General features: G+C 52.5%; 71 protein-coding genes and 1 pseudogene. 18 read left to right on the top strand and 54 right to left on the bottom strand.

All coding sequences use genetic code 11. The features are described 5' to 3' along the window. Window positions 1–345 precede the first annotated feature (345 nt). Window positions 346–1,299 carry a hypothetical protein gene (locus tag V0288_RS09780; RefSeq protein ID WP_332864901.1) on the top strand — a complete coding sequence of 318 codons (954 nt, stop codon included), beginning with the start codon at window positions 346–348 and terminating at the stop codon, window positions 1,297–1,299. Between the two features lie 342 nt (window positions 1,300–1,641). After that, complete coding sequence (locus tag V0288_RS09775; RefSeq protein WP_332864900.1) at window positions 1,642–1,983, top strand: type II toxin-antitoxin system PemK/MazF family toxin; 342 nt, start codon at window positions 1,642–1,644, stop codon at window positions 1,981–1,983. A 312-nt stretch (window positions 1,984–2,295) separates the two neighbouring features. Here the strand turns inward: V0288_RS09775 and V0288_RS09770 are convergent, their stop codons facing one another. From V0288_RS09770 to V0288_RS09760, 3 genes are all read right to left on the bottom strand, one after another. Beyond that, entirely contained in the window at window positions 2,296–2,571 is a 276-nt protein-coding gene (locus V0288_RS09770; protein ID WP_332864899.1) for a hypothetical protein, read from the bottom strand. Next, on the bottom strand, window positions 2,561–2,836 hold the full coding sequence (locus V0288_RS09765; RefSeq protein ID WP_332864898.1) for a BrnT family toxin: 276 nt from the start codon (window positions 2,834–2,836) through the stop codon (window positions 2,561–2,563). Before V0288_RS09765 ends, V0288_RS09770 begins: the two co-directional genes overlap by 11 nt. 296 nt (window positions 2,837–3,132) lie before the next feature. Continuing rightward, on the bottom strand, window positions 3,133–4,869 hold the full coding sequence (locus tag V0288_RS09760) for an ABC transporter permease (RefSeq protein WP_332864897.1): 1,737 nt from the start codon (window positions 4,867–4,869) through the stop codon (window positions 3,133–3,135). Between the two features lie 639 nt (window positions 4,870–5,508). Between V0288_RS09760 and V0288_RS09755 the strand changes: the two genes are divergently transcribed. After that, window positions 5,509–8,154: a sigma 54-interacting transcriptional regulator gene (locus tag V0288_RS09755; protein ID WP_332864896.1), complete on the top strand. Its 2,646-nt coding sequence runs from the start codon at window positions 5,509–5,511 to the stop codon at window positions 8,152–8,154. A 46-nt stretch (window positions 8,155–8,200) separates the two neighbouring features. On the opposite strand, the gene V0288_RS09750 is transcribed toward V0288_RS09755, so the two are convergent. The 5 genes from V0288_RS09750 to purS all read right to left on the bottom strand — a co-directional run bounded on the left by V0288_RS09750 (window position 8,201) and on the right by purS (window position 13,703). Then, the gene (locus V0288_RS09750) at window positions 8,201–10,315 is read right to left on the bottom strand and encodes a glycosyltransferase (protein ID WP_332864895.1); all 2,115 of its coding nucleotides are present in this window, start codon (window positions 10,313–10,315) and stop codon (window positions 8,201–8,203) included. A gap of 149 nt (window positions 10,316–10,464) precedes the next feature. Next, entirely contained in the window at window positions 10,465–12,096 is a 1,632-nt protein-coding gene (locus tag V0288_RS09745) for an ABC transporter ATP-binding protein (protein WP_332864894.1), read from the bottom strand. Window positions 12,097–12,428: 332 nt separating this feature from the next. Then, window positions 12,429–12,620 (bottom strand): hypothetical protein, encoded by a 192-nt coding sequence (locus V0288_RS25110; RefSeq protein ID WP_422661946.1) that lies wholly within the window; start codon window positions 12,618–12,620, stop codon window positions 12,429–12,431. Window positions 12,621–12,702: 82 nt separating this feature from the next. Beyond that, a complete protein-coding gene (gene purQ, locus V0288_RS09740; RefSeq protein WP_332864893.1) occupies window positions 12,703–13,395 on the bottom strand; it encodes a phosphoribosylformylglycinamidine synthase subunit PurQ in 693 nt (230 codons plus the stop codon). Window positions 13,396–13,436: 41 nt separating this feature from the next. Then, window positions 13,437–13,703: a phosphoribosylformylglycinamidine synthase subunit PurS gene (purS, locus tag V0288_RS09735; RefSeq protein WP_332864892.1), complete on the bottom strand. Its 267-nt coding sequence runs from the start codon at window positions 13,701–13,703 to the stop codon at window positions 13,437–13,439. A gap of 33 nt (window positions 13,704–13,736) precedes the next feature. Here purS and V0288_RS09730 point away from each other — a divergent pair, with 33 nt between their 5' ends. Further along, the gene (locus V0288_RS09730; RefSeq protein ID WP_332864891.1) at window positions 13,737–14,135 is read left to right on the top strand and encodes a Fur family transcriptional regulator; all 399 of its coding nucleotides are present in this window, start codon (window positions 13,737–13,739) and stop codon (window positions 14,133–14,135) included. Then, window positions 14,132–14,359 carry a DUF167 domain-containing protein gene (locus V0288_RS09725; protein WP_332864890.1) on the top strand — a complete coding sequence of 76 codons (228 nt, stop codon included), beginning with the start codon at window positions 14,132–14,134 and terminating at the stop codon, window positions 14,357–14,359. The genes V0288_RS09730 and V0288_RS09725 overlap by 4 nt, the downstream gene beginning before the upstream one ends. 5 nt (window positions 14,360–14,364) lie before the next feature. On the opposite strand, the gene V0288_RS09720 is transcribed toward V0288_RS09725, so the two are convergent. Further along, window positions 14,365–14,931, bottom strand: a complete 567-nt coding sequence (locus V0288_RS09720; protein WP_332864889.1) for a Uma2 family endonuclease — start codon at window positions 14,929–14,931, stop codon at window positions 14,365–14,367. Window positions 14,932–15,034: 103 nt separating this feature from the next. Then, a complete protein-coding gene (locus V0288_RS09715) occupies window positions 15,035–16,834 on the bottom strand; it encodes an aspartate kinase (RefSeq protein ID WP_332864888.1) in 1,800 nt (599 codons plus the stop codon). Window positions 16,835–17,197: 363 nt separating this feature from the next. Here V0288_RS09715 and cysE point away from each other — a divergent pair, with 363 nt between their 5' ends. After that, entirely contained in the window at window positions 17,198–17,962 is a 765-nt protein-coding gene (gene cysE, locus V0288_RS09710) for a serine O-acetyltransferase (protein ID WP_422661944.1), read from the top strand. Window positions 17,963–18,010: 48 nt separating this feature from the next. Here cysE and V0288_RS09705 read toward each other — a convergent pair whose 3' ends face one another. From V0288_RS09705 to smpB, 3 genes are all read right to left on the bottom strand, one after another. Continuing rightward, window positions 18,011–18,262 carry a hypothetical protein gene (locus V0288_RS09705; RefSeq protein WP_332864887.1) on the bottom strand — a complete coding sequence of 84 codons (252 nt, stop codon included), beginning with the start codon at window positions 18,260–18,262 and terminating at the stop codon, window positions 18,011–18,013. A gap of 69 nt (window positions 18,263–18,331) precedes the next feature. Further along, complete coding sequence (locus V0288_RS09700; RefSeq protein WP_332864886.1) at window positions 18,332–18,877, bottom strand: DUF2808 domain-containing protein; 546 nt, start codon at window positions 18,875–18,877, stop codon at window positions 18,332–18,334. A gap of 115 nt (window positions 18,878–18,992) precedes the next feature. After that, window positions 18,993–19,457, bottom strand: a complete 465-nt coding sequence (smpB, locus tag V0288_RS09695; RefSeq protein WP_332864885.1) for an SsrA-binding protein SmpB — start codon at window positions 19,455–19,457, stop codon at window positions 18,993–18,995. 95 nt (window positions 19,458–19,552) lie between these two features. On the opposite strand from smpB, the gene V0288_RS09690 reads away from it, so the two are divergent. Together V0288_RS09690 and V0288_RS09685 are read left to right on the top strand one after the other, a co-directional pair. Further along, window positions 19,553–19,711, top strand: coding sequence for a hypothetical protein (locus V0288_RS09690; protein ID WP_332864884.1), 159 nt, complete (start codon window positions 19,553–19,555; stop codon window positions 19,709–19,711). A 45-nt stretch (window positions 19,712–19,756) separates the two neighbouring features. Continuing rightward, window positions 19,757–19,927: a hypothetical protein gene (locus V0288_RS09685; RefSeq protein WP_332864883.1), complete on the top strand. Its 171-nt coding sequence runs from the start codon at window positions 19,757–19,759 to the stop codon at window positions 19,925–19,927. 27 nt (window positions 19,928–19,954) lie between these two features. Here the strand turns inward: V0288_RS09685 and V0288_RS09680 are convergent, their stop codons facing one another. The 34 genes from V0288_RS09680 to rplC form a co-directional block, all read right to left on the bottom strand. Continuing rightward, entirely contained in the window at window positions 19,955–20,830 is an 876-nt protein-coding gene (locus V0288_RS09680; RefSeq protein WP_332864882.1) for a helix-turn-helix domain-containing protein, read from the bottom strand. A gap of 251 nt (window positions 20,831–21,081) precedes the next feature. Next, entirely contained in the window at window positions 21,082–21,618 is a 537-nt protein-coding gene (locus tag V0288_RS09675) for an NAD(P)H-quinone oxidoreductase subunit J (RefSeq protein WP_332864881.1), read from the bottom strand. 1 nt (window position 21,619) lies between these two features. Continuing rightward, entirely contained in the window at window positions 21,620–22,354 is a 735-nt protein-coding gene (ndhK, locus tag V0288_RS09670) for a photosynthetic/respiratory NAD(P)H-quinone oxidoreductase subunit K (RefSeq protein ID WP_332864880.1), read from the bottom strand. Between the two features lie 37 nt (window positions 22,355–22,391). Next, window positions 22,392–22,754 carry a photosynthetic/respiratory NAD(P)H-quinone oxidoreductase subunit C gene (gene ndhC, locus V0288_RS09665; RefSeq protein ID WP_332864879.1) on the bottom strand — a complete coding sequence of 121 codons (363 nt, stop codon included), beginning with the start codon at window positions 22,752–22,754 and terminating at the stop codon, window positions 22,392–22,394. Between the two features lie 403 nt (window positions 22,755–23,157). After that, window positions 23,158–23,394, bottom strand: a complete 237-nt coding sequence (rpmE, locus tag V0288_RS09660) for a 50S ribosomal protein L31 (RefSeq protein WP_332864878.1) — start codon at window positions 23,392–23,394, stop codon at window positions 23,158–23,160. A 138-nt stretch (window positions 23,395–23,532) separates the two neighbouring features. Next, a complete protein-coding gene (gene rpsI / locus V0288_RS09655; RefSeq protein ID WP_332864877.1) occupies window positions 23,533–23,946 on the bottom strand; it encodes a 30S ribosomal protein S9 in 414 nt (137 codons plus the stop codon). Window positions 23,947–23,948: 2 nt separating this feature from the next. Beyond that, window positions 23,949–24,404, bottom strand: a complete 456-nt coding sequence (rplM, locus tag V0288_RS09650) for a 50S ribosomal protein L13 (protein ID WP_332864876.1) — start codon at window positions 24,402–24,404, stop codon at window positions 23,949–23,951. Continuing rightward, complete coding sequence (gene truA / locus V0288_RS09645; protein WP_332864875.1) at window positions 24,401–25,261, bottom strand: tRNA pseudouridine(38-40) synthase TruA; 861 nt, start codon at window positions 25,259–25,261, stop codon at window positions 24,401–24,403. Before truA ends, rplM begins: the two co-directional genes overlap by 4 nt. Window positions 25,262–25,274: 13 nt before the next feature. After that, window positions 25,275–25,625: a 50S ribosomal protein L17 gene (gene rplQ / locus V0288_RS09640; RefSeq protein ID WP_332864874.1), complete on the bottom strand. Its 351-nt coding sequence runs from the start codon at window positions 25,623–25,625 to the stop codon at window positions 25,275–25,277. A 20-nt stretch (window positions 25,626–25,645) separates the two neighbouring features. Then, window positions 25,646–26,590 (bottom strand): DNA-directed RNA polymerase subunit alpha, encoded by a 945-nt coding sequence (locus V0288_RS09635; RefSeq protein WP_332864873.1) that lies wholly within the window; start codon window positions 26,588–26,590, stop codon window positions 25,646–25,648. An 86-nt stretch (window positions 26,591–26,676) separates the two neighbouring features. Further along, window positions 26,677–27,069 (bottom strand): 30S ribosomal protein S11, encoded by a 393-nt coding sequence (gene rpsK / locus V0288_RS09630; RefSeq protein WP_332864872.1) that lies wholly within the window; start codon window positions 27,067–27,069, stop codon window positions 26,677–26,679. Between the two features lie 69 nt (window positions 27,070–27,138). Next, window positions 27,139–27,522 carry a 30S ribosomal protein S13 gene (rpsM, locus tag V0288_RS09625; RefSeq protein WP_332864871.1) on the bottom strand — a complete coding sequence of 128 codons (384 nt, stop codon included), beginning with the start codon at window positions 27,520–27,522 and terminating at the stop codon, window positions 27,139–27,141. Between the two features lie 64 nt (window positions 27,523–27,586). Beyond that, complete coding sequence (gene rpmJ / locus V0288_RS09620) at window positions 27,587–27,700, bottom strand: 50S ribosomal protein L36 (protein ID WP_332864870.1); 114 nt, start codon at window positions 27,698–27,700, stop codon at window positions 27,587–27,589. A 112-nt stretch (window positions 27,701–27,812) separates the two neighbouring features. Further along, a complete protein-coding gene (gene infA / locus V0288_RS09615) occupies window positions 27,813–28,043 on the bottom strand; it encodes a translation initiation factor IF-1 (protein WP_332864869.1) in 231 nt (76 codons plus the stop codon). 137 nt (window positions 28,044–28,180) lie between these two features. Continuing rightward, complete coding sequence (locus tag V0288_RS09610; protein ID WP_332864868.1) at window positions 28,181–28,744, bottom strand: adenylate kinase; 564 nt, start codon at window positions 28,742–28,744, stop codon at window positions 28,181–28,183. A 60-nt stretch (window positions 28,745–28,804) separates the two neighbouring features. Further along, complete coding sequence (secY, locus tag V0288_RS09605) at window positions 28,805–30,124, bottom strand: preprotein translocase subunit SecY (RefSeq protein WP_332864867.1); 1,320 nt, start codon at window positions 30,122–30,124, stop codon at window positions 28,805–28,807. A 132-nt stretch (window positions 30,125–30,256) separates the two neighbouring features. Beyond that, window positions 30,257–30,706, bottom strand: coding sequence for a 50S ribosomal protein L15 (gene rplO / locus V0288_RS09600; protein WP_332864866.1), 450 nt, complete (start codon window positions 30,704–30,706; stop codon window positions 30,257–30,259). Between the two features lie 17 nt (window positions 30,707–30,723). Further along, on the bottom strand, window positions 30,724–31,245 hold the full coding sequence (gene rpsE / locus V0288_RS09595; protein ID WP_332864865.1) for a 30S ribosomal protein S5: 522 nt from the start codon (window positions 31,243–31,245) through the stop codon (window positions 30,724–30,726). 25 nt (window positions 31,246–31,270) lie between these two features. Next, entirely contained in the window at window positions 31,271–31,633 is a 363-nt protein-coding gene (gene rplR / locus V0288_RS09590; protein WP_332864864.1) for a 50S ribosomal protein L18, read from the bottom strand. A gap of 3 nt (window positions 31,634–31,636) precedes the next feature. After that, window positions 31,637–32,197: a 50S ribosomal protein L6 gene (gene rplF / locus V0288_RS09585; RefSeq protein WP_332864863.1), complete on the bottom strand. Its 561-nt coding sequence runs from the start codon at window positions 32,195–32,197 to the stop codon at window positions 31,637–31,639. A 50-nt stretch (window positions 32,198–32,247) separates the two neighbouring features. Then, entirely contained in the window at window positions 32,248–32,649 is a 402-nt protein-coding gene (gene rpsH, locus V0288_RS09580) for a 30S ribosomal protein S8 (protein WP_332864862.1), read from the bottom strand. Window positions 32,650–32,735: 86 nt separating this feature from the next. Beyond that, window positions 32,736–33,281 (bottom strand): 50S ribosomal protein L5, encoded by a 546-nt coding sequence (gene rplE, locus V0288_RS09575; protein WP_332864861.1) that lies wholly within the window; start codon window positions 33,279–33,281, stop codon window positions 32,736–32,738. 117 nt (window positions 33,282–33,398) lie between these two features. After that, window positions 33,399–33,752 (bottom strand): 50S ribosomal protein L24, encoded by a 354-nt coding sequence (gene rplX, locus V0288_RS09570; RefSeq protein WP_332864860.1) that lies wholly within the window; start codon window positions 33,750–33,752, stop codon window positions 33,399–33,401. 170 nt (window positions 33,753–33,922) lie between these two features. After that, window positions 33,923–34,291, bottom strand: a complete 369-nt coding sequence (gene rplN, locus V0288_RS09565; RefSeq protein ID WP_332864859.1) for a 50S ribosomal protein L14 — start codon at window positions 34,289–34,291, stop codon at window positions 33,923–33,925. A gap of 17 nt (window positions 34,292–34,308) precedes the next feature. Next, window positions 34,309–34,554: a 30S ribosomal protein S17 gene (gene rpsQ / locus V0288_RS09560; protein ID WP_332864858.1), complete on the bottom strand. Its 246-nt coding sequence runs from the start codon at window positions 34,552–34,554 to the stop codon at window positions 34,309–34,311. Between the two features lie 6 nt (window positions 34,555–34,560). After that, window positions 34,561–34,776: a 50S ribosomal protein L29 gene (gene rpmC, locus V0288_RS09555; RefSeq protein WP_332864857.1), complete on the bottom strand. Its 216-nt coding sequence runs from the start codon at window positions 34,774–34,776 to the stop codon at window positions 34,561–34,563. Beyond that, window positions 34,776–35,195 carry a 50S ribosomal protein L16 gene (rplP, locus tag V0288_RS09550; protein ID WP_332864856.1) on the bottom strand — a complete coding sequence of 140 codons (420 nt, stop codon included), beginning with the start codon at window positions 35,193–35,195 and terminating at the stop codon, window positions 34,776–34,778. The genes rpmC and rplP overlap by 1 nt, the downstream gene beginning before the upstream one ends. Window positions 35,196–35,209: 14 nt before the next feature. Further along, window positions 35,210–35,938 carry a 30S ribosomal protein S3 gene (gene rpsC, locus V0288_RS09545; protein ID WP_332864855.1) on the bottom strand — a complete coding sequence of 243 codons (729 nt, stop codon included), beginning with the start codon at window positions 35,936–35,938 and terminating at the stop codon, window positions 35,210–35,212. A 27-nt stretch (window positions 35,939–35,965) separates the two neighbouring features. After that, the gene (gene rplV, locus V0288_RS09540; protein ID WP_332864854.1) at window positions 35,966–36,325 is read right to left on the bottom strand and encodes a 50S ribosomal protein L22; all 360 of its coding nucleotides are present in this window, start codon (window positions 36,323–36,325) and stop codon (window positions 35,966–35,968) included. A gap of 32 nt (window positions 36,326–36,357) precedes the next feature. Further along, window positions 36,358–36,639 (bottom strand): 30S ribosomal protein S19, encoded by a 282-nt coding sequence (rpsS, locus tag V0288_RS09535; protein ID WP_332864853.1) that lies wholly within the window; start codon window positions 36,637–36,639, stop codon window positions 36,358–36,360. 6 nt (window positions 36,640–36,645) lie between these two features. Then, window positions 36,646–37,479: a 50S ribosomal protein L2 gene (rplB, locus tag V0288_RS09530; RefSeq protein WP_332864852.1), complete on the bottom strand. Its 834-nt coding sequence runs from the start codon at window positions 37,477–37,479 to the stop codon at window positions 36,646–36,648. 33 nt (window positions 37,480–37,512) lie between these two features. Next, a complete protein-coding gene (locus tag V0288_RS09525; RefSeq protein ID WP_332864851.1) occupies window positions 37,513–37,815 on the bottom strand; it encodes a 50S ribosomal protein L23 in 303 nt (100 codons plus the stop codon). After that, window positions 37,808–38,440 carry a 50S ribosomal protein L4 gene (gene rplD, locus V0288_RS09520; protein WP_332864850.1) on the bottom strand — a complete coding sequence of 211 codons (633 nt, stop codon included), beginning with the start codon at window positions 38,438–38,440 and terminating at the stop codon, window positions 37,808–37,810. The genes V0288_RS09525 and rplD overlap by 8 nt, the downstream gene beginning before the upstream one ends. 18 nt (window positions 38,441–38,458) lie before the next feature. After that, window positions 38,459–39,097: a 50S ribosomal protein L3 gene (rplC, locus tag V0288_RS09515; RefSeq protein ID WP_332864849.1), complete on the bottom strand. Its 639-nt coding sequence runs from the start codon at window positions 39,095–39,097 to the stop codon at window positions 38,459–38,461. 394 nt (window positions 39,098–39,491) lie between these two features. On the opposite strand from rplC, the gene V0288_RS09510 reads away from it, so the two are divergent. The 3 genes from V0288_RS09510 to V0288_RS09500 all read left to right on the top strand — a co-directional run bounded on the left by V0288_RS09510 (window position 39,492) and on the right by V0288_RS09500 (window position 40,529). Then, entirely contained in the window at window positions 39,492–39,689 is a 198-nt protein-coding gene (locus V0288_RS09510) for a hypothetical protein (protein ID WP_332864848.1), read from the top strand. Window positions 39,690–39,832: 143 nt separating this feature from the next. Continuing rightward, window positions 39,833–40,198: a nucleotidyltransferase family protein gene (locus tag V0288_RS09505; RefSeq protein ID WP_332864847.1), complete on the top strand. Its 366-nt coding sequence runs from the start codon at window positions 39,833–39,835 to the stop codon at window positions 40,196–40,198. Continuing rightward, complete coding sequence (locus tag V0288_RS09500; protein ID WP_332864846.1) at window positions 40,188–40,529, top strand: HepT-like ribonuclease domain-containing protein; 342 nt, start codon at window positions 40,188–40,190, stop codon at window positions 40,527–40,529. Before V0288_RS09505 ends, V0288_RS09500 begins: the two co-directional genes overlap by 11 nt. Before the next feature lie 251 nt (window positions 40,530–40,780). Here the strand turns inward: V0288_RS09500 and V0288_RS09495 are convergent, their stop codons facing one another. Together V0288_RS09495 and V0288_RS09490 are read right to left on the bottom strand one after the other, a co-directional pair. Beyond that, window positions 40,781–41,323 (bottom strand): hypothetical protein, encoded by a 543-nt coding sequence (locus tag V0288_RS09495; RefSeq protein ID WP_332864845.1) that lies wholly within the window; start codon window positions 41,321–41,323, stop codon window positions 40,781–40,783. Between the two features lie 81 nt (window positions 41,324–41,404). After that, on the bottom strand, window positions 41,405–41,746 hold the full coding sequence (locus V0288_RS09490; protein ID WP_332864844.1) for a 2Fe-2S iron-sulfur cluster-binding protein: 342 nt from the start codon (window positions 41,744–41,746) through the stop codon (window positions 41,405–41,407). Window positions 41,747–41,808: 62 nt separating this feature from the next. Here V0288_RS09490 and cimA point away from each other — a divergent pair, with 62 nt between their 5' ends. Then, window positions 41,809–43,476: a citramalate synthase gene (cimA, locus tag V0288_RS09485; RefSeq protein ID WP_332864843.1), complete on the top strand. Its 1,668-nt coding sequence runs from the start codon at window positions 41,809–41,811 to the stop codon at window positions 43,474–43,476. Between the two features lie 44 nt (window positions 43,477–43,520). On the opposite strand, the gene V0288_RS09480 is transcribed toward cimA, so the two are convergent. Continuing rightward, window positions 43,521–44,507 carry a zinc-dependent alcohol dehydrogenase family protein gene (locus tag V0288_RS09480; protein ID WP_332864842.1) on the bottom strand — a complete coding sequence of 329 codons (987 nt, stop codon included), beginning with the start codon at window positions 44,505–44,507 and terminating at the stop codon, window positions 43,521–43,523. 273 nt (window positions 44,508–44,780) lie between these two features. On the opposite strand from V0288_RS09480, the gene V0288_RS09475 reads away from it, so the two are divergent. After that, a complete protein-coding gene (locus V0288_RS09475) occupies window positions 44,781–45,671 on the top strand; it encodes an N-acetylmuramoyl-L-alanine amidase-like domain-containing protein (RefSeq protein ID WP_332864841.1) in 891 nt (296 codons plus the stop codon). Here V0288_RS09475 and lpxC read toward each other — a convergent pair. The 4 genes from lpxC to purC all read right to left on the bottom strand — a co-directional run bounded on the left by lpxC (window position 45,668) and on the right by purC (window position 49,926). Further along, the gene (gene lpxC, locus V0288_RS09470; RefSeq protein WP_332864840.1) at window positions 45,668–46,480 is read right to left on the bottom strand and encodes a UDP-3-O-acyl-N-acetylglucosamine deacetylase; all 813 of its coding nucleotides are present in this window, start codon (window positions 46,478–46,480) and stop codon (window positions 45,668–45,670) included. The two genes, V0288_RS09475 and lpxC, sit on opposite strands and share 4 nt — an antisense overlap. A 179-nt stretch (window positions 46,481–46,659) precedes the next feature. After that, window positions 46,660–48,522: a BamA/TamA family outer membrane protein gene (locus V0288_RS09465; protein WP_422661945.1), complete on the bottom strand. Its 1,863-nt coding sequence runs from the start codon at window positions 48,520–48,522 to the stop codon at window positions 46,660–46,662. After that, window positions 48,404–49,096, bottom strand: a complete 693-nt coding sequence (locus V0288_RS09460) for a hypothetical protein (protein WP_332864838.1) — start codon at window positions 49,094–49,096, stop codon at window positions 48,404–48,406. Before V0288_RS09460 ends, V0288_RS09465 begins: the two co-directional genes overlap by 119 nt. Before the next feature lie 95 nt (window positions 49,097–49,191). Next, complete coding sequence (gene purC / locus V0288_RS09455) at window positions 49,192–49,926, bottom strand: phosphoribosylaminoimidazolesuccinocarboxamide synthase (RefSeq protein WP_332864837.1); 735 nt, start codon at window positions 49,924–49,926, stop codon at window positions 49,192–49,194. 257 nt (window positions 49,927–50,183) lie between these two features. Here purC and V0288_RS09450 point away from each other — a divergent pair, with 257 nt between their 5' ends. From V0288_RS09450 to V0288_RS09430, 5 genes and pseudogenes are all read left to right on the top strand, one after another. Then, window positions 50,184–50,489 carry a DUF7219 family protein gene (locus V0288_RS09450; RefSeq protein ID WP_332864836.1) on the top strand — a complete coding sequence of 102 codons (306 nt, stop codon included), beginning with the start codon at window positions 50,184–50,186 and terminating at the stop codon, window positions 50,487–50,489. A 264-nt stretch (window positions 50,490–50,753) separates the two neighbouring features. Then, the gene (locus V0288_RS09445; protein ID WP_332864835.1) at window positions 50,754–52,124 is read left to right on the top strand and encodes a 1-acyl-sn-glycerol-3-phosphate acyltransferase; all 1,371 of its coding nucleotides are present in this window, start codon (window positions 50,754–50,756) and stop codon (window positions 52,122–52,124) included. Between the two features lie 196 nt (window positions 52,125–52,320). Beyond that, window positions 52,321–52,539 (top strand): hypothetical protein, encoded by a 219-nt coding sequence (locus V0288_RS09440; protein WP_332864834.1) that lies wholly within the window; start codon window positions 52,321–52,323, stop codon window positions 52,537–52,539. 68 nt (window positions 52,540–52,607) lie between these two features. Beyond that, the gene (locus V0288_RS09435; RefSeq protein ID WP_332864833.1) at window positions 52,608–52,859 is read left to right on the top strand and encodes a winged helix-turn-helix transcriptional regulator; all 252 of its coding nucleotides are present in this window, start codon (window positions 52,608–52,610) and stop codon (window positions 52,857–52,859) included. Between the two features lie 83 nt (window positions 52,860–52,942). Beyond that, window positions 52,943–53,599 (top strand): annotated as a pseudogene (locus V0288_RS09430) (transposase); the annotation flags it as partial. Between the last annotated feature and the right edge of the window lie 43 nt (window positions 53,600–53,642).

Here is a 53,642-nt window from a genome sequence, read left to right as displayed (position 1 = left end):
AGTGAACATAGAAAAATAGTAGACGTTGCCGATTATGAAATTGACATTCATATTCTAATCAACGTGAGTTCGACGCAAAATAATCGCTGAAACTCTTGCTAGACAAGAGATCTTGAAATTGGTGTGTCCGTAAGCTTTCGCAACAAAGCAGCACTATTAAAGATTAATTCAGAGCAGCAAGAATAAAAAGCTTTTGACTCTCCTAGACTAGTTATACAAAATTAATACTTGATATCAGGTTAAGTCCTTACATATTAGGGGATTCAAGAATAGGTATTTTTTAGTATTAATTTATCAAACGAAGTCTAGAAGAGCCAAGTTTCTCTACGAGAAAGAGTTTAAGCCATGACCAAAATTACATTTAACCTTCCTCTTTTCAATCCGCTTAATCAGCCCCCCCTAATGCTGAGGCAACATACTGTGCCAGTGGAACTGAAGCTAGTTGCAGGTGAGCATCTATTTACCAGCACTCCGATGGAAATTGGCAATTTTTTTCACTTTAAGGTATTCAGTCATATCACCATTCCATACAGCTATGACCCAGATATGCAGTATGTTACCATCTGCGGATCGGATGATACTAGTAACAAGCAACTGGCAATTCATCTTAGCCTTGAGCAACATACAAAGTTAACCAGTAGCCATAGATTGAACGGCACGGGTGTTGCCGCAGTCGCTCCCCACATGTGGACAGACTTTATCGATAACACTCCTGTGGTGAAGCAAGTCATCCAAACAGCCATTCGGGGAGCCATTGATGCACTCGTCGTGCAACTTTTGGATGCGGGAGTGCAGGGTGTGATCCAAACTGGCCCCGCCCCTATTGTGAATCCCGACAACTATCAGGATTACAAAGCTATGTTCGCACCCAAAAAAGCGGATGTGGAACAACCTTCATTGGACGATATTTTTGAAATACAAGTAATAGTGGATTCAACTTATGCTGGAACCATTACGTGGAATCAGAACTATTCCTTTGCCAATATTATTGACTCTACCAGTGACCCTAAACCTACCGGATATAACTCATGGATCCGTCTTTGGGCGGATAAATGTCACGGTGGATCTACTACAACCCATTGCTCGTCCTACAACTATAAAGACGGTAGACCAGGCTTCGATTGCAATACGTCAGGCTTTGTGGGGGGGCATGTCATCCCTGGGAAAAAAGCCCAAAAGGTTGCCACGGGAGGAGATGCCTATATTTTCCCAATTTGTCCAAGACACAACAGCAACGACAACATTTATATGTCCAGCCGCTACAATCCGACAGGTGTCAAGCTCAAGTATCGTGGTTAATTCTGCTTGATGAACTACAGAGCGATCGCCAATCTTGTAGTGCGATCGCCGACCTTATAACGCAATTTTTAAGAGGGGTTAAAAGCCCCTTTTTTTGGGTAAATCATGAGGACGGATGTAAAGTGCGATCGCTGTGTTACCCTAGTGGGCAGAAGGTAATCTACAAGCTATCGGTTGAAGCCATGAGTGAAGCAGTTGTAACACTTCTTAGACAGTTCAAAAAACTTTCAGCCAGAGAAAGATCTGAGTTCCTTTCAGCAAGCCTGAGTCCGAATGGAGACTATGGAGACTGGAGTGATGATGATGCAGTCCTTTTGGCCGCTCAATCGTTTGCTCGTCTAGATGCAGAGGAGGAGGCAGATGGGGAATCCGAAGCCAGTTCGTAGTGAGGTCTGGCTCATCGATTTTGGGATAGCCGCGAAAGTACGCCCCGCTCTTGTTGTGAGTGAATCTTATGGAGATGAGGATCGAGCTTTGATTGCTGTGGTTCCTCATACGACTAGTATCAGAGGCTCCCAATATGAGATTCAGATCTGCGTTCCCTTTCTGAAAAGAAAAGGTGTCTTCCTACTTCAGGGTTTTGTAACCGTTCCCCCACCATATTTTGTGAAAAAGCTTGGAATGCTATCGGAATCACAGATGAAATTAATTGAAATGGGGCTGAGAGATTGGCTCTGTCTTTAAATAAATGGTCAACTTGAGAGCGATCACCGATCTTGTAACGCAATTTTTAAGAGGGGTTAAAAGCCCCTTTTTTTGGGTAAATAGTGCGATCGCCCCATCTTGTCGGGTGTGTTACTGTTACGGTAACGCACCTTATTTTTGTTTGGGTGGGGACGATTACCGGGGAGGGATTTTCGATCGATCTCGCTATCGATGCGATCCCCGGCCGTCCTCAAATCATGAGGGCGATCGCCGCTCTTTTCGGGCGCGTTACCGTTAATATAACTCCTCCCGTAAACCATGATTATAGATGTGGTAAACCCATCCTTCCAACTATTGTCGAGGAATTAATTTAATTAAACTTCTTAAAGTAGCATTAACCGATTCCGAATCGGGAAAATATTTTTTAACATCAGGATCGAGAATAACTACATCGTTTTGCGGTGGAAAATGTTCGACTTTTTGGGTGCCATCTTCACAATGAATAGTAACACTATGACCCTCTCGATACTGTTGATAATATTTTCCACGAACAGGATTTTTTAGTTGGATTAAATCATATTCTTCTCGCAAATCATCTTCTAATTCATCCTGGATGTTATCGTTCATAATATCTCCTTTCTTTCGGGGTAACTAATCTTGCACTAATTAAACGAATCTTACGCTCGCGCTCCGTATAAGAAACCAATAGAAATTTGCCTTGATCTGATAACCCTATGATCAGATATCGATTTTCTCCTACGGAATGGTCAGGATCATCGAAGTTTATAGATAAGGGATCATCAAATACCGTGGATGCTTCTTCAAAAGAAATTCCATGTTTTCTTTGATTAGCCTTAGCTTTCTCTTCATTCCATTCAAACTCTAGTTTCAAGTCATTTTCACTTCCAATCTCTAACTGTCCTGTATTATAGCATATCCCGAGGGGTGATAACAATTCTCAATTAAGGCTCGTTTCTCCCGGCGCGATCGCCGCTCTTTTCGAGTGCCTTACTGTTAGTGTAACGCGCCTTATTTTTGTTTGGGTGAGGGCGATTACCGGGGAGGGATTTCCGATCGATATCACTATCGATCGATCCCCGCCCGGTCTCCAATCATGAGAGCGATCGCCGCTCTTGTAGCGATTTCTCCGGTTTCCCGATCGCCCGACCAAACCTACATTTCCAGCCCCTACATCAAACGATATTTATCCCGCGCCAGTTCATACAAGCGCCGCCAGACGAGACGATTGGTTAATACCACCAGCAAGGACATCACCCCGGTCGCGGCGAGAAGGAGGGGAAAATTGCCTTTTTCCGTGGCGATCGAGATCGTCGATCCCAGTCCCGGCGTGGTGAGAATTTTCCCTTGAAATTGAATATATTCACTAACGATACTCGCGTTCCAAGCTCCCCCGACCGCGGTAATAATTCCCGTGACTAAATAGGGAAAAATGCCGGGTAAAATTAACGTTCGCCAGCGTTGAACGCGGGATAAACGGTACACTTTCGCGGCCTCGAATAATTCCGAGGGAATCGATCGAGCGCCGGCGATCACGTTAAAGAGAATGTACCACATCGTACCGAGCATCATTAGGGCGATCGATCCGATCTGTAATCCCCCGCCCAAGCGCGCTAGAAACAGCAGTAACACGGGAAATAACGCCGTGGCGGGAACCGATGCCGCTATCTGTACTAAAGGCTGTAATATCTGTGCTAACCGCGGATTCCGCCCGATCGCTACGCCGACGGGAACCGTCCACAACAGCGATAGCAATAACGCCACCATCACCCGAAGCGCGGTGAAAATCGCCCCGGCGATCACCGTCTTCCAGGCGTTGAAATCGAGTTTCTGTAGGAGTAAAACCGCCTCCCAGGTTCCCCAGAGGACGATAAAGCCGAAACCGCCCACGAACGCGCCGTTTAGCCAGATACCGATTCTTGCTTGACTTTTTGTTTGATTTGTAGTGTTAGGAGCGGCGAGGAGCCGGGCCAATCGATTATCGATCGAACGCGTGGCGGGAGCGAGAAAACGCTCGGAAATCAGGCGGAGGGTGGGAGAACGGCGCAGGAAGTCGAGAACGATCGAGAAAGGCGCGTTTTCCGATTCTACCGTCTCGAATTTAAACTTTTCCACCCAAGCGATCGCCGGTTGCCAGATCAGGAAATCGATCGCCACGATTACCGAGATTAACACCACCAATCCCCAGACGATCGCCCCGAAATCGCCCTCGTTCGCCGCTCGCGCCAGAAAAGAACCCAATCCGGGCAATCGAAACGATCGATCGCCCAGCGTGAAGGATTCGATCGCGATCAGGAAAAACCATCCTCCCGCCACCGACATGACGCTATTCCACACCAGTCCGATCGCGCCGGCGGGTAGTTCCACCATCCAGAATCTCTGCCAGAAATTCAGACGGTACACCTCCGCCGCCTCTAGTAACTCGCGGGGAATGCTAGTCAACGATTGATAGAAACTAAAGACCATATTCCAGGTCATTCCCGTGAAAATTAGAATAATCGCCGCTAATTCCACGCCGATCCGTTCCCCCGGAAACAAAGCGACGAGCGCCAGTACCACCCCCGGCAGAAACGACAGGACGGGGATCGATTGCAGGATATCCAGCAGGGGAATTAAAATCCGCGCCGCTACCCGCGAACGATAGGCAGTGTACGCGTAGATGATCGAGAATCCTAACGAGAGAAGGTAGGCGATCGCCATCCGGATCAGGGTTTGCAGGGTATAACCGGGAAGGTAACGGGGATCGGTCTCGATGGGGATATCGGAATGATAGGCGCCGGTGAAATCCGAGGCGGTTCTAACAATCACGAACAGGAGGGCGATAATCGATAGAATAAATAGCCCGTCTTGCCAAGACCAGCGCGGACGGTTAAAAATCCTGTTTTCCGGGGTTAAAGGGCGAGTCATGAGACCTCTTGTGCGGAATTGAAAAATGGTCGTGCGGTTCAGGAGACAGGAGCCAGGAGTCAGGAGGGAGAATCAAGAATATTATGGTTAAAAATTGCCGAAAAATCCTATTTATCCGGTACGATTCCAGTTTTAGAAGTTTTTAGACTTTTAAAAACGAATCGCGCTTCGAGGTCTAGGGAGATTCAGGAAGGGATCGGAGACGGAGGGAGAGAGACGGAAACCCCTCGCGGGGCGATCGCTAAATAATTTAGAGTTGGTTACAAGGCCACCCATCGACATTTTCGAGGATGACGACGATAAATTGGAGGCCCGCGGGAGGCGGACCGTAGAGTTATCCGCCCGTCTCAACCTCTAAATACTGACACTGTACCGGGAATTTTAGTCTTGTTTCGCCGTCGGTTCCCTCGATCGGGGAACTCTCGAATCCATTTACATCGATCTTAAGACTTTCCGCTAAAAAATAATCTTATAATAACGATAGAGCCGTATTTAAAAGAAATTTTCCCTTTAACCCCTGTAAAACCCAGGGAACGGGCGGAAAAAGTTCGATTTTTCGGAAAGTAACGGATTCGACATTTAAGGAACCCGCGTTTAGAATCAAGATTTTTTCCTCCCGACTCCCGCGAGATAGGTCTTATGAACTCCCACCCCCGGTCGATCGATCCCCCCCCGTTAGCCATCGACGGGGAAAACGGTCAAAAAAATCGCGAAAACTGGCTCGCGAGTCATCCGGTCTGGGGACAATTGCCCCCGGACACCCTGCGGGAAATCGATCGAGCGAGCCAGATTTTTAATGTGAGGGCGGGAACGGTCATCTATCGCGAGGGAGATATTCCCGAGGGAATTTACCTACTCAAACGGGGAGAAATCGAGATTTCCGGCGAATCTTCCCCCGATACCTCGTTAATGCGCTACGGTAACGCGGGGGATCTGTTCGGGTACGCGCTTCTCGTCGGCGATCGCGCGGGGGAAAGTTACCCTAGCGGTGCGATTAGCTTAATCGATAGCGAGATCGCGTTAATTGCCCGATCGGAATTCGATCGATTGTGCCGGGAATACCCGGAAATTCAACAGGCGATCAATTCCCTCCTGGCGAGGGATCTAGGCGATCACGAGCGACGGGTAACGTGGGAACGATCGAGAATTCAGGGCTTACAATCCTATCTGCGATCGATTCCCCTCGGCGAAACCGTTCTCGGCAGTAGTAAAAACGCCCGCAAACTGAGCGAACAGATCGATCGGGCCGCGACCGGTTTACAGCCGGTTATCCTCCAGGCGCGACCGGGGACGGGAAAAACCTTTGTCGCGGGGAAAATCCACGAGCGATCGGGTCTGAACAAACATCCTTTCGTCGAACTCGATTGCTCGGAATTACCGAGATTAGGAGACGGGAAACGGAATACCGATATTCTCTTCGGTCGAGCGGGAGAAAAAGCGGGAATACTGCAATTATTGGAACGGGGAACGCTTTTACTCGATAACGTACAGGAGTTAAGCGACGGCGATCGCTCCCGACTCCTCCACTACCTACAGACCGGTTCCCTCGTTCCCAACCACGAGATCGCTGGCACCCCGTCTCTCGAACCGTACTCTTCGGGGGTACGGTTAATCCTCGCCTCTCCCGATAAACTGGAGTTTCCGGGAGTGGAAGCGATCGCCATCAAACTCGATCGACTGTCCGCGCGCAAGGCCGATATTCCCGACTTCGCCGATTACTTTCTCGATCGATTCTGCCGGGAGTCGGGACGATCGCCCCTGCAACTCGATCGATCCGATCTGCGCCGTCTCATGAGCTACGATTACCCCGGAAATCTGGCGGAACTGGCGGAAATCCTGCATCGGGCGGTGATTATGACCTCGCCGGAACAGTCGATCGTCCCGGAACAGGTGCTATGGTCGGTAGAATCGCCAAAAAACGCCTTCCGCCTCGATCTCCTCACTCATGTCTCCTGGTTACGACCGCTCTTGTTAAGTCGCTGGTATCCGGAAAGTATCTGGATCGCCATGATGGTCGTTTTCGTTCCCGTCGTCCTCTGGGGATTCCTCGGGCCGCAGTCTAGAGAGAGTAGCCTGACGCTCAATCTATTCTGGGCCTGGTGGTGGCCGGGGTATCTCTTCATGTTCGCCTTCGTCGGTCGTCTCTGGTGCGCGGTCTGTCCTTTCATGGTCGCGGGAGAATGGTCGCGCCGGGTTTCCCTGTGGCTATGGCCGCGTCAACAACTGCCTTGGAACACGCGCTGGTTGAATCGTTGGGGCGCGTGGATACTGTTCGCGGGATTCGTGGCGATTTACCTGTGGGAGCGATTGTGGGATTTACCGCATCGCGCCTATCTTTCCGCCTGGTTATTGCTGATTATCACGGCGGGAGCGGTAATTTTCAGCCTGATCTACGAGCGCCGTCTCTGGTGTCGCCATCTCTGTCCGATCGGCGGAATGAACGGAATGTTCGCCAAATTATCGATAATCGAGCTACGATCGACCCCGCAGGTCTGTGGCGCGCAGTGTACCACCTTCGGCTGTTATAAAGGTAGCGCGGCGACCCCGATCGCCTTCGCCAACGCGTTTCCCACCGAGGGACAGGCCGGCGACGGATGCCCCCTCTACTCCCACCCGGCGCACCTGCGGGACAACCGCGACTGTATGTTCTGCATGACCTGCCTGAAATCCTGTCCCAATCGATCGGCCCAGCTAAATCTCCGCTTTCCCGCCTCGGATCTGCTCGATAATCATCAGGAATTCCCCGCGGAGGCCGCCTTACTTTTGCTGTTATTGGGCGGCGTTTTCTTACACTATTCTGGTGAAATTGTCAATAGTTTTGGATGGAGAAATTTAGCGATCGATTCGGAGCATTTAGCCGTCAGTGTACCGATCGCTTTATTTCTCCTGAGTATTCCCGCGATTTTAACCTATCTCGCCCACTCGATCGCCCGTTTTCTCGATCCCGAACAACCGGATTATCTCACCGTTATTTACGCGTATCTCCCCCTCACCCTCGCCGTGAATTTAACCCACTATATTCCCGCCGCCATCACCGAAGCCGGGCGAATTCTGCCCGTTTTCGCGCGAACTTTGGGCTATAGCGGCGCCGGGTTGCCGAGTTTAACCTGGAGTCCCGATGTCGCCGCTTTTCTTCAGGGAGTGACGTTACTTTCCGCGCTCGTTTTCAGCCCCTATCCATTGCTGAGAATTACCAAGCGATCGATCGCGAGTAATCTTCCTCATTTCCTGTTACTGTTCGCGTTAACCGCGATCGGTTTCCGGCTGATGGTTTTTCCTTCTTAACGCTCGATCGGTTCGCTCCCCGACAAAAGACGGTTCGGGTTCGATTTTATTCGCGAATCATCGAGAGTAATTCTTCTAAACTTTTCCGCACGTTCGCGGGACTGTAACGCTCGATCGACTCCAGGGAATTCCGGGAAATTTTCTCCCAGAGTTCGCGATTGTCGTAGAGTTCGAGAATCGCCGCGGCGAAGTCTTCCGCGGTGTCGGCGATTAACACGTCCTGTCGATCGATCAATCCCATTCCCTCGGCCCCGATTTTCGTCGTCACCGCGGGAAGTCCTAACGACATACTCTGACCGATTTTTCCCTTCATTCCCGCGCCGAAACGTAGGGGGGCGACGAAAACGCGAGCTTTCGCGAAATAGGGTTCGGGATTTTCCACGTATCCGGTAACGATCACTCGATCGCTCGCTAAAGATGCTACTTCCTCTTTCAGATTACTCCCGAGTAAAGTAACGGTAATTTCCGGGCGCGAGCGCCAGAGAATCGGCATGATTTCCGTACATAACCATTTCACCGCGTCGATATTCGGGGGATGATTGTAACTGCCGATAAAAACTAAACCCGATCGCTCCTCGAAGGGGACATTTTCCGTCGCGGTGTGTGGCGCGTGAACGTTGGGAATAACGCGAACATTTTCCACTCCTAACGATAATAAAGTTTGGCGCTCGTCTTCAGTAACGACTACCGTTGCCGAGGCTTTTTTCGCGTAATTTACCTCTAACTTCTGATAGGTTTCCCAACTCCAAGTGGTGTTTTGATAGGAAGGGTCTAGATAGTCTTTCTGGCGTTTCAAGCGGAGGAAATGCAGATCGATCGTGTCGTAAATAATCGGAACCGCTTTTTGAAAACGGATCAGATCCATATATTGATCGCACAATTCGGGACGACACAACCAAACCACATCGACCAGCGGCAGGCGATCGAGCAATTTAGCCTCTAGATTATTATTTCTTTCCGTCCCGTAAATCACCTCGATTCCCATCTGCTGGAGAGTCGAGGTATAGGGTTGTTCCGGGTAGCCGTTATGGGGAAAGAAAATCACAGAATACCCCATTTCCAGCAATATCTTTAGAATATTTAATAATCGCACGCACCCCGATTCTTTATCGTACAGGGGAACGTAGGAATCGATCACCAAAATCGTCGGTTTTCCCCGCCACTGTCGGGCCGCGCGGGGAACATTATTCGGATCGTTATCGAGATGTTTCGCTAACAGTCCCGTCCATTTTTCTCGGAACTTACTTTGATTGATGACTTGATATCGTTTGATCCCGCTGGTTAGGTCGGTTCCCGAACTGATTCCCTCGTAATGGATCAGATTAGAAGCGGGTTGATAGAGGACTTTATAGCCGAGATCCCGGATCGCGAAACAGAGATCGGTATCCTCGTAATACGCGGGAAGGAATGTTTCCGAAAATCCTCCCAACTGACGGAATAAATCCGCGGGAACCAGTAAACTCGCTCCCGAACAATAATCGACGGGACGGACGTAATTATATTCCGGTTCCTCGGGATAATCGAGACGGCCGTAATTCCAGCCGTCCGCGGAATTCCAGATAATTCCCCCCGCTTCTTGTAGTCTACCGTTGGCGTAAATTAATTTCGATCCCACCGCGCCGACGGTCGGATCGTTCTCGATCGATCGAACCAGGCTTTCGATACAATCGGGAAGAATTCGGGTATCATTATTGAGAAAATACAGATATTTTCCTTTCGCCACGGAAGCGCCGTTATTACAGGAACGAATGAATCCCGAATTTTCCGAGTTCGTGATCGCTCGAATGCCCGTAACTAACTCGCTTAATCGCTGTTCCGTTTCATCGGTTGACGCGTCATTGACCACGATCACCTCGAAAGCGAGAGATCGATCGAGGTGTTGACTCAGCGATTCTAGACAGTTAAAGGTATAGTTAAATTTATTATAAACGGGAATAATGATCGAGACGAGAGGGGAATCGCTAGAGGCGATTTCTAGAGGACGCGGCTCGACAATCCTCGCCGCTTCTAAGATCTGATCCTCGAACTCGGAAGGCGCGCTACCCGTGAATCGTTTGAGAATCTTTCGTTTCGTCTTTTTCAGTGCGGGTTTTAAACCTTCTTCTTGTAAACTAAAAATAAATTTTTGAACGAGTTTTTTGATTTTAAAAATAATGAGCATTGAGGTAATTCCTTGTTGAGTTAACGTTCAATAAATATTTTTTTACCCGATCATTTTTTCTCCCATAACTCCTCTTCTAAAGAAAACCGATCTCGCGCTAGGTTTAAATCTGTAATGTCCCCCTGAAGATCCCGCTATCGAGATCGCTCTCAGTTCCGATCGCTCGAAATCCGGGGCGCGGCGGCGAGTAATTTCTTCGTGTAGGGATCGCGAGGATCGCTGAAAATCCGTTCGGTTTCTCCCATTTCGACGATTTGCCCGGCCGTCATCACCGCCACCCGATCGCAGAGAAACCGAGCCAACCACAGATCGTGGGTAATAAAAAGATAGGTGAGATCGAACATCGATCGCAACTCTAGCATCAACTCCAGAACCCGCGTCTGCACGCTGGCATCCAGCATACTCACCGGTTCATCGCAGATCACCAACTCCGGACGGGTAATTAAAGCGCGGGCGATCGCCACTCTCTGCTGTTGCCCCCCGGACAACTCCCGAGGGTATCGTCCGTAAAATCGAGCCGGCTCTAATCCCACCCTTTCTAGCATCGCTTCCACTTCCGGACGCGCCTTGTCGGGAGTGGCTAACCGGTGAATAATCAGGGGATCGGCGATGCTTTCCCCCACCGTCATCAGGGGATTGAGACAGGCGAGGGGATCTTGAAAGATCATCTGCATTAACCGACGTTTGGAGCGCATTTTCTCGATCGAGAGTCCGGTTAACTCTTCCCCCGAAAATTCCACCGATCCGGAAGTCGCCCGGATTAACTGTAGGATCGTCCGCGAGAGGGTACTTTTGCCACACCCCGATTCACCGACCAGCCCGAAAATCTCCCCGCGATATAACTCGAAATTAACATCATCAACCGCTTTAATCAGCTTTTTGTCTTTTTTGAAGAAACTATCGAGTAAATTCCCTTCTAGGGTGTAATACTGCTTTAACTCGCGCACTTTTAACAGGGGTTCGAGGGGTCGGGTCTCGTCGCCTTCCGCCCGTTTTTCCTCGCCGACCCGGATATACAGCGCCGCGTCCAGCAGGGAACGGGTGTACTCGTGTTCGGGAGAGCGAAAAACCGTTTCGACCGATCCGGTCTCGACGATCCGGCCGTCCTTCATCACGGCGATGCGATCGCAGTATTCCCCGACCATCGCTAGGTCGTGGGAGATTAACAGCAATCCCATGTCTTCCTCGGCGCAGAGACGCTTTAACTCCCGCAAGATTTCCGCCGCCACGGTCACATCTAAACTGGTGGTCGGTTCATCGGCGATCATTAATTTCGGTTGTAACAGTAGGGCTAGGGCGATCGCCACCCGTTGACGCATCCCGCCGCTAAACTCGTGGGGGTATTGCGCCCATCGATTGGGGGGAATTTTGACTTTTTCCAGGACTTCGCAGGCTTTTTCTCGGGCCCGATCGCGGGGTAAACGCGGTTGATGGGCGCGGAGGGTTTCGATACAATGTTCGCCGATCGACATCAGGGGATCGAGACGCGTCATCGGATCTTGGAACACCAATCCCACCGCCTCGCCGCGGAATTTTTGTAACTCGACGGGCGACAGGGATAATAAAGATCGACCGTCGAAGAGGATTTCCCCCTCGATCCGGGTTCGATCTGGCAATAATTGCAAGATCGCCTTCCCGATGGTCGATTTACCACAGCCGGACTCTCCCACCAGTCCCAGCGTTTCCCCCCGCGACAGGCTAAACGACACGCCATCGATCGCGCGTCGTCCCGTGGTTAACTCGCCGGGGTACGTGATTTTCAGATCCTTGATGTCTAGCATAGGGCGGTCGGCTGAAGCGATCGAGGTCAAGTATGCCACAGAATCCCCCCGATCGGCTAGAAAATCCGTCGGATGATACCGGCTTCGATCGGGCGATCGTCGGATTAGACTCCCGAGCGCGGTTTTCGGGGCGATCGCGCGCTGTAGTTATACTGTTCCGTCATCTTCCGCTTCCTCTCTATCCTCGAAACCGGCGATCGGCAAAATCGGGATCGTGTCCTCGATACCGGCGATAGGCTTGTTCTATTTGAAGTTCCGCTCTAATTGTTCGATAAGAGGCTATACAAGTTCTGGCTTTTAACCGAGACTCCGAAGACGGGCGAAAAAATCATTCACGATGCGCTCTCGATCGAACGCGAGGAAGAGTATATTTTTCGCTGGATGGGAAGTCTAACTAGCTTGTCTTTGTGAGCCATTTGCTTTTTTTGTAAATCGTCAAAGATAGCTCTCAAATCATAGTCAAACGATCGAGCGTATTCTTCTCTATATTTGTGGATTTCTTTGACAATCTCATTTTCGTACATCCCTAAATCTCCAAATTTTTTCGATAAGTTCATAAGGGTTGCAACTGATTGTCAAACCATAACATTCTCTGAGGAACTGTAATTAGCGGCTCGCGGTAGCTATCAACTCCTTAAACAACGGACTGCCATCGGTTAATCCCAGGAGAGAATCCGCGGCGCGTTCCGGGTGGGGCATCATGCCTAATACATTGCCCTCGCGGTTGACGATGCCGGCAATATTGTTTAGGGAACCGTTGGGATTATTTACCTCGTCGATTTCGCCGTCGATCGAACAGTACCGGAAAAGAACTTGACCGTTATCTTCTAACTCTTTTAACGTGTCTTCGGAGGCGTAATAACGGCCTTCCCCGTGGGCGATCGGTAGGTTGATCACCGATTTCGATTGGTAACCCCGCGTCCAGACGGAATCGGTATTTTCTACCCGTACAGGAACCCGATCGCAGATAAAATGTAAATCTCGATTGCGAATCAAAGCGCCGGGTAATAATCCCATCTCGGTTAACACTTGAAAACCGTTACAGATGCCTAACACGTATTTCCCCTGTCGCGCGTGTTCGACGACACTTTTCATCACCGGGGAAAACCGCGCGATCGCCCCGCACCGGAGATAATCGCCGTAACTAAATCCCCCCGGAACCACCACCACATCGAGATCGGCGATATCGGTTTCCTGATGCCAGACAAAGCGCGTCGGTTGGTTAAGAATTCCCCGCGTCACGGTGTCCACATCTCGATCGCAATTCGATCCGGGGAATACGATAATTCCAAATTTCATCTGATTTTTACGGGTTACTGGTTACTGAAAAGACGGCTTGGTTAACCCCGAACTAACGGCTTGATGTCGAAGCGATAATTCTCGATCACGGGGTTGGCGAGAAGTTGATCGCACATTCGATCGAGTTGTTCGCGAGCGTCGGACTCGTCCTCGGCGCTCAGGGTTAGTTCGATGTACTTGCCGATTCTAACGTCTTCCACGCTCTCGTAGCCTAACTGCTTCAGGCCCGATCGAACGGCCGTTCCCGCCGGATCGAGAACCGAGGGTCGCAAGGTAACATAAATACAGCACTGATATTGTGTGGACATAGCTTTCAATCGATCGACGGCTTCCCTAAATATATGAAATCCCAACGCACCCGATCTCAAGAGCGAGTATTTCACCTGCTAAAAACGTTAAATCGGGCGGTATCCGCTCAAGAACTGTTCGTGGAACTGCGTCAGCGCGACCAGAATATGGGGTTAGCCACGGTGTATCGAGCCTTAGAATCGTTGAAGTTACAGGGGGCGATACAGGCGAGGACGCTCTCGACCGGCGAATCCCTCTACAGTTCCATACAGCAGGATCAACACCATCTTACCTGTATTCACTGCGGTCAGTCCATCCCGTTCGAGGAATGCCCCGTTCACGATCTGGAACACAAGTTAGAACGTTCCCATCAGTTTAAAGTGTACTACCACACGCTAGAATTTTTCGGATTGTGCGATCGCTGTCAGGAACAGAGCGAGGGCGACAAATGAGCGCCACGATTCAAGTCAAGGTAAAACCGAACGCTAAACAACAATCGGTGACAATTCAAGAGGACGGCAGTTTTCTCGTCTCTTTGAAATCCCCTCCCACCGAGGGGAAAGCGAATCGGGAGTTGATCGAGGTACTGGCGAAACATTTTCAAGTCCCGCGCTCGCGGGTGTCGATCCGATCGGGTTTATCGTCGAGAATCAAAATCGTGGTGATCGAGGAGTAAAATCGTTACGGAGTCAACCAAGCGAACATTTCCCGAACGCTTAACCGCCAATCTTCTAAAACGGGTAACGCGGGAAGAATATCATCCTCTCGTTTAATTTCCGGCATTCGATCGAGACGGAAAATTAACACCGATTCATCTTCGGGATCGATTAACCAAGCGAGTCGAGTTCCCTGACGGAGACAGAACAGAATTTTTTCGATAACTTTATTAGCCGATTGTTCGGGGGACAGAATTTCGATCACCCAATCAGGATAAGTTTCAAATTTATTCGCGATCCGTCCGCTCTCGGTTCTCGGGATTCTCTCCCAAGTGAAAACGGCGATATCGGGAACGATCGATCGACCCCCGAAAGTACAGCGTAATTCGGGCAACGCGTAAGCGATTTTTTGCGGTTTCGCGACCTGATTGATACCGGTTACGAGTTCACCCTGTAAGGTACTATGTTCTCCCTGTGGCATAGGCTTTTGGCGGATCTCTCCGTCGATATACTCGCTCGCGGGTTTCGTTTCCGGAAGATTTAGGAAATCTTCTAGGGTTAGTTTCTGTTCGATCGAATTAACGGCTACCATACAATCCCCTCGATCGTATCGAGTCTTTTTCAGACAGAAAGAATCCAGTGTTTATCGATAAAATTACGATCCACGCTCCTCCTGCCTTCTGCCTCCTGCCTCCTCACGCCGGAACCTCGACCTTTTCCTCCCCGGCTAAACCGAACGCGGAATGTGCCGCTTTTAACGCTTTCACCCCGTCCTCTTTCGTCACCACGCAACTGATTTTAATTTCCGAGGTCGCGATCATCAGGATATTAATACTATCCTTCGCCAATGCCTCGAAAAAGCGCGCCGCGACTCCCGGTTGTCCGATCATTCCCGAACCGACGATACTCACTTTCGCCACGTCGTTATTCACGATTACCTCGATCGGCCCGATCGATTCGCTCAATTCTAATAACACGTTACGGGCATTATTCGCCTCCGCCTGGGGTAAGGTAAACGCGATATCCCGAGTCGGAATTCCCCCGACCACCCGACAGCGCTGGGATTGAATAATCATATCGACGCTGATCCCCCGATCGGCCAACGCGCTGAAAAGAATGGCCGCCATCCCCGGTCGATCGGGAACGTGACGGATAGCGACCTGAGCTTGATTATTATCGATCGCCACTCCCCGAACGGCCACATCCTTCTCGCTCACTTTTTCCGGTCGCGGGTTGTACTCCACGTCGAAAGCAGACTGGAGAACCTCGATCGCCCTCGCCCCGTCCGTTTCGTCGATCACGCAACTCACCTTCACTTCCGAGGTGGAAATCATCTCGATATTAATTCCCGCCTCCGCTAACGTCGCGAACATCTTCGCCGCGATGCCGGGTCGTCCGATAATGCCCGCGCCGGCGATCGCTATCTTGGCCGCCCCTTTCTCGACGATAACCTCCGCTTCCTCCAGATTCCCCGGCTGACCGCGTAAAACGGGGGCGATCGCGGCGGCCACGGCTTCCGCTTTAGAAAGCGCGTTATTCATCACCGTGAAGGCGATATCGTTGCTATTCCCCTCGTGGATCGATTGGATGATTAAATCCACGTCCACCTGTTGCCGGGCGATCTCGCCGAATAAACGCGCCGCGATCCCCGGTCGATCGGGAACCCGTAAAAGAGCCACTTTCGCCTGATCGCCGTCGAATTCCACCGAATCCACCGCTTTGGTTAGTTCTAATCCCTGAAGCGATCGGGGTTTGGGAGTCGGCGAAGTTACCCACGTCCCCGGATCGTCCGTCCAACTGGATTTCACGACGAGAGGGACCCCGAAATTCTTAGCGATCTCCACCGCGCGCGGGTGCAGGACTTTCGCCCCTAAACTGGCGAGTTCCAACATCTCGTCGCAGGTGATTTCCGTCATCAACCGCGCTTCGGGAACCAACCGGGGATCGGTGGTCAGAATTCCCGGAACATCGGTGTAAATCTCGCAAAAATCCGCCCCTAACGCCGCCGCCAGCGCGACCGCGGAGGTATCCGATCCCCCCCGTCCTAACGTGGTGATTTCCAACTCGTCGCCGTCGCTAATGCCTTGAAATCCCGCCACCACGACCACTTTTCCGTCGGTAAGATGGCGTTGTAGGCGATCGGTCTTGATCTCCAGAATGCGAGCGCGACCGTGTTCGGACTCGGTGACGATGCCCACTTGGGCGCCGGTGAGGGATATCGCCGGTTGGCCGATTTCCTGTAGTGCCATACTCATCAGGGCGATCGAGACCTGTTCCCCCGTCGATAGCAACATATCCATCTCGCGCCGGCAGGGTTCCGAGGAGATCTGCTTGGCTAAACCCACTAATCCGTCGGTGGTTTTTCCCATCGCCGAAACCACCACCACCACGGTATTTCCTTGACTGACGGTATTTTTGACCCGATTGGCGACCGATTGAATCCGTTCCACGGAACCGACGGATGTACCACCGTATTTTTGGACAATTAACGCCATAGGACTGCTTCGATAAAGGGGCGAGTTCGCGCTGTTCAACCTACTAACTTACCAAAATTCGCCGGTGGTAAGCGATATCGGTTAACATTCCTTTGTCTAGTCCCCGACGATCCAACCGGCTAAAAGTATCCCGATCGCGATAAAAACATAGAACGAGAGCGATTGTAAACTATCGAACAGGTGAAATGGCAGGAAAACAAACCCTTCGGAGCAAATCCAGCCGACTACGAGCAGAAAAAGGACGGATACTAGAACGCTTCCCATCGCCAGCCCAAAAAGTTACAGTTTTCTGCCCCTATTCTAAAACGCTCGGAAAACGATATCATGATCGGTATACGCTCGTATCGACAGGAATAACGACTCGTGATATCAACTCTCGTGGCCGACTTCAAGGTTATCTTTGAACGTGACCCCGCCGCTCGGAATTGGCTAGAAGTTCTCTTTTGTTATCCCGGTTTACAAGCCCTCTTGTTCCATCGCTTCGCTCACTGGCTGTATACCCTCGGTCTTCCTTTCATTCCCCGGATGATCTCCCATATCGCCCGTTTTCTGACGGGGATCGAGATTCACCCCGGCGCGCGGATCGGTCACGGAGTGTTTATCGATCATGGCATGGGCGTGGTGATCGGCGAAACGGCGATCGTCGGCGATTACGCGCTGATCTATCAGGGTGTTACCCTCGGGGGGACGGGGAAAGAAAGCGGGAAACGTCACCCGACGCTGGGGGAAAACGTGGTCGTCGGCGCGGGCGCGAAAGTGTTGGGAAATTTATTAATCGGCAATAATGTTCGGATCGGGGCGGGATCGGTGGTTCTGCGCGATGTTCCTTCCGATTGCACCGTGGTAGGCGTTCCAGGTCGTCTGATCTATCGCGCGGGGGTACGGGTCGATCCGTTAGAACACGGGAACTTACCGGACTCGGAGGCGGCGGCGATTCGGGCTTTGGTCGATCGGGTCGAACAGTTAGAGAAAGAATTGTACGAGTTAAAAATAGAAAGATCGAAAGAACCCGATGTTCGCGTCACCTGTCCCGTTTTAGCCCATCTGGAAGAGGAACACGAACACGCGGGGAATTGCTGTCCGGTACAGGATAAATCGGTCTTGGAATTTCTGGAAAGTTCGGTTTGAAATCTCCCGCGGAAGAATTCGTTCACGGTTCTTCCCTGTCGCGACGGTTTAGGTAGCGGACTTCTTCGAGTAAGATGTTAAATTTCGATCGCTTTCAACTTGACGTTCCCGAACGGCTTCCATCTCTCGCTGATGTTGGGCCGCTACCTGTAATAGCGCTCGCGAGGTAATTCTCCAGCCATCGATCCCCTCCCGCGCGTCACTAAGACCGAGACGGAATTCGCCGACACTCTCGCGGGGTCTATCCACACTATCGGCTAACCGGTCTAGCCTTTCATCCGTCCAACGTTCGATCGCCATAATAATTATCCTCCCTGAACTCTAGAGTAGCGTTTTCAGGAGGATAACGAGAATTCACCGGCGATCGAACTACGGTTCGATACTAACAATCCAGGTACCGACGTAGAGACGGACGGGGACATTACCCGCCGCGAGAACGTCACAGGTAAAATAATAGGTTCCGAGGTCGGGATTTTTCACGTTAGACATGACCAATTCCACTTTATTGGTGGGATCGATCGCTTTGTCGAGAGTGATTTGAATGATCCGACTATCTTTATCCCAGATCACTTCTTTGAGGGGTACGGGTTGTCCCTTCACGCGTACCTCCATCTTGCTCGTATCGAACTGGCCGTTAAAGTAATCGGGATAGGAAACGAAAAAGGTAGACGCGCCTTGAGAGAGTTTTTTAGCGGGAATATAGAGTTTATAGCGATCGATCTGATTGGGACGACCGCCGAATTGTAGAAAGTAGTCGAGGATATCCTTGCGATCGACCCCGCTAAAAATGGTCAATCCCGGATTCCCGTTGGCTAAAGTCAGCGCGGGAAGTAAGGCGACCGAACCCACGGTCATCGTGAGCGCGACAAGCAACGTTCCTTTAGCATATTTAGATAATTTTGTCAATAATTTCATAGGGAGATCTCCTCGATCGAACCACGGGAATAAAATTTAAGTTCTTGTTCCCTTCACTGTAACAAAACACGACCCCGAATTCCGAGGACATTTGCCGGTCGCGAAAGTGTCTTGACTAGCGTTTCATCGCCCGCGCCATATCCCGCTCATCTTGGCGACGCTTCAGATCCTCGCGTTTATCGTGTAATTTCTTGCCTCTACCGAGACCGACCGTGATTTTTACCCAACTCCCTTTAAAATACATTTTTAAAGGAACAAGAGTTAAGCCTTTCTGTTCGACTTGTCCGATCAGTTTTCTAATTTCTTTGGCGTGCATTAATAATTTGCGCGTGCGCCGGGCATCGTGATTGAAGTATTCCCCGCTTTTCTCGTAGGGGGCGATATGCACGTTCAGTAATAGCGCTTCCCCGTTGCGGATCAGAACGTAACCGTCGCGCAGATTGACTTTGCCCGCGCGCACGGATTTCACCTCGGTTCCCACCAACTGTACCCCGGCCTCGAAGGTTTCTAGGATCTCGTAAAGGTGACGCGCCTGGCGGTTATCGCTAATAATTTTGATCTTGTCGTCTTGATTCGCCATAATCTATCTAGTCTAGCATCGATCCCTTTCACCCGAAGCGAGCGAGCGATAATAAAATTAGTTTTCCGCGAGAAAGAGCGAAGGAGTCCGGCACGATGAGTCAAACACCGATCACGGTCACGTATTCCCTAGAGGACTTGTTATCCCGGCTGGAAGGCAAGATCGACAAGTTATCCGATGACCTGAACCGTCGGATGGATGGCATGGAGGAGCGTTTTACTAAAGTCGAGGAGCGTTTCACTAAAGTCGAGTAGCGCTTCACCAAACTAGAAATCGGCCAGGCAACTCTAACCGAGAAAGTGGAGGGAATTAGCAAGCGTTTGGAAAAAGTCGAGAGCGAACAGACCGCGCTAGTGAAGGATATTTCGGATTTAAAAGGGATTAAATCGCTAATTATCCCGATTCTCGTGGCCGTGAACCCGGCGGTGGTCACGGTGGTCGTTCGATCGCTCCCGTTCCCTAACCCGTAGGCAAGGTTAGGGAACCCTAAAACGCTTTTACGGGTTGGGGGTATCGAGGGTGAAGGTTCGATCGTCGATCTGACCGAGAGGCCCCATCACCTCCGCGGGTTTATCGTTGACCGAGAGTTTCACGCCGCCCGCGTTTCCGGTACGGAGATTGAGCGTCTTTTTCGCCGTCCAGGTTCGCGTGGTTCCGGGCTTGAGAATGCCTTGATAGACCGTTTGACCGTCCACTTTCACCCGCAACCAGGAGGGATCGTTAATGTTCACCGTCGCCGAGAGGGACGTGAGCGGGGAGGGAGAGGGGGAAGGAGAGGCGACGGGAGAGGGAGAGACAACGGGAGAGGGAGCGATCGAGGCGGCGGGACTCTGTTCCGGGTTGGTCGGCTCCATCGAGGGTTCACCGAAAGGAGGACGCAGGAAGAGATAACCGAGTCCGCTACAGACTCCCGCTAGGATTCCTAACCAAAGGTACATCCCGAAAGAGGGAGATTTCGATTGTTTCGGGGGGGGAGGCGGGGTTTCGAGTTTATTCGTGACCCGCGAGACCGGTTCGAGCGGCTTTTCGACGGGCGCGGGGACGGTCTTTGCGGGAGCTTTCGCCGGCGGTTTTTTCGGGGCCGGCGCGGTCGCCTCTCGGGTTAACTGTTCGACGCTGGGAGAGAGACGCTCGGCGAGGGATTTGCCGTCTAGACCTAACGCCTCGCCGTACCGACGGATAAAGCCTTTGACGTAAATAAATTCGGGGAGGCGATCGAGATCTCCGTCCTCCAGCGCTTCGAGCATCGGCACGCGAATCCGGGTCATCGCGGCGATGTCATCGATGCTGAGGGAGCGTGTTTCCCTCTGTTGGCGGAGATACCCGCCGATTTCCTTGATCTGCTCGGTTTGGAGCGAACTGAGTTGATTCATGGCTTATCTATAAGTTTTTCAATAAACGCGTATTTTGTCTTAATATATAGCGCTACGGCTTTAAGTGAAGACAGAGAAAAGCACTATTACCTTGGCTCGGTCAGTTCTTAGCCGATCGCTTAACGCTATAAATCATCCCGCGTCTCGACAGGGGTTACTGTATCTGTCCGGTCGATCGATAGATTTGTTCCGCGAAAAAAGCAAAAAGTCAGAAGATAGCTCTTCTGACTCCTGAATTCTCGATTTTTTCCTTAATAAGCGTCCTGTAGCTCGTAGAATTCTGGCGAGACGTAATCTTTCCGAAGCGGCCAGCCGATCCAGTCCTCCGGCATGAGAAGCCGTTTCAGGTTGGGGTGTCCCTCGTAGATAATGCCGTACATATCGTAGCTTTCCCGTTCCTGCCAGTCCGCCGCCTTCCAGATCCAGTACACCGAGGGAACGCGGGGGTTCTCTCGGGGAAGGAACACTTTCAAGCGCACTTCTTCGGCTTTCTCCACGTTATCGGCAACTTTGATCAGGTGGTAGAAGCTGACTAACTCTTTACCCGGCCCGAGATCGTAAGCGCCCTGACACTGGAGATAGTTGAATCCGTTGGCGTAGAGAGCGGTAGCGATCGGTAGTAAATATTCCGGTTCGACTCGGATCAGTTCGACCCCGCTGTGATCGGCTTCTAAAGCGGTATGCTCGAAACCGTTTTCGGTTAACCAGGAAGAGGTCGGCCCGACCTGGACGATCGCCGCGGTTTCGGGGGTGGGGGTTTCGGGAGTGTTGGCGGTTTCTTCGCTCACGTTAAGCTTCCTCCTTGGCGGTGACGAGGGCGGGGGAAACGGGCAGTCCGAGCGCCTCGGCCAGTTCTTTCGGGGGGGCCTGGCGCGTGGCGGACTGGAGATATTTACCCGTTAAGATCGGCTCGACGGCCTGCATTTTGTGCGTCGTGCTGTAATAACGATGGGTCTGTTGAATGATCGATCGCTCTTGAATCGATTCGTTAGCGACTTTCTTACGAAGTTTAACGATCGCGTCGATAATCGCTTCCGGACGCGGGGGACAACCGGGAATATACACATCGACGGGAATCAGTTTATCGACCCCGCGCACCGCGGTGGTGGAATCACTGCTGAACATTCCCCCGGTGATGGTGCAGGCGCCCATCGCGATCACGTATTTGGGTTCGGGCATTTCCTCGTAGAGACGGACGAGCGCGGGGGCCATTTTCATGGTGATCGTTCCCGCGGTGATGATCAGATCCGCCTGACGGGGACTGGAACGGGGAACGAGGCCGAAGCGATCGAAGTCGAAACGCGAACCGATCAGCGCGGCGAACTCGATGAAACAGCAAGCCGTCCCGTAGAGCATCGGCCAGAGGCTAGAGAGTCGCGCCCAGTTGTAGAGATCGTCAACGGTGGTTAAAATGACGTTTTCCGATAGTTCCCGCGTCACTTGGGTACGCTCGATCGGGTTGAGAATTTTTTCGCTCTGTTGTTGGAGCAGTTGATTGAATTCGGTGGTGGGGTTCACGCTCATGGGTTACTCTCTCAAGGTTCAGGATGTGGGAAGGCTTCTACGACCACTCTAAGGCCCCTTTGCGCCACGCGTAGACGAGCGCGACCACGAGGATGGCGATGAAGATCAGGGCTTCAACGAAAGCGAGAACGCCTAATTGATTGAAAGCGACCGCCCACGGGTAGAGGAAGACGGTTTCCACGTCGAAGACCACGAAAACGAGGGCGAACATATAATAACGAATGTTAAATTGAATCCACGCCCCGCCGATCGGCTCCATACCGGATTCGTAGGTGGTGCGGCGCTCGGGCCCGCCTCCCGCGGGACGGAGGAGTTTCGAGGCGGTCAGGGCGAGGATCGGAACTAAACTGCACGCGAGCAGGAATCCTAGAAAATATTCGTAACCTTTAAGGACAAACACGTTTAGCTTTTTCTCCTTCGATCGGGGGAATCCTGTGTCGATTTCTTTACATGGCTATCTATTATAAAGGTTCCAGAGACTTCCCCGGAGATAGCGGGAAACATTGAAGATTTTTATCGAAATTATTATCAAACGAGCGGGATCGTCCCCGGATCTCTTGCAAACTTTAAAAAGTATCGCGTGGGTAAGGAGCCAGGAGCCAGGCGGAATAATAAAGAAAATTCGAGCTAAAAACTCGATAAAAAACTATTTATCTACTATAATCCTATTTTTTGAAGTTTTTAAACTTTCAAAAACGAATCGCGCGAGAGATCTATCAACTCCCTACCATCGCGGACGGAAAAAATTAACCGAGTAGTCCCTCGCGGATCTACTCGGTCGATCGGTACGGCGATCGGGGCGATTATTTTTTCTCGGCTTTCTTGCCCGCTTGACCGCCCATTTTATACTTCCGCAAGAAGCGATCGACCCGTCCCTCGGTATCGATCATCTTCTGGGTTCCCGTATAGAAGGGGTGATTACCCGACCAAACCTCGACGTGAATCTCGGGTTTGGTAGAACCGACGGTCATCACGACCTCCCCGTTACAGATCACCTTGGCTTCGGGATACCAAGTAGGATGGATGTTATCTTTCGGCATAGGATTTTCCAGTTTTTCTAGATAGGGCAGGAGGCGGGAGTCAGGAGTCAGGAGGCAGGAGTCAGGAGATTAGTAATATTTATAATCTTCCTCATCTCCCTCACCTTCCCTATCTCCCTCACCTTCCGACAGTAAAAATTAACGCTTGGAGTATTGCGGCGCTTTCCGGGCTTTGTGAAGACCGTATTTTTTCCGTTCCTTGGCGCGGGGATCGCGGGTGAGATAGCCCTCGCTCTTGAGCGGGGAACGATTTTCCGGGGCTAGTTGGCACAAGGCTCTCGCGACTCCCAGTTTCACCGCGTCCGCTTGACCGGTTAAACCGCCACCTTCCGCTTTGACGATGATATCGTACTCGTTTTCCAGTCCCAAGGTCTCTAAAGGAGCCTTGATCGTCTGGATATAGGTGGGGATACGGTTAAAATGAGTGTCCCCGTCGCGACCGTTGACGGTGATCGCCCCGGTGCCGGGGATGAGACGCACGGAAGCGACGGCCGATTTACGCCGTCCCGTCCCGCGGTAGACCGCTTTATCTTTCTCGATAGTCTGTACCAAGATTATTTACCTCCTTCGGGAATGGTGTTGAGGGCTAAAACTTCCGGTTTTTGGGCTTGGTGGGGGTGTTCCGATCCCTTATAAACTTTGAGTTTGGTGAATAATTTCCGTCCCAGGCTGTTTTTCGGGAGCATTCCCCGGACGGCGTGTTCGACGATCCGTTCGGGAATCCGTTTTTGCAATTTATCGAAGGTTTCGACCTTCATCCCGCCCGGTCTGCCGGAATCTCTACGATAGACTTTCTGCTGGCGTTTTTTGCCCGTTACGGCGACTTTCTCGGCGTTAATGACGATGACAAAATCGCCGGTGTCGAGATGCGGGGTGAAGGTGGGTTTATTTTTGCCCCGGAGGATCATGGCGACCTCGGTGGCGAGACGACCCAGACGCTGATCGGCCGCGTCGATGACGTACCATTTCTGTTCGAGGGTGTCGGGATTGGGGAGAGGGGTTTTGTTCATGTTTCGTTCGATCGAGCGATCGGAGAGAAATTATTATCGGGGTTTCTGAAGTGATACAGGGGCTGGGTATCGAACCAGACACTTTTCGGGAAAGGGAAGTCGGGATAGCCCACCCGGAGTAAACAGAGTCCTTTCGCGGGGGCGGCGTATTTCACGAGTTCCCGACGCTGGTTAATCCAGATATCGGCGAAGTTATCGAGCGATCGTTCCCCGCTCCCCACCTCTACCAACATCCCCACCAACAGCCGGACCATCCCGTACAGAAAACCGTTCGCCTGAATTTCCAGATAGACGAACGCGCCGGTTCGGTAACATTCCACCGCCTGCACGTCCACCCAGGAATGGCGGCGGCTGGAATTGGCGCGATGGAAGGCGGCGAGATGGTGTTTGCCCACCAACGGTTCTAGCGCCTCCCGCATCAAATCCACGTTTAGCGGGGCTTGATAGTAATGCCAACTAAAGGGACTGACAAAAAGATCGGGTTGGTTATCGGTGTAGAACGTGTACCGATAGCGTCGCCAGAGAGCCGAGAATCGAGCGTGCCAGGTATCGGGAACCTTCGCCGAGGCGCGGATCGCGATGTCTTCGGGTAAGCGGGCGTTGAGAACCTTGGCCCAGCGGTTCGGGGGAATCGCGCTAGAGTGGTCGAAGTGAGCCACTTGCGCCGCGGCGTGTACCCCGCTATCGGTTCGTCCGGCCCCGTGAAGGGTGACGGGATGACCGAGAATTTCCGCGAGGGCCGTTTCGATCTCCTCCTGCACGCTCCGATCGTTCGGTTGTCTTTGCCAACCGTGAAAACGGGTTCCCACGTACTGGATAACCAGGGCGATCCGCTCCGAGGGTCGAGGTTCGGACATTCGACGCTACCCGTTACATCAACTCGATAATCGCCATCGGGGCATTATCCCCGCGACGGCGTAAGGTACGGACGACCCGGGTATAGCCCCCGTTCCGACTGCCGTAACGCTCTTTCGCGCCCTCGAAAAGAGCGTGAACGAGTTGTTTGTCGTAGATATAGCCCATCGCCTGTCTTCTGGCACTGAGGGAGCCATCTTTGGCGAGGGTGATAATGTGATCCACCTCGGCGCGAACCGCTTTGGCTCTCGTCAGGGTGGTGGTGATCTGACCGTGACGGATCAGTTGGGTGGATAGCGATCTCAGCAGGGCTTTACGCTGGTCGGCCGGCAAACCCAGTTGAGGCACTTTACATCGATGACGCATGATCGGGTACTACTATCGAACTACGGTTTGGCTTTTTCTTGCGGTAGGGCGATCCCTAACCGTTTCTGTAGCGCTTCGATGACTTCTTCCGCCGATTTCTGTCCGAAGTTCTTGATCTCCAAGAGGTCTTCTTGACTGTAATCGAGTAAGTCGGCTACAGTATTGATCTGCGCTCGCTTGAGGCAATTGTAAGCGCGCACGGATAGTTGTAACTCCTCGATCGGGATCTGGTTTTCTTGGTTAATTTCCTGATCGTCGAAGCTTTGAGCGGATTCTAAGGCGTTGAGATCCTTAAGCGGATTGAACAGGTTGACGAGCAGATCCGCCGCTTGGGAAAGCGCTTCTTTCGGATTGACGCTCCCGTTCGTCCAGATTTCCAAGTACAATCGATCTCTAGGCTGACCGTTCTCGGCGCGGATATCTTCCACGCTATAGTTCACTTTGGTGACGGGCATGAACACCGAGTCGATCTGGAGAAAATCGAGGGAGGTAGTTTCGTCTTTCCCCCGCTCGATCGCCCGGTAGCCTTTGCCTTTCTCCACCCGGAATTCCATTTCCAATTTCGCCGAATCCGCTAAAGTGGCGACGTACTGGTTGGGATCGACGATCTCGATTTCCGAGGGAACTTCAAATTGTCCCGCCACGACCGTCGCCGGGCCGGTGGCGACCAATCGCCCGATCTGCGGTTGATTGGTATAGCTTTTGAGGATGATCTCTTTCATGTTGAGCATGAGTTCCATCACGTCCTCGCGCACTCCCTCGACGGTGGCGAACTCGTGGTTAACCCCGGCGATCCGGATGGCCGTTACCGCCGCCCCTTCGAGGTTGGATAAAAGAATCCGTCTTAGGGCGTTCCCCACCGTGGTCCCTTGCCCCCTTTCCAGGGGTTCCAGGACGAATTTACTGTACTGACTCTGATTTTTCAGGGTCTTCGCTTCTACACACTCGATTTGAAACTGCGCCACCGATTGACCTCCCGTAATAAGGGTAAAAAGTAAAAAATGAACGGATCGGTTAACTTTTCCAGATCCCTGTTTTTTACTTGTTCCGTTTACACTCTGCGACGTTTGGGGGGACGACAGCCGTTGTGGGGGATCGGGGTCACGTCTCGAATCAGGGTGATCTCTAACCCGGCTCCCTGGAGGGCGCGGATGGCGGTTTCCCGTCCCGCGCCGGGGCCGCTGACCATCACTTCGAGTTGACGCATTCCCTGCTCGATCGCCCGGCGGGCGGCGTTATCGGCGGCGGTTTGGGCGGCGAAGGGCGTGCCTTTTTTCGCTCCCTTAAAACCGCTCGAACCGGCCGATGCCCAGGAAATCACGTCGCCCTTGGTATCGGCGATCGTGACGATCGTGTTGTTGAAGGTGGATTGAATATGGGCGACCCCGTTGGGAATATTTTTCTTGGCCTTTTTGGGGCCGGTTTTCTTGGTTGGACGAGCCATAGTGCTGTATTTAACTCTAGATAGCGGAAATCGAACAAATACGACCCGAAAGCCGTACTAAATCGGCGATTATTTCTTGGAGGGGGCTTTTTTCTTCCCGGCGACCGTAACCCGACGACCCCGACGGGTACGGGCGTTGGTTCTCGTCCGTTGTCCCCGCACGGGTAATCCCATCCGGTGACGGCGGCCGCGATAGGTGCCGATGTCGGTGAGGCGTTTGATGTTCATCGCCTCTAATCGTCTCAGATCGCCCTCGATCTGATAGTTCGTCTCGATGTAAGACCGGAGCGCCGCCACGTCTTCATCGCTGAGGTCTTTGACCCGTGTGTCCGGGTTCACTCCCGTCGCCGATAACACTTCCTGGGAACGCGTTAGACCGATCCCGTATAAATAGGTCAGCGCGATTTCCACTCGTTTATCGCGAGGTAGGTCTATACCAGCTATCCTTGCCACGCTTTTTCTTTCTCCCTAGAAACGATTTTTTCCAAAAACGACTACAATAAACGGTAACGATCCTCTATCCCTGACGTTGCTTGTGCTTGGGGTTAGAACAGATCACCATGACTTTGCCGCGACGACGGATGACGCGGCACTTTTCACACATTTTTTTGACAGACGCTCTAACTTTCATGCCTAGTATTCCGGCAACACTGCAAGCTCATTATTATATCAGAAATCGTTAACCCCTGTCACCTATATCGGGAAAATAATTTATAAAAAGATCGCGGGGATCTCGAAAAAAATTATTTTTTCTGGTTCTTCAACCGGTAGGTGATCCTTCCCTTGCTTAAATCGTAGGGGGTGAGTTCCACCTTAACCCGATCGCCGGGGAGGATCTTGATATAGTTCCGACGGATTTTTCCGGAGATATGGGCGAGGACGTTAAAGCCGTTGTCGAGATCCACCCGAAACATGGCGTTCGGCAAGGATTCGGTGACGGTTCCTTCCATTTCGATCAAATCTTGCTTGGACAAAGTAATTCCCTCACTTTTTGAGAAGACGAGTAACCCGATAGCCGGAGAGCGATCCGTGTATTAGCACAATTTCTCCAGTATAACTTACCCGTATTCTTGTATCTTAGCAAAATTTCACGAGCCAAAAGGAACAATTTTTAGCGGCCGACGATCGCCGTGAGCGAGTCCGTCACCTCGTCGAGCGATCGATGACCGTCGATGCTGTGGAGGGCGTTTCTCTCGCGGTAATAGCCCAGTACCGGTTCGGTCTGTTTGTGGTACACCTCCAGACGGTGGGCGATCGTTTCCACGGTATCGTCCTGACGGCCGCGGTGTAGGAGGCGATCGATCAGCACCTCGTCGGGAACCTCCAGATTGATCGCGTACCAGACGGTATCGGTAAATTCTTGCAGCAATTCCTCTAAAAACGCCGCTTGCGCCACGTTACGGGGAAAACCATCGAGAATCCAGCCTTTTTCCGTGTCCTCTTGCTGTAAACGCTCCCGAATCAGATCCAGCAGGAGGGAATCGGGAACGAGATCGCCGTTTTCCACGTAGGATTTGGCCTGTTGACCGAGGGGGGTCGCCTTGGCGATCGCCTCCCGGAGAATCTCCCCGGTGGAGATGTGGGGGATCTGTAAAGTTCCCGCCAAGCGTTGGGCTTGGGTTCCTTTCCCCGATCCGGGGGGGCCGAGAAATATCACGCCGATCCGTTTACTCATCAGTTCTAGCCATAAAGTGACAGGGGAAAACCGGCGATCGAGACCGATCGCCAGTCGGGTTTACTGTTTGATCATGCCCTCGTAGCGTTGAGAGATGACGTAGGTTTGAATCTGTTTGGCGGTATCGATCGCCACCCCGACGAGAATCAACAGAGAGGTCGCTCCTAAACCGCGGAAGGTCGTGACCCCCGTGGCGCTCTCCACCAAAGTCGGTACGGTCGCCACGACGCTTAAAAAGAGCGCGCCCAAAAGGGTAAGCCGGTTGAGAACTCCCTCTAAATAATTCGTCGTCGCCGTCCCCGGTCGGATACCCGGAATACTCGCCCCCATTTTCTTGAGGTTTTGCGACATATCTTTCGGGTTAACGACCAGCGAGGAGTAGAAATAGCTGAAACCGAGGATCAACGCGCTGTAAAACAGCACGTAGCCCCAACTATCGGGACGGAGAGCGTTGACGATCCCGACGAGAACTTGCCCGACGGGATTGCCGGTGGGTAGGGCCTGGACTAACTGGTAGGGCAGAACCAAGACCGCCGAGGCGAAGATAATCGGCATCACGCCCCCCTGATTGAGTCGCAGGGGAAGGTAACTGGTGCGCTCGCGATAGAGACGGCGACCGACCTGACGGCGGGCCGAGACGATCGGGATGCGACGGGTTCCTTCCTGGACGAAAACGATACCGATAATCATGATTAGGAAGACGATCAGGAGGATGACCACCTGGGCGATCGTCTGCCGTCCTCCCTGTTGGGCGAAAGTGATCGTATCGCCGAGGGTTTTCGGTAGAACCGCGACGATGTTGACGAAAATCAACAGGGACGCTCCGTTTCCTAAGCCCCGCTCGGTGATCAGCTCCGAGATCCACATCACGAACATCGAGCCGGCCACCAGCGCCAGAACCGTGGTCGCGATCGACCAGAAGCCGGGAGCGACAACCCCGTTAGCGACCAAGAGACCGAGCGTGATCCCTAAACTCTGGACGATCGCCCAACCTAACGCGATATAGCGGGTGATCTGGGCGATCTTGCGCCGTCCGGCTTCTCCCTCGTTTTTCTGGAGATCCTCCAGGGAGGGAATCGCGGCGGTCAGTAGTTGGACGATAATCGACGCGTTGATGTAGGGCAGAATCCCCAGGGCGAAAATCCCGAGCGTGGAAAGACCGCCCCCGGTGAAGAGGTCGAGGATTCCTAACGCGGTGTTACCTTGAATGATTTCCGCTAATCTCGCCCGATCGAGTCCGGGGATCGGGACGAACATCCCGAAGCGGATCAGGACGAGTAAACCCAAGGTGATCAACAAGCGACCGCGTAACCCGGCCGCTTGCGCCATTTGCAAAAATGTTTCCTGTGCCGTGGGAGCCTTATCGCGACTGACGACCATGAATCGTTACCTCTCGTGCGGTTTTGTGATCCGAAAAAAGCGATCGAGCGAGGAACTATCCTAGTTTTCTTAAGATTTTCCCTATCCCTTTAATGATATACGGATACATCCCCCGAAGGTGGACAGACCCGTTTACCCCTCGATCACCTCGCAGGTTCCTTTGGCGGCCTCGATTTTTTCTTTGGCACTGGCGGTAAAAGCGGCGGCTTTCACGGTGAGGGCGACTGTAACTTCCCCGTCCCCGAGAATTTTGAGGGGCCCGTCGTTGGTAGTAACGATCCCGGCTTCCATCAAGCTTTCTAGGGTGACTTCCGTTTTCGCGGGAAGTTTGGCTAGTTGTTTGAGGTTGACGATCGTGTACTCTTTCCGGTTGACGATGGGAAAGTGTTTCAACTTGGGAACGCGACGGTAGAGGGGCATTTGTCCCCCCTCGAAACCGGGGCGGGTTCCCGTACCGGAGCGGGATTTCTGACCCCGCATTCCTAACCCGGCACTGGCTCCCTGTCCGGCGGAAATTCCCCGTCCCACCCGGCGACGACGCTTGGTAGATCCCGGTTGGGGGGCGATGTCGTGTAGTTTCATGATCTGGAATCCGAGAATTAGGTGTACAGGTGTTCTAAAGGAACGCCTCTTTCCTTGGCCACTTCGGAGAAAGTGCGGAGGGATTCGAGGGCGTTGATGGCGGCTCTAGCGTTGTTGAGGGGGTTATCACTGCCGAGTTGTTTGGCGAGGATATTTTTCACGCCCGCGAGTTCTAAGACGGTGCGGACGGCTCCCCCGGCGATTACCCCCGTCCCCGGCGCGGCCGGACGGACGAGAACCTGAGCGCCCCCGGAAGCTCCGCGGGCGACGTGGGTGATGGAGTTGGCTTTGGTGAGGGAGATCTCGATCAGTTGTTTTTTGCCGTCGGCCACGCCTTTACGGACCGCGCCGATCACGTCGCCGGCTTTGCCGACCCCGACCCCGACCTGACCGCTCTCGTTACCGACGACGACGATCGCCCGGAAGCTGAGTTTTTTCCCGCCTTTGACGACCTTGCTGACCCGGCGGATCTGGATCACCCGCTCTTGCCAGGTTGTCTCTTTTTCTTTGGCCTTGTTACTTTTACGACGTTTTGCCATAGTTTTGCCACTGGTAAAAGATGTTTTAGAAGTTTAATCCCGCTTCTCGCGCCGCTTCCGCGAGGGCTTGCACGCGACCGTGGTATAGGTTGCCGCCCCGATCGAATACCACCTGTTCGATCCCCCGTTCTAGGGCGCGCTTGGCCACGAGGGTTCCGACCGCGGCGGACGCTTCTTTCGTCGCGGTGGATTCGAGTTTTTCCTTCAGGTCGGGATCGAGGGTCGAGGCGGCGGCTAGGGTATGTTGCGCCGTATCGTCGATGATCTGAGCGTAAATATGATTATTCGAGCGGAAAACCGATAAACGCGGCCGCTCCGGCGTTCCGTTCACGGTTTTCCGAACGCGCCGGTGACGGCGGCGCACGCCTTCTTTACGAGTGAGTTTCATGGTTTATTTTTTGCCTCCTTTACCGCCTTTACCGCCGGCTTTACCGACTTTCCGTCTGACCGCCTCGCCGAGATAGCGAATTCCCTTGCCTTTATAGGGTTCGGGGGGACGTACCTCGCGGATCTTGGCGGCGGTATTGCCGACCACTTCTTTGTCGATACCGCTGACGATCACTTGGGTGTTATTTTCGACCGCCACGCTAATGCCGTCGGGCATGGGCAGTTCGACGGGTTTACTGTAGCCGACGTTGAGAACTAATTTCGACCCTTGGGCCTGGGCCCGGTAGCCGACCCCTTGAATGTCGAGACGTTTTTGAAAGCCGTCGGAAACTCCCTCGACCATGTTGGCCACGAGGGTACGGGAGAGACCGTGGCGCTCTCTCGCGGTACGGGAGTCATCGGCTCGGGTGACGAGTAGGGTGTCACCGTCTTTGGCAACGGCTACGGCGGTGGGGAGGGTTCTCTGGAGAGTTCCCTTGGGTCCCTTGACCGTGATCGTCGAGCCATCGATATCGACGGTAACTTTATTGGGGATGGGAATGGGGCGTTTGCCAATTCGGGACATAATGGTTAATCCGTTGAGGGAATCGTGGATAGTAGGGATCTACCGAATCCTTACCAGATGTAACAGAGGATCTCGCCGCCGACGTTTTGTTTACGGGCTTCCCGATCGGTCATGATGCCTTTGGAAGTCGAGACGATGGCGATCCCGATACCGCCGAGGACACGGGGAATATCTTTCGAGGGAGAGTAGACACGCAAGCCCGGTTTACTGACCCGTTGGAGGGTGGTGATCAGGGGTTGGCGATTTTTGCCCTTGTATTTCAGGGAAAGGACGAGATGGGTTTTGAGACCTTCGCCGACTTCCTCGAAGTCTTCGATGAAGCCCTCTTCTTTCAACACGCGGGCGATGCTCCGGGTGATGCGGGTGGTGGGGACTTGGGTGGTGGGATGCCGAACCGCGCAAGCGTTGCGGATGCGGGTCAGCATATCCGAGATGGTATCGTTAGCAGACATGAATTTCCTGTTTTTCTCCTATGGGGGATCAACAATCGATCGGGGGGAGGGGGCTTCCTGTCCGGTGTCAGGAGATCCCGACCCGCTTATTTGTCGCGGAAGGGCATTCCCATCTCTTTGAGCAGGGCGCGGCCTTCTTCGTCGTTGTTCGCGGTGGTGATGATCGAGATGTCCATACCGCGGATCTGGTCGATTTTGTCGTATTCGATTTCCGGAAAAATCAATTGCTCGCGGATGCCGAGGCTGTAGTTGCCGCGACCGTCGAAACTGTTCGCGCTAATGCCGCGGAAGTCGCGAATGCGGGGCAGGGCGAGGTTGATCAGTCGATCGAGGAAGGCGTACATCCGATCACCCCGGAGCGTGACCATCACGCCGACGGGCATTCCCTGACGGATCTTGAAACCGGCGATCGCTTTTTTGGCGCGGGTGACGACCGGTTTCTGTCCGGTGATGGTGGCGAGTTCGGCGAGGGAGGATTCTAGGGCTTTGGCGTTTTGCGACGCTTCCCCTAACCCCCGGTTGACCGTCACTTTGATCACCTTGGGAACCTGATGGATATTCTTGTACCCGAATTGTTCTTTCAATTTCGGGACGATCGTTTCTTGATAGGTGTTTTTGAGTTTCTGGGGCATGGGTTTTGTCCTTTGTTCCTGGGCTTTGTCAGGAAGTTCTCGTGAATTCACCGAGTCAGGAGGGAGAATACAACAGCGATCGTGATTCCAATCGCTCCCGAGTCTCTCCCGCTCGAATTAATCGATGATCTCTCCGGTTTTCTTCAGCACCCGTACTTTTTTACCCTCTTCGGTGAAGGTGTAGGAAACGCGGCTGGCGATTTTCTGTTTGTTGGAATAGAGCATCACTTTGGAACTGTGGATCGGGGCCTCGTAGGTAACGATCTGACCCGATTCTCCTTCCTGTTGGGGTTTAACGTGCTTGGTGCGGATGTTAACTCCCTTGACGACCACTTCGCTTTTTTGGGGGATCGCGCGCAGGATCTCGCCGACTTTCCCCTTGTCAGAACCCGCGATCACCTGAACGGTATCGCCTTTCTTGACGTGCATCTTGTAACGCTCGGGCGCGGTTTGTTTTTTCTTTTGACTCATGTTCGTTGACCTAACGGCGGGAAAGTTAGACGTTTTTCAGTCGATAAAGTGTTGGTTTTCGTCCAGGGCTGACCGTTAACTGGAAAAGCAAAATACAAGATTTAAAACTCCTGAATTCTGGCTCCTGTCTCCTGACTCCTACCCTCTCGAAAAATCTATAAATCTATCAACTAAAGAACCTCGGGTGCTAGAGAAACAATTTTGGTATAGTTTTTATCTCGCAATTCCCGCGCTACCGGTCCGAAAACCCGCGTTCCCTTGGGGTTGCCGTCGTTGTTGATGATCACGGCGGCGTTGTCGTCGAAACGGATGCTCATGCCGCTATCCCGGTGCAGGGTTTGCTTGGTTCGGACGATCACGGCCGTTACCACGTCGGATTTTTTCACGGGCATATTGGGGATCGCGTCTTTTACCACGGCGATGATCTTGTCACCGATGCCGCCGTAGGTACAGTTCCCCGTCCCGAGCACGCGAAGACACATCAGTTTACGCGCGCCGCTATTGTCCGCGACATTGAGATAGGTTTGTTGTTGAATCATGGTTGGTATCCCGGTTCCTAGGCTTTGTCGGTGAGAATTTCCGCCACGACCCAACGTTTGGTTTTACTGAGGGGTCGGGTTTCGCGGATACGGACTCGATCGCCTTCTTTGGCTTGATTTTCCTCGTCGTGTGCCTTGAATTTCTTGGTATTGACGACAATTTTTCCGTATTTGGGGTGAGGAGAGCGGTTTTCAATGGCGACGACCACGGTTTTATCCATTTTGTCGCTAACCACCACTCCAACTCGTTCTTTAACTGCCATATCTCGTTATCCCTCCTTCTGGGCGGCTAACTGACGTTCCCGTTCCACGGTCAGCAGTTGGCCGAGACGGTGACGGGTGTGGGTGAACTCGTGGGTTTTTTCCAGGCGACGGGTCGCCTGTTGTAGACGCAATTCAAATAATTTTTTCTTGGCCGCGAGAATTTCATCGGCGATCTCGTCATCGCTTAACTTCCTCACGTCGGCGATTTTCGGTAAGGCCATTAGATGTAACCCTCCTCGCGGGTGATAAATTTAGTCTTGATCGGTAGCTTCTGGGCGGCTAGACGCATCGCTTCACGGGCTACGGGTTCGGCGACCCCGGCGATCTCGAACATGACAAAACCGGGTTTCACCACCGCTACCCAGAATTCCGGGGAACCTTTCCCGGAACCCATCCGGGTTTCCGCGGCGCGTTGGGTGACGGGTTTATCGGGGAAGACGCGAATCCAGATTTTTCCACCCCGTCGGATGTAACGGGTCATGGCGCGTCGGGCGGCCTCGATCTGACGGGAGGTAATCCAGCAGGGTTCGGTGGCTTGCAGGGCGAAATCGCCGAAGTTGATGCTATTTCCCCCGGTGGCCAGCCCTCTCATGCGACCGCGCTGTTGTTTGCGGAATTTCGTTCTTTTTGGACTTAACATCGTGGTTGATTTCCCTATTCGTTAGAAGAGCGGTCTTCAAATTGCTGGCGGCGACGCTGTTGGCGACGCGGTTCGCGCGGGGCGGCGGCGACGGGGATTTCTTCTTGACCGGGGATGATCTCGCCCTTGAAGATCCAGACTTTCACGCCGAGAATGCCGTAGATGGTGCTGGCGGTTTTGTAGGCGAAATCGATGTCGGCCCGCAGGGTGTGCAGGGGAACCCGTCCCTCGCGAACCCATTCGGTACGGGCGATTTCCGCCCCGTTGAGGCGACCGCTGACCTGGATTTTGATTCCTTTTACTTCGGCCCGTTGGGCGCGTTGAATCGCCTGACGGACGACGCGACGGAAGGATACCCGACGCTCTAGCTGTTGGGCGATGTACTCGGCGATCAGGTTCGCGTCGGCATCGACCCGCGCCACCTCGATGACGTTGATACGGATCTGGCGATTGCCACCGAGGGCGGCTTGCAGGCCGAGACGTAACTGCTCGATGCCACTGCCGCCGCGACCGACGACCACGCCGGGGCGGGCGGTATGGATGGCGATATCGACCTGATCGGCTTTCCGCTCGATGCGGATGTCGGCGATACCGGCGTTCGCGAGGTTTTTCTCGACGTATTTACGGATTTTGCGATCTTCTTGCAGAAGTTCGGGGTAACGTTTCGGGTCGGCGTACCAGCAGGATTTATGATCCTTGATAACGCCGAGCCGAAAACCGAGGGGATGGATTTTCTGTCCCATTGCGATCCTTGTACGAGTGGTGAAGGGTTAGTCTTCGACGGCCGGGGCCACGGCGACGGTGATATGACAGGTAGGTTTGCGAATCTGGTAGGCTCGTCCCTGCGCTCTCGGTCGGAAACGTTTCATGGCGGGGCCTCCGTCGGCGAAGGCTTTGCTGATGACGAGGGTGGCGGGATCGAGTCCTTCGTTGTGTTCGGCGTTGGCCACGGCCGATCGCAGGACTTTGAGGATCGGCTCGCAGGCGCGATAGGGCATGAATTCGAGAATGATCAGGGCTTCCCGATAGGAGCGACCGCGGATCTGGTCGAGTACCCGTCTCACTTTGAGGGGGGACATCCGGATATAGCGGGCGATCGCTTTGACTTCGTTGGAGGTGTCGATGGTCATGACGGTGAATCGGTAATCGTTAGTTTTCTCGCTTATCTCCGGCCCGCTTTCTTGTCGCTCTTGGAGTGACCCCGGAAGGTGCGGGTGGGGGCGAACTCGCCGAGTTTATGACCGACCATCTGTTCGGAAACATAGACGGGAACGTGTTGTTTCCCGTTGTGAACGGCGATCGTGTGACCGACCATTTCGGGAAGGATGGTCGAGGCGCGCGACCAGGTTTTGATCACCTGTTTACTGTTCTGCGCGTTGAGTTTTTCGATTTTTTCGAGGAGGTGACCGGCGACAAACGGCCCTTTTTTCAGTGAACGACCCATAGTTAATTACCTTTGATTACGACGACGGACGATCAGCGCGGTACTGCGTTTTTTCTTGTCACGGGTCTTACGACCGAGCGCGGGTTTACCCCAGGGGGTCATCGGGCCAGAACGTCCGATCGGCGCGCGACCTTCTCCACCTCCGTGCGGGTGATCCACCGGGTTCATGACGCTACCGCGAACGTGGGGACGTTGACCGCGGTGGCGAGTTCTTCCCGCTTTACCCAGGGTGATATTTCGGAATTCGGCGTTGCCCACTTTGCCGATCGTGGCGTAGCATTCCTGACGCACCATGCGGACTTCTTTGGAGGGTAGGCGCAGGGTGACGTAATCTCCTTCTTTGGCGACGACCTGGGCGAATCCACCGGCGGCGCGGACCATCTGACCGCCGCGACCCGGAGTTAGTTCGATGTTATGAACTTCTGTCCCTAGGGGGATGCGGCCGAGGGGAAGGGCGCAACCGACCTCGAAGGGAGCGGATTCCCCGGCGAGTACGGTATCGCCGACGGATAGGCCGGCGGGGGCGAGAATATAGCGTTTTTCGCCGTCTTTATAGAATAGGAGGGCGATGCGGGCGTTGCGGTTGGGATCGTACTCGATCGCCGCGACTTTCGCGGGAACGTCGCGTTTGTCTCTACGGAAGTCGATGATCCGGTAGAGGCGTTTATGTCCGCCGCCGCGGTGACGACTGGTAACGATACCGCGGTTGTTACGTCCCTGTTTACTGTGTTTGTAATAAGTAAGGGACTTTTCCGGTTCGGTTTTGGTGACCTCTTTGTAGTCGGAGATCGCCGCTTGTCTTGTCCCCGGCGTTAGGGGTCTAAAGGAACGAATACCCATAGTTTAGTTTTCCGTTATCGGGTTTCTGATTGCTTACACGTCGGGGTAGAGGGTGATCGAGTCGCCTTCGGTGAGGGTGACGATCGCCCGTTTGTATTGGGGTTTGTAACCGATGAAGCGTCCGACGCGTTTTTTCCGACGGGGCGGACGGCTGGTGTTGACTTTGGTTACTTTGACATCGAATAACGCCTCGATCGCCGCTTTGATTTCCGGCTTGGTGGCTTGGGGAACCACGTCGAAGACGTATTTGTTCTGTTCGAGTAATAGGGTCGCTTTCTCGGTGACGATCGGTTTGAGAATCAGATCGACGAGATCGCGCGCGTCGCGTTTAATCACCGTATACCTCCTGAATTTTGGCGAGAGCTTCGGCGGTGGCCACGACCCGATCGGCCACGATCACGTCGTAGACGTTCAAGCTGTCGGCCCGAACGATTTTGAGCGTCTCGATATTGCGCCCGGAAAGATAGATGTTCTCGGGGATTTCCGTGAGGATCAGGAGAACTTTCTCGTCTTTTTCCACGCCCCAACGGGTGAACGCGGCGTTTAACTCTTTCGTTTTCGGTTTGGCGAACTGTTCGGCGAAGTTCTCGACGACGATGAGGTTTTCCGCCTGACTATCGAGCGCGGTTCTCAGGGCTAACCGTTTTTCTTTGCGGTTGACTTTGAGATCGTAGTCTCTGGGTTTGGGTCCGAAGATCACGCCACCACCGCGCCAGAGGGGAGAGCGGATCGAGCCAGCGCGGGCGCGTCCGGTTCCTTTTTGCCGCCAGGGTTTGCGTCCCCCCCCTCTCACTTCGGCGCGGGTTTTCGCCGAGGCGGTTCCCTGACGGGCGCCCGCGAGATGGCTGACGACGACACGATGGACGAGGGATTTGGCGACTTCCGGTTTGGCGACCTTGAGTTCGAGGGTGGCGTTTCCCGCTTCCTCTCCGTCCCAATTTTTAATAACAACGTTAACCATTTGCCCGGTTCCTACTGATTACTTACCAACTTTTTTGGCGGGGGTGATATTTAACAGGGTTCCCGCTTTGCCGGGGACGGCTCCTTTGATGAGGATCAGATCCCGTTCGGCATCGACCCGAACCACGGTGAGACGGCGGATGGTCACTTGTTCGTCGCCGTAATGTCCCGCCATCCGTTTACCGGGGAAAACGCGACCGGGAGTGGTTCCCGCGCCGGTCGAACCGGGGAGACGGTGGTTTTTGGAACCGTGGGTCATGTTGCCGCGTTTGAAGTTGTGGCGTTTTTGATAACCCGCGAACCCTCGTCCGATGGTGTTTCCCGCGACATCGACGAGATCGCCGTCTTTGAAGATATCGGCTTTGATCGTCTGTCCCAGTTCGTAGGAAGAGGCATCGTCGAGGCGATATTCTTTGAGATGACGCACGGGTTCGGCGCCCGATTTGGCGAGATGCCCGAGTTCGGGTTTGCTGAGCGCTTTTTCTTTGACGGTTTTAAATCCGACTTGAATGGCTTCATAGCCGTCGGTTTGTTTGGTTTTCACTTGGGTGACGGGACAGGGACCCGCTTGAACCACCGTGACGGGAATGGCGACTCCCGTGGCGGTGTCAAAGATTTGGGTCATGCCCAGTTTCGTACCGAGGATACCGACAGACACGGCTTTTCCCTTTTTCTTTACTAGACGACATTCAAAAATAACGTGGCCGTGACTATAGGGGTGGGAAAGGGATTCCCCACTTTATCAGCCCGCCAAACTTAAACGATACCGAGTCGGTTCTTTAAGATGGATTTACGTTAAATTCGAGATAAAGGTGTAATCGGGGTGTCCTGAGACGTTTTAAGCCGATTACGGTGGTTTTTGACCGTTTACTCTTCGGGACTTAAAGGATTTCCTTCAGTATCCTGAAGTGGTCGCGTGACGGGCGGCGATCGCTGAAGACCGCTTTAGCCACGATCATATAGTATAGGGCAGGGGAGTTCGATCGATCAAGGGTTTCGGGAATTTTTTCTCGGGGGGCGATCGAGGTTAGGATTTCGCCAGGAGAGCGAGTATGACCAGTATCACCCTGACTTTATCGCCCGAATTGGAAGCTAGATCGCGAGATCTCGTGTTCGAGCGAGACAAGGAGAGTATCCGTCAGTTATTAGCGGAGGCTCTGATTCCTAATGTGAAAGAATTGTTAGGACGCTCGATGAGTCCTTTAGATATTGAGGAGTTCGAGGCGGAGGCCGATACGCTTGGCGGCTGAATTAGCGGAATATCTCGGCGCGGACGCTCCTATTCTGTCCGATCACGCGGTTAGTCGCAAGGGAATTTACGAGGATCATCCGTAATGGCGGATTATCTATTAGATACCACCAATTCAAAACTGAAACGCATCAACCTCAAAAATTGACAGACAAAGGCTCATCAGGTATTGTCTTCTATATTGATTTATCTAAGGAATATAGGGAATCAATAATGAATAGCGAAGCGGTTTTAACCTGTTTACGTCGCCATCAAAACGAATTGCAAAAGAGAGGAATTCTACACGCCGCGGTCTTTGGTTCGGTTGCGAGAGGGGAGACGAAGGAGGGTAGCGATATTGATATTCTGATTGAAATCAATCCAGAAATTCCAATGGATATTTACGCTTATTCTAGCTTAAAACGCTATATTGCTGATTTATTCCCTATTTCGACGGATGTAGTCAATCAAGCCGCCTTAAAACAAGGGATCGGTGTTCAAGCACAAAAGGATGCGTTGTATGCCTTCTAAAGATCCTAAAATTTCTCTCAATGATATTAAAAAAAATATCGAATTGGCACGTCAATTCGTGGCAGATTTATCTTTAGATGATTTTCTGAACGATCGAAAAACTTTTTATGCTGTCATTCGCGCACTTGAAGTGATTTCCGAAGCCTCTCGCCGTTTGCCCGAGTCTTTTCAAGAAAAACACCCAGAGATTCCTTGGGCAGATATTGCTGGTGCGGGGAATGTTTATCGTCATGATTATGAGGAGGTGCTGGAAACAATGGTCTGGCAAACAGTTCAGCATTCTCTAACCGCTCTAGAGAAAGTCGTCCAAGAGGAATTAGATCGTTACTAACTATATCCAATCAGAAATAATAGCGGAGATTAGAAATTTTCGAGAACAGATCAAGAAAAATATCTATAGAAATCTCGCTTTAAAAAATTAAGATAAAACCGATATGGTTGAAAATTTATTCTGCCAAAATTTCAGTTATGGGAGAATTTATGGAAGAATTGTTTGAGATTCCTGATACGTCGAATATTTCTCTAAAAAATGCGCTTTTAGATGATTGGTTTTCCGATTGAAATGTGGGATGGATTTAAGCGCTAAGGGAGCGATCGAGCGGTGGCGATCGCCCAAGTGTCAACGAGTAATAACAAGACCGTGAGAACGAATAAAATCCCGTACATCCAAGGTTGGGAAAGGGGACGGATATCGGTCATGTCGAGATTCGTTTTTTCCTCGATGATTTTTACCAGTCGCGCGAATCCCGCGACTCGCATCGGTAATAAATAGACTTTTTCCGAGGAACGGGAGCGGAAATAATAGACAAGTCCACCCTGTCCGGTACTCCGACATTTGAGATCTTGAATATCCGACCATTCTAAAGACCAACCGGAACGGAAAAAACGGGGAAACCAACGCGGGTAGGTGACTTGAATTCCCGTTTCGTTGACAATTACCCGCTCGCTTAATGCTCCGTATAACGCGAGTAATCCTAGACCGATTCCTATCCAGAGGAGATTCGGAGAAACTGGGGAATTTGTTACCTCGGAGAGAAACGGTAAGGGAACGGTTAACGCCACGTATAACGTTAATAAAGTGATCCGAATAATCGGCGAGATTCGGAAAATGCTGGATTCATTCATCGGAATTCAATATTTAACTGCATCTGAAAGTTAGTAAGGAATCGCAAAAGAATCGCGAATATCTGATAGCTAATCGCTATATTATTCATTTTCTCGCAAATTTGCGAGTCGATCGCCCTGTCCCCAAAAACCATCGTATTTTTTCACCTCGATATCTCCGAATACTTTTACCTGACAGGCGAGACGGCGGTTTTTCGCGGGAGAATGGGGGGGTAGGGAAAGACGCGCTTTTTCTTTCCAGTTGATTTCCGATACCTCGCCGGTGATTTCCACGGCACAGGTCCCGCAACTACCGATCCCGCGACAGTTAATCAACGCCGAACCGCCATTGTAGAGAGAAATGTCATGTTTTAATAATACGCGACGTAAATTCTCGCCCCGATCGCAGGCGATCGAGGTTCCGCGAACTGTTATCGTAGGCATTAGAGGGGTGATTTTGTTTCGCTACAGACGTTACATAATATTAACACTTATTGACGGTTTCCATGAAGAATGATAAGCGGGTTTGGTTGTACGACACGACCTTGAGAGACGGAGCGCAAAGAGAGGGGATCTCGCTATCGCTAGAGGATAAAATCACGATCGCCAGGGAACTCGATCGAATGGGAATTCCCTTTATCGAGGGAGGATGGCCCGGCGCGAACCCGCGAGACGGACAATTTTTCTGGAAACTACACGAAGAACCTTTAGAACGCGCCGAATTAGTCGCTTTCTGTTCCACCCGCCGCCCGAACGTTCGCGCCGCGGAAGATAAGATGTTACAGGCGATTCTAGCCGCCAAAACGCGCTGGGTGACGATTTTCGGCAAATCGTGGGATCTCCACGTCACGGAGGGGCTAAAAACGACCCTAGAGGAGAATCTCGCCATGATCCGGGACACGATCGAGTATCTCCGGTCGCGGGGGAAACGGGTAATTTACGACGCGGAACACTGGTTCGACGGCTATTTACAGAATCCCGTCCACGCGATCGATACCCTGAAAACGGCGATTTCCGCGGGTGCGGAATGGCTGGTTCTCTGCGATACCAACGGGGGAACCCTGCCGGCGGAAGTTAGCTGGATCGCGGGGGAAGTGCGGGAAAAACTGGCGATCGATCCCGATGACGAAAATTCGCCACAATTGGGCATTCACGCGCATAATGACGCGGGGGTGGCGGTCGCAAACTCTCTGGCGGCGGTAATCGAGGGCGCGCGCATGGTACAGGGAACGATCAACGGTTACGGCGAGCGGTGCGGTAACGCGAATTTATGTACCCTGATCCCGAATTTGCAGGTAAAAATGGGCTATGACTGTTTAGAGACGGAACAGTTAACCCGATTGACGGAAACTAGCCGAAAAGTCAGTGAAATCGTCAATCTCGCCCCGGACGAACACGCGCCTTTTGTCGGTCGTTCCGCGTTCGCGCACAAGGGAGGGATTCACGTTTCCGCGGTGGCGAAAAACCCGCTCACCTACGAGCATATCGCCCCGGAAGCGATCGGCAATCAACGCCGGATCGTGATTTCCGATCAGTCCGGTTTGAGTAATGTACTCTCGAAAGCGAGTAGTTTCGGAATCGATCTCGACAAGAACGATCCCACCTGTCGGCAGATTCTCGATCGATTGAAAGAACTCGAAAGCGAGGGCTACCAATTCGAGGCCGCGGAAGCCAGTTTTGAACTGTTACTGCGGGAGGCTTTGGGACAACGGCAGACGATGTTCGACCTCAAAGGGTTTCAGGTACATTGCGATATGTTGCGAAGCGAGAGCGAGGCGATCGCCACGATTAAAGTAACGGTGAAAGGCGAGGATTTACTGGAAGTGGCGGAGGGAATCGGCCCGGTTTCGGCGTTGGATAAGGCGTTACGCAAAGCTTTAGTGAAATTTTACCCGGAAGTCGCCCATTTTCACCTGACCGATTATAAGGTGCGGATTCTCGATAGCGGTTCGGGAACCGAGGCGAAAACCCGCGTACTGGTGGAATCGAGTAACGGTCATCACCGGTGGACGACGGTGGGGGTTTCTAGCAATATTCTAGAGGCTTCCTATCGAGCGGTGGTGGAGGGGATCGAGTACGGGTTATCGATTCTACCGCGTCGATCAGAGGAGGCAGGAGGCAGGAGGCAGGAGGCAGGAGGTGGGGATTTGGTGGGAAGCCAGATTTCTCGGTGAAAACTTTTCCTCTCCCGCCCGGCTTGTAACCCGTTGTTTTCCGGTCAATCGATCGATAGAACCGCCGCACCTTGAATTGTGCCACTCCGTAGGGCGTTTAAGGCTTCATTGGCTCGTTCTAGGGGAAAAACCTCGATCTCGGTGTGAATGGGAACACGGGAGGCGAGATCGAGGAATTCCTCGCCGTCGGCGCGGGTGAGGTTGGCGACCGATCGAATACTCCGTTCCTCCCACAGCCAACGGTAGGGAAACGCGGGAATATCGCTCATGTGAATGCCCGCACAAACGACCGAGCCACCTTTATCGAGTGCCTGTAACGCCTGCGGGACTAACAGGCCGATCGGGGCGAAAATAATCGCGGAATCCAATTTTTCCGGGGGTAGTGTGTCCGAATCTCCGGCCCAAACCGCGCCCAACTCCCGCGCGAAATCCTGTCCCGCTCGATCGCCAGGACGGGTGAACGCGTAGACGCGCCGGCCCTGATAGCGGGCGATTTGTAGGAGAATGTGAGCGGCCGCGCCGAAACCGTAGAAGCCGATCGATTCCGCGTCGCCGGCCATCCGGTAGGAACGATAGCCGATTAACCCCGCGCATAATAGGGGGGCGACTTGTAAATCGGAATAATTTTCGGGCAGGGGAAAACAGAAATCCGCGTCGGCAACGGTATATTCAGCGTAGCCGCCATCGATACTATAGCCGGTAAACACGGCCCGATCGCACAGATTCTCTCGATCGCTCCGACAGTAACGGCAGTGATGGCAAGTCGAACCCAGCCACGGAACGCCCACCCGCTGACCGATCGCGAACCGGTTTACCCCTTCCCCCAACGCGACGACGCGACCGACGATCTGATGTCCGGGAATTAGGGGGAGTTTCGGTTCCGTTAACTCGCCATCGACGATATGTAAATCCGTGCGACAGATCCCGCAGGCGGTTATTTTTAAGAGTACCTGTCCGGGTTTCGGTTCGGGAACGGGGATTTCTACCGGTTTAAGGGGAGTATTCGCTTTTTCGAGGAGCATCGTGCGCATGGGGATCGCCTCCGAGATAGACGGATTTTCTTTTAGGGTATAACGTTAATCGCGGGCGATCGGCCATCCGGAAATCGTGAGAGATCTATTGTTTTTTACGGGTTCTTGATTATACTGAATACCGCGGGAGCTTTCGGGGTTCGATTCGGGAAAAACCTTGTTAAGTCCGGTTCGGCGAAAACTCTCGAAACCTTGGGTTGTCGGGTTTCCCTCCGTTCAACGCGACCCACGAAAAAAGTAAATTAGTTTCTCACTAAAAAATTGTCAATAGAGATGATTAGCTTTTTTTTGAATTATTATCTGTCGGTAGGGAATGGTGGCGAGGGGTTCGCGAGAATCGCCAATTATATTACAGCCGAAGCGATGCCGGCGATCGAATCCGTGGAGGGCGATCGAGATTATCAAAACCTCGTTCGGTACGCGCGAGAGAAACAATTATCCCGTCAACCGATGGAAATGATTTTACAAAATATCGCCGATCGCTTTCTCGGCGCGACCTATCAAGCGGGATTACTGGATAAACCGCCCACGGAACAATTATTTATCTCTCTGAAAAAATTCGATTGTGTTTTATTCGTGGAAACGGTTCTCGCGTTAAGTCACAATTTCGCGCGAAATGATTATGCCTATTCTTCCTTTAGCCGACAGATAGAAAATCAACGCTATCGCGACGGGGTAATCGACGGTTATTGTAGTCGCTTACATTATTTTTCCGATTGGATCGACGACAATCAACGACGGGGAAATGTTCGGAATCTCACTTCGGAATTGGGGGGGATTTCCCTTAACAAAAAGATTACTTTCATGTCAACCCATCCCAAGTTATATACTCGGTTAAACAATTCCGAGAACTACACTTGTATTCAACAGGTAGAGAAGCGCCTACAAACCCTATCTCTAACCTATATTCCCACGGGAAATATTAAAGCCATTTATCCCCGACTTCGATCGGGCGATATTATCGGCGTTGTCACGAATATCGCGGGACTGGACACGACGCATACCGGGTTCGTTTATCGGGAAAAAAACGGCAATACTGGACTAATTCACGCGTCTCCCGCGGGTCAAGTGACGATCGCCCCCGATCTCCAACGTTACATTTCTCGCGTGGATAGAGCGATCGGGATTTACGTCGTCCGTCCCGTCGATCCTCGCTCGAACTAACCCCGGATCGCCCGCGCCAATTGGACGTGTAATTTATGACTGGCTTTGTAGGCGATATAGTGCGCGGTTGGAATCGTTCCTAGTAAAGTTAAATCGCCGATTAAATCGAGTAATTTATGACGTACCGGCTCGTTCTCGAAACGTAAGGGAGGATTGAGCCATTTTTCTTTATCGCAGACCAGCGCGTTTTCTAAACTGCCACCTTTAATCAAACCCGCTTTCTGTAAATACTCGATCTGATCGGCGAACCCGAAAGTCCGCGCCGGAGCGATCGCCACGCGAAAATCCTCCTCGGCCGGACTCCAACTATGCCACTGTTTCCCGATCGGCCCGTAGGGAAAATCGACCCCGTAGGTAAAGCGTAATTCGGGGGAGGGGATCGCCGATACGAACATATCGCCCTCGTACACCGTGACGGGAGCGGACAGAACAGGAGCCGAACCCGAATCGATCGAGGTAATCCCCGCGCGATCGATCGCCTCGATCCAGTCCAGGGCCGAACCGTCCAATAGCGGAACCTCCCCCCCGTCGATCTCGATCCGCGCCTCGCTCACCCCGCATCCCGTCAAAGCGGCTAATAAATGCTCGACCGTTCTCACCTTACCCTCTCCCGCGACCAACTCCGTCGAGAGCGTCGTTTCCGCGACGGATTCAACCAGAGCGGGAATAAGGGGAACCGAGGTTCGATCGACCCGCGCGAAATAAATCCCCTCTCCCGAATCCGAGGGACAGAGACGAACGTTAACCCGATCGCCGGAATGTAACCCCACCCCCGATAATTCGATCGTTTCTTGAATCGTAGAGCGCATAACTATAGACCTCGTTTATATCTTGAGGGGGCGGGAGGCAGGAGGAGAGGGAGGGAAAAGGTGAAAGGGTAAAGGGGAAAGGTGAAAAGATTAAGAAAGCTCTGTTCCCTTTTCCCCAAAAAACTCCCTCACCTTCCCCATCTTCTGACTCCTGAATACAGACTCCTGACTCCAAGATTTTAGAATCGCTCCCCGATCCCGAAGTGGAGACGGGAACCGCCATCGACATTAAAGCCGTAATCGACGCGAATCTGGCCGAGGGGGGATTGTACCCGAATCCCCAGACCGTAACCGAGACCGGTACCGGGTAAACCCCGAATAACGCCGGGCTGACCGGGGACGGCGCTCTGGGTTCCGAGGGTCGAGCCGAAATCCACGAAAAGCGCGCCACCGACGATCGCCACGATCGGGAAACGGAACTCCGCCGTCGCCTGGACGTAACTGCGACCGCTTCCCAGTTCCCCCTCCGCGTAGCCCCGAACCGAGTTACTACCGCCGATCACGAACGCGTCGTAGGGCGGTAAATCCCCGAGAACGGTTCCCGCCTGGACGTTAAAGGCGAGAGACTGTTGCCCCTTGAAAATTTGCGCGTCGAAAAGCTCGAACGTATTTAAAAACTTAACCGGGATGTAGTAGCTATAACTGCCCCGGAATCGAGTGCCTAAAATACTTCCCGAACCGATCGGCAGGGTTTGCTCCATGCCCAAACGCAACAGCGACCCTTCGGTCGGCTGTAGGGGATTATTCCGGTAATCCCGACTCGCGCCGAAACTGAGGGTAAACAGATCGTCGATCCCGGAGCTAGAGAACGCTAACCGTTGGCTACCGTAGCCGTTAAGCGGGGCGGAAAGGGGCGCGAGATCGCCATTCGCGTTCTCGACCCGGACGTTTTGATAGGAGAATCCCGCCGAGAGTATCCAATCGGGCCGGGTAAAGACATCGGGCGCGAGGGGACGGACGAAAGTAATCCCTCCCCCAGTGCGGACGACCCGCGGGCTATCATTACCGTTGAGGGTGCGGATCGAACTATCGTCACCATCGTAGACCAGGGAGATCGATCGCCGTCGGAATAGGTTCACCGTATAGGAAGTCCGGAAGGGATCGCCCGCGATCCAGGGATCGGTATAGTTCACGTCGAATAACAATTCCCGTTCCCCGAGTTGGAATTCTACCCCCACCGAATGGTTACTCCCCCAGAGATTTCGCTCCTGATAGCTCACGGTTCCGAAGAGACCGCTACTGGAACTAATCCCGGCCCCCGCGGCCAGCGAGCCGGTATTGCCCTCGACCACATCGACGTTCATCACCACCTCGCGCGGGTCGGTTCCCGGCGCGAAAGATAACCGGACATCCTCGAAGAGTCCCAACCCGAAAATTCGTTGTAAATCCTGTTGGGCGGTATTCCGGTTAAAGACATCCCCCGGTTTCAAGCGCATTTCCCGGCGGACAACGTATCGTCTCGTTTTCTGCTTGGCGGGTTCGTCTTCAGAGTTAAAGTATCGAACCTGAATGTCCTCGATTACCCCCTCGGAAATTTCCAGCGTGACGGTTCCATCCTCGCTCACCCGAGGCGAGCCGATCACCTGCGCGAGATCGTAGCCGTTTTTGCTATACCATTCGTTGATTTGATTGACTGCCGTTTTCAGGCTGTTCAGATTGAGGGTTTTATTGTACTGAGGGGAAAAAATCTCCTCGACGACCGCCGGGGGTAAGACGGAGGTGGTCTGGGTTTCCGGGACGATCAGGATACGCACCCGCTGGAAAACGGGGTTCGGCTGAACGTCGAAGGAGATCCGTACCCCCAGGGGAGTATCTTCGGGAACGACGCGAACGTTGGCGAAATATCCCGTGGCGTAGATGGCGTTAATATCTTCCTGAAGTTGCGATCGGGTGGTGGTTCGCCCCGGCCGCGTCCGGATAATGTTATAGACTAAATTCTCTAATTCTCGATCGGCCCCCCGAACCGCCACTTCCGCCACCAATACCCGCGCTTCTTCTTCCGTGGGGGTTTGTTCGGTAGTCGGGGGAGTCGGCGTAGGAATTCCCGGAATGGTCGGTGTTTCCGTCGGGTTTTGCGGTTGGGCGGGAATCGTCGGTGTTTCCGTCGGGTTTTGCGGTTGGGCGGGAATCGTCGGTGTTTCCGTCGGGTTTTGCGGTTGGGCGGGAATCGTCGGTGTTTCCGTCGGTTTCCGTCGGGTTTTGCGGTTGGGCGGGAGTCGTCGGCGTTTCCGTCGGGTTTTGCGGTTGGGCGGGAATCGTCGGTGTTTCCGTCAGGTTTTGCGGTTGGGTGGGAATTGTCGGCGTTTCCGTCGGGTCGGACGGTTGGGTAGGAATTGTCGGCGTTTCCGTCGGGTTTTGGGCTTGGACGGTGGGCGGGAATTCCTCTACCGTCAGTGAGGTCGATCGAGCGGGGGGAGTCGCTTCCCCGTCCGGCGGGGGTAACACTCGCGCGCTCTCTCCCGTAACGGAAGAAAGGGTTTCTACGGTTTCTCCCCTAGCGATTGTCGCGCCGAAGAATGGAGATAAGACGATGAGCGTTACCGTTAATCCTGACAGCAGAGAGTTACCGTTCGCGGCGGAGCGCGCTAGAAGATCGAGAAGTTTTACCACGTCCACACACCCAATTGAACCATGATGGCTTTGTCTGTCTTATCTTACCAAGAGTTTCGTGTAAAACCAGACTAGCCATCAGGCCGATTGTTCCCGCCTCTCTAGCGTGGCAAAAGACGCTCGACTCTCTCTAGAACCCGTTCTCGCACTCGCTCGTAGGCGGATTCCACCTCTCCGAGATCCCGGCGGAAACGATCTTTATCGAGAACCCGCGCGCGGGGGTCACTTTCTTTTTTGTCCCAAAGGCGACAGGTATCCGGGCTAATCTCATCCCCTAGATAGATGTTTCCCGTCGCATCTTTGCCGAATTCCAGTTTGAAATCGACGAGGGTAATGTCACAGGAATCGAAAAACTCGCTCAGGTGTCGATCGATCTGTAGTGCCAGATCCTGGAGTCGATCGATCTGTTCGGGGGTGGCGAGATTCAAGATCCGCAGGCGATCGGGCGTTAACAGGGGATCGCCGAGCGCGTCGTCTTTCAGGTAAAATTCCACGAGCGGGAAGGGTAAAACCGTCCCCTCCGTCAATCCCGTCTGTTTACACAGACTCCCGGCCGCGATATTCCGGACGACCACCTCGACGGGGATAATCTCGATCGCCTTGACCCGCATCTCCCGCGGACTCGGACTATCGATATAATGGGTGGGAATACCCAGAGATTCTAACCATTGAAACAAAGCGGCAGAAATCGCCCGATTGATCTCGCCCTTGCCCGCGATCTGTCCCCGTTTCTGGGCGTTAAAGGCGGTCGCGTCATCTTTGTAGTAAGTGAGCAGGACATTTTCATCGTCCGTTCGATAGAGAATTTTCGCCTTACCCTCGTAGAGTTTTTCCATGATTCCTATCCTTGAAAAGCGGGAAAAATACCGGGAGAAACCCGTCTCGCGATCTGGTGCGCCAACGTGACCGATCCCTCTCCAAATCATCTAAAATTAAGAAACCATTAACGGCTCGATTCCGGATACCGTTATCATCGAGAGCGAGAGGAAGTATTCGATCGGAACCGATGTTTCCTATCGCTAATCGTTTATTATCTCTCGGTAAGATTACCGCGAAACCTAAAAATATTCCGCGAGATCCCTCGTCTACTTCCATGACTCAACCCTCTAACGACGAGAATAATCCCCGGCGGCCCGATCGGGAAAAAGAAAATTTCCTGTTTCCCCGTTCCCGCTATTATGGCGAATTTAAGCCCGAAAATCTCGCTTTTAACGCCAATTTACAGGAATTCGCCCAAAAAGTCAGCTATATCTGTAACCTAGAGACGGCGGGTAAAATCAGCAATCGCGAAGCCTATAAAAAAATTAAAGCCCTCTGGCGGGAACTCAAACAGAGCAAGATCGGCCTGGGCATCGGCAAGGACGGCAACGAGAACGACGCGCCCGACAACGAACCGTAGGCTTCTTGCAACAATCAAAAATCTCTTGTCGCGATGGGAGACAGGAGACAGGAGTCAGGAGTCAGGAGACAGGAGACAGGAGTCAGGAGTCAGGAGGAGAAAGGAGAGGCAAAGAGCTTCCAAGAATATAAAACTGGTATTTCGGTCTAAATATTCTTGAAATTGAGATTTTTTACGTTAAATTCGGCTTTTCATTTTCGCGAGTCGCGGGAGATCTCGTAAAACCTTTGCTACAGTGAGGGAATCCAGCGATCGATCGAGATTATGCCGAATCTATCCACCGGGGCGCGCCCTCCCCTCGAATTTATCCCCCCCGACCTCGATTTCCTCGTCCTGCGGGGCGTTCAAACTCTTTTACCGCTGTGGTTACGAACCCGAACGAATTTACGGCAGATCGAGGCCGATCGGCTGGAAATCCTCGTCGATCTCTATCAACGTTTCCAAGCGGGAAAAATTCGCCTATTCCTAGCCTTCCGTCATCCCAGCGTCAACGATCCTTTCTGCATGGGCTATCTGATGGGGAAATTACTTCCCGAAAAGGCGAGAGAGTTGGGAATCCCCTTAAAAACGCCGGTTCACGCTCATTTTATCTACGATCGGGGGATTCCTCTCTGGGCCGGTTCCGCGGTGGGTTGGTTATACGCGAAATTGGGCGGAACCCCGATTCAACGGGGCAAAAATGACCTGATGGGCTTACGATCGGCCCGGAAACTCCTGTTAGAAGCCGATTTTCCCCTCGCGGCCGCCCCGGAAGGCGCGACCAACGGACACAACGAGATCGTCAGCCCGATCGAACCCGGCATTTCTCAACTCGCTTTCTGGTGCGTGGACGACCTTCGCAAAGCGGGACGGGACGAGGAGGTATATATCCTACCGATCGGCCTGCAATATTTCTATCTAGCGCCGGTTTGGTCGGAAATCGAACAGATTCTCGCGAATATAGAAAGCGATGTCGGGTGTCCCGCGCCCGATCGATCGATCGCCGAAAAAAATTTATACGATCGCCTCTTCCGTCTCGGCGAGAAATTATTATCGCTCATGGAAGATTTTTATCGGGATTTTTACGGTCGTTCCCTGCCGATTATTCCCCTCAATGAAAACGATCCCAATGAAACCCTGTCCCGACGTTTATCGAATTTACTCGATGCCGCTTTACAGATAGCCGAAGAATATTTCCACGTACCCGCGAGCGGCACCGTGATCGATCGCTGTCGTCGTCTCGAACAAGCGGCCTGGGATCGAATTTATCGCGATGAATTAAAACCCGGCCACTCTCTTTCCCCCGTCGAGTCCGCGCTGGCCGATCGGGTGGCCGATGAATCGAATTTACGGATCTGGCACATGAGAATCGTGGAGAGTTTCGTCGCGGTGACGGGTTATTACGTGAAAGAGAAACCGACAATCGATCGATTCGCGGAAACTATTTTATTACTCTGGGATCTCGTCACTCGCATCAAGGGAGGTAATCCTTTTTTCCGCCCGAAAATCGGCCGACAAAAAGCGAAGATCACCATCGGCGAACCGATCTCGATCACCGATCGCTACGCGGAATATAAAAGCGATCGACGCGCCGCGGTGACGAGATTAACCGCCGATTTACAGGCGAGTTTAGAAAGTTCTATCGATCGGCAGTAGGGGAGAAGGGGGAGTTTTTTGGGGGAAAAGGGAAAAGACTACTTTTAAGCCCTTCTCCTTTTCCCTTTCTTTGTCCTACCCCCTACACCCGTCTTTCTCTCTAAAGTTCGATCGAATTCTTTCCCCTCGACGGAAGCATCGATCGACCCGAATCTTTAGCGTGGAGAAAAAGACGGGAATATCCTCGGGGGACACAGTGACCAAAATCGAATCGCCGGAAAATAGTGGCGCGAGAAGTGCCGAGACCGATCGAGATCCTTCGATCGCCCTAGAAGAAGCGCGAAACGCTAACGAGGGAAAATCCCCGAACGCGGCGGGTTCGACCGCTTCCTCGACCGCGGAAGACCACGTTCCCGGTCGTTCCGATCCCGAACCCTCGGATCTCCCCTCATCGGATCACCCCAAACCGGACTAAAAACTTCGGGGAACAAAAAGAAATCGATCGATCGTCAAAGGGCCGGAACTTTTCTGGCTCGATCGATCTTGGCTATCAAAATTATCCGTCCCACTTCCGGGTTAAACACTAGCGATCTCGTTCTCGACCTCGTGCGTCAGAACCCGCGAGGCATTACGGTCAAACAACTGAGCGATCGATTGAATCGCCCCGTTTCCATGATTAACCACTACCTGAAAATCCTCGTGGCCTCCCAACATATCCGGGCCAGAAAAGAAAATAATCAGTGGGTTTATTTTCAGCGGATCGATAATTTAGAAACGGCGGGAAATAGAAAATAGGGAAACTCTAGGACTTACGCATTGACAGAGTGGTAAAATAGTGCTGTCGAAAAATCAGAACCCTTCCCAGGAGGTACAGGACAATTAGAAAAATCACCAAACCCTCGACAGCTAGGTGCGATCTAGACAAGTACAGCTTGTTCCTGCTCTGCGAACCCAAGTTGGGAGGATGCTGTAGGCTCGCGGAAATCTTAGAAGACCTATCTCACGATAGTGTGAATCGGTTTTTACTTCGGGAAAGTTACGAACCAAGGGACTTATTCGCCCTCGTCGAAAAGTTTATCAATCTACAGGGAGGGATTTTAAGCGTTGACGATACCGTCATCGAAAAGCTTTATAGCGACCCGAAAAAAGCGGAATTAATCGGTTATTTTTGGTCGGGGAAATATCATCGAGTGATCAAAGGAGTAAATTTAATCATCCTTTATTATCGAGATGAATCGGGTGAACAAGTTCCCGTCAATTATAGAATTTATGATGTCCGAGAAGGAAAAAGCAAAAATGAATATTTTCGAGAAATGGTAGAGGAAGTAATAAGTTGGGGATTAAAACCTCGACTCGTGACGGGAGACAGTTGGTATTCAGGAGTCGAGAATCTAAAGTTTCTTAGAAACCGGGAACTAGGTTTTCTCTTCGGTATCGCTCAAAATCGAATCGTCTCGGTCGAACCGCGAAAGCCTGTAGCGGTAAACGAGCTGGCGATTCCCACCGAAGGTTCGCTCGTTCACTTACAGCCTTTCTCACAAAGATGAGGTATACTGTGATCGATAGCTAAATTGAACG

The sequence above is a fragment of the Pannus brasiliensis CCIBt3594 genome (genome assembly GCF_036688125.1).
Classification (GTDB): domain Bacteria; phylum Cyanobacteriota; class Cyanobacteriia; order Cyanobacteriales; family Microcystaceae; genus Pannus; species Pannus brasiliensis.
Note: the sequence above shows the minus strand (reverse complement) of the source record. Positions and strands in the feature narration are given on the sequence as shown.

Bases quoted from the DNA above. Each gene is read 5' to 3' on its own strand.
- V0288_RS25110 (WP_422661946.1), bottom strand. From the start codon at position 12,620: ATGTACGAAAATGAGATTGTCAAAGAAATCCACAAATATAGAGAAGAA.
- V0288_RS09495 (WP_332864845.1), bottom strand. From the start codon at position 41,323: ATGAATGAATCCAGCATTTTCCGAATCTCGCCGATTATTCGGATCACT.
- V0288_RS09445 (WP_332864835.1), top strand. From the start codon at position 50,754: ATGCCGAATCTATCCACCGGGGCGCGCCCTCCCCTCGAATTTATCCCC.
- rpsC (WP_332864855.1), bottom strand. From the start codon at position 35,938: ATGGGACAGAAAATCCATCCCCTCGGTTTTCGGCTCGGCGTTATCAAG.
- V0288_RS09705 (WP_332864887.1), bottom strand. From the start codon at position 18,262: ATGGCGATCGAACGTTGGACGGATGAAAGGCTAGACCGGTTAGCCGAT.
- V0288_RS09780 (WP_332864901.1), top strand. From the start codon at position 346: ATGACCAAAATTACATTTAACCTTCCTCTTTTCAATCCGCTTAATCAG.
- V0288_RS09745 (WP_332864894.1), bottom strand. From the start codon at position 12,096: ATGCTAGACATCAAGGATCTGAAAATCACGTACCCCGGCGAGTTAACC.
- rplR (WP_332864864.1), bottom strand. From the start codon at position 31,633: ATGAAACTCACTCGTAAAGAAGGCGTGCGCCGCCGTCACCGGCGCGTT.
- V0288_RS09775 (WP_332864900.1), top strand. From the start codon at position 1,642: ATGCAGAGGAGGAGGCAGATGGGGAATCCGAAGCCAGTTCGTAGTGAG.
- rpsS (WP_332864853.1), bottom strand. From the start codon at position 36,639: ATGGGTCGTTCACTGAAAAAAGGGCCGTTTGTCGCCGGTCACCTCCTC.
- V0288_RS09725 (WP_332864890.1), top strand. From the start codon at position 14,132: ATGAGCGCCACGATTCAAGTCAAGGTAAAACCGAACGCTAAACAACAA.
- secY (WP_332864867.1), bottom strand. From the start codon at position 30,124: ATGGTCGTCAGTCGCGATAAGGCTCCCACGGCACAGGAAACATTTTTG.
- V0288_RS09770 (WP_332864899.1), bottom strand. From the start codon at position 2,571: ATGAACGATAACATCCAGGATGAATTAGAAGATGATTTGCGAGAAGAA.
- V0288_RS09610 (WP_332864868.1), bottom strand. From the start codon at position 28,744: ATGAGTAAACGGATCGGCGTGATATTTCTCGGCCCCCCCGGATCGGGG.
- V0288_RS09510 (WP_332864848.1), top strand. From the start codon at position 39,492: ATGACCAGTATCACCCTGACTTTATCGCCCGAATTGGAAGCTAGATCG.
- rpsQ (WP_332864858.1), bottom strand. From the start codon at position 34,554: ATGGCAGTTAAAGAACGAGTTGGAGTGGTGGTTAGCGACAAAATGGAT.
- V0288_RS09715 (WP_332864888.1), bottom strand. From the start codon at position 16,834: ATGGCGTTAATTGTCCAAAAATACGGTGGTACATCCGTCGGTTCCGTG.
- rplF (WP_332864863.1), bottom strand. From the start codon at position 32,197: ATGTCCCGAATTGGCAAACGCCCCATTCCCATCCCCAATAAAGTTACC.
- V0288_RS09730 (WP_332864891.1), top strand. From the start codon at position 13,737: ATGAAATCCCAACGCACCCGATCTCAAGAGCGAGTATTTCACCTGCTA.
- rpsK (WP_332864872.1), bottom strand. From the start codon at position 27,069: ATGGCTCGTCCAACCAAGAAAACCGGCCCCAAAAAGGCCAAGAAAAAT.
- rplN (WP_332864859.1), bottom strand. From the start codon at position 34,291: ATGATTCAACAACAAACCTATCTCAATGTCGCGGACAATAGCGGCGCG.
- V0288_RS09760 (WP_332864897.1), bottom strand. From the start codon at position 4,869: ATGACTCGCCCTTTAACCCCGGAAAACAGGATTTTTAACCGTCCGCGC.
- rpsH (WP_332864862.1), bottom strand. From the start codon at position 32,649: ATGTCTGCTAACGATACCATCTCGGATATGCTGACCCGCATCCGCAAC.
- purQ (WP_332864893.1), bottom strand. From the start codon at position 13,395: ATGAAATTTGGAATTATCGTATTCCCCGGATCGAATTGCGATCGAGAT.
- rplQ (WP_332864874.1), bottom strand. From the start codon at position 25,625: ATGCGTCATCGATGTAAAGTGCCTCAACTGGGTTTGCCGGCCGACCAG.
- V0288_RS09750 (WP_332864895.1), bottom strand. From the start codon at position 10,315: ATGCTCATTATTTTTAAAATCAAAAAACTCGTTCAAAAATTTATTTTT.
- ndhK (WP_332864880.1), bottom strand. From the start codon at position 22,354: ATGAGCGTGAACCCCACCACCGAATTCAATCAACTGCTCCAACAACAG.
- V0288_RS09720 (WP_332864889.1), bottom strand. From the start codon at position 14,931: ATGGTAGCCGTTAATTCGATCGAACAGAAACTAACCCTAGAAGATTTC.
- V0288_RS09480 (WP_332864842.1), bottom strand. From the start codon at position 44,507: ATGCGCACGATGCTCCTCGAAAAAGCGAATACTCCCCTTAAACCGGTA.
- V0288_RS09690 (WP_332864884.1), top strand. From the start codon at position 19,553: ATGAGTCAAACACCGATCACGGTCACGTATTCCCTAGAGGACTTGTTA.
- V0288_RS09490 (WP_332864844.1), bottom strand. From the start codon at position 41,746: ATGCCTACGATAACAGTTCGCGGAACCTCGATCGCCTGCGATCGGGGC.
- rplX (WP_332864860.1), bottom strand. From the start codon at position 33,752: ATGAGTCAAAAGAAAAAACAAACCGCGCCCGAGCGTTACAAGATGCAC.
- rplB (WP_332864852.1), bottom strand. From the start codon at position 37,479: ATGGGTATTCGTTCCTTTAGACCCCTAACGCCGGGGACAAGACAAGCG.
- lpxC (WP_332864840.1), bottom strand. From the start codon at position 46,480: ATGCGCTCTACGATTCAAGAAACGATCGAATTATCGGGGGTGGGGTTA.
- cimA (WP_332864843.1), top strand. From the start codon at position 41,809: ATGAAGAATGATAAGCGGGTTTGGTTGTACGACACGACCTTGAGAGAC.
- V0288_RS09475 (WP_332864841.1), top strand. From the start codon at position 44,781: ATGATTAGCTTTTTTTTGAATTATTATCTGTCGGTAGGGAATGGTGGC.
- purS (WP_332864892.1), bottom strand. From the start codon at position 13,703: ATGTCCACACAATATCAGTGCTGTATTTATGTTACCTTGCGACCCTCG.
- V0288_RS09755 (WP_332864896.1), top strand. From the start codon at position 5,509: ATGAACTCCCACCCCCGGTCGATCGATCCCCCCCCGTTAGCCATCGAC.
- purC (WP_332864837.1), bottom strand. From the start codon at position 49,926: ATGGAAAAACTCTACGAGGGTAAGGCGAAAATTCTCTATCGAACGGAC.
- rpsE (WP_332864865.1), bottom strand. From the start codon at position 31,245: ATGGCAAAACGTCGTAAAAGTAACAAGGCCAAAGAAAAAGAGACAACC.
- V0288_RS09500 (WP_332864846.1), top strand. From the start codon at position 40,188: ATGCCTTCTAAAGATCCTAAAATTTCTCTCAATGATATTAAAAAAAAT.
- V0288_RS09700 (WP_332864886.1), bottom strand. From the start codon at position 18,877: ATGAAATTATTGACAAAATTATCTAAATATGCTAAAGGAACGTTGCTT.
- rplD (WP_332864850.1), bottom strand. From the start codon at position 38,440: ATGGTTAACGTTGTTATTAAAAATTGGGACGGAGAGGAAGCGGGAAAC.
- rpmC (WP_332864857.1), bottom strand. From the start codon at position 34,776: ATGGCCTTACCGAAAATCGCCGACGTGAGGAAGTTAAGCGATGACGAG.
- V0288_RS09680 (WP_332864882.1), bottom strand. From the start codon at position 20,830: ATGAATCAACTCAGTTCGCTCCAAACCGAGCAGATCAAGGAAATCGGC.
- truA (WP_332864875.1), bottom strand. From the start codon at position 25,261: ATGTCCGAACCTCGACCCTCGGAGCGGATCGCCCTGGTTATCCAGTAC.
- rplO (WP_332864866.1), bottom strand. From the start codon at position 30,706: ATGAAACTACACGACATCGCCCCCCAACCGGGATCTACCAAGCGTCGT.
- rpmJ (WP_332864870.1), bottom strand. From the start codon at position 27,700: ATGAAAGTTAGAGCGTCTGTCAAAAAAATGTGTGAAAAGTGCCGCGTC.
- rplM (WP_332864876.1), bottom strand. From the start codon at position 24,404: ATGAACAAAACCCCTCTCCCCAATCCCGACACCCTCGAACAGAAATGG.
- smpB (WP_332864885.1), bottom strand. From the start codon at position 19,457: ATGGCGAATCAAGACGACAAGATCAAAATTATTAGCGATAACCGCCAG.
- V0288_RS09450 (WP_332864836.1), top strand. From the start codon at position 50,184: ATGACTCAACCCTCTAACGACGAGAATAATCCCCGGCGGCCCGATCGG.
- rplE (WP_332864861.1), bottom strand. From the start codon at position 33,281: ATGCCCCAGAAACTCAAAAACACCTATCAAGAAACGATCGTCCCGAAA.
- rpmE (WP_332864878.1), bottom strand. From the start codon at position 23,394: ATGCCGAAAGATAACATCCATCCTACTTGGTATCCCGAAGCCAAGGTG.
- rplP (WP_332864856.1), bottom strand. From the start codon at position 35,195: ATGTTAAGTCCAAAAAGAACGAAATTCCGCAAACAACAGCGCGGTCGC.
- rplV (WP_332864854.1), bottom strand. From the start codon at position 36,325: ATGACCATCGACACCTCCAACGAAGTCAAAGCGATCGCCCGCTATATC.